Genomic DNA, 57671 nt, shown 5'->3' with positions numbered 1-57671 from the left:
AAGCCGTACCTGATAACAGTGAACGATAACCCCGGCGGGCACCCGCTTGACAGGAACTCGGTATTTGTATCCGGCAATCACGCATCACGCCACGGTGCAACTGCATTTGTTTATAATGGCTTAGATAGTGCTGATTATCCCCTGCCCGATCTTAAAAGCAAACGTAGCTACTTTCACTTTCTGGCAAAGGCCGCGTGGCGGGTTAAGAACGTGAAGGGAGCTATAGACGTTACCACTATAAGTAAAAACAAACTGGTTGTAATGGGCGGCACACGACTAAACGTGAAAATGGGGTTCAGATTTACACCAAACTTAAATGTGAGCTTTAAAGGTATGGTGAACGACGAGCAAAAAGCTGCCGTGATGAACAATTCCAAAGGCTTGATCTTCCCCGTACGCTGGAATGAACCTTTTGGTATTGCTATTACTGAAAGCCTGTATTTTGGATGCCCGGTTTTCGGCACACCTTATGGCTCCTTGCCCGAGTTGGTGCCTGCGGATGTTGGTTTCCTTTCGAACAGCAAACACGAATTGGCCAGCGCTATGAAAAGCGCTGACGGTTATAGCAGGCAACGGTGCTATGAATATGCTATGGATAACTTTAACATTACCAAAATGGTCAACGATTACATAAAGCTGTATGAAGCTGTTTTAAATGGTTCAATGCTCAATAAAAGCGGCCCTGTGCTACAGGAACAAAATCCGCCAAAGTTTCTGCCTTGGGTAGATTGATGTAAGCTAAGGTATTGCCATATCTTATATTTTTCCGAAATTCGGCCCATGCTGCAAATACAGGAAAACGTCTCGCTAAAAAATTTTAACACCTTTGGTATAGAGGCAAGCGCCCGCTACTTTGCAGAGATAAGCCACCCTGAAGAACTTACAGAGCTTTTTGCCGACCCGCAATGGCATACAGTTCCGCGCCTGGTGATGGGCGGTGGCAGCAATATGCTTTTAGTAAACAACTTTGATGGCATTGTTATCCGCCTGAACATTCGTGGTATTGAACACCGCATCAGTCATGATGATGTTTTTGTTGAAGCCGGCGCAGGTGAAGTATGGAACGATCTGGTAAACTACTGTGTTGATCATGGCTTTGCGGGAATGGAAAACCTCAGCCTTATTCCAGGTTCGGTAGGTGCATCCCCTATACAGAACATCGGAGCTTACGGAGTAGAGTTAAAAGATGTATTTGAGAGCTGCACCGCATTTGAAATAGCAACAGGCGAGTTTCGCAACTTCGCTAAAGAAGAATGCAAGTTTGGTTACCGCGAAAGTGTTTTTAAGGGTGAGGTAGCGGGTCAGTTTATTATCACCTCCGTTAAATTCAGGCTTTCGCTTATACCCCACCTTAACCTAAAGTATGGTGCTATCGAGCAGGAGCTGTCAGCTCGCGGCATCACCTCGCCAACGCTTAAAGATGTATCGCAAGTAGTATCGCACATCCGCGTATCCAAACTGCCGGATCCGTCTACCATTGGTAACGCGGGCAGCTTTTTTAAAAATCCGGTGATCAGCGCGGAAGCTTTCGGTCCGATTCAGCGAAAATTTCCGGATATCGTAAATTTTCCAGCAAGTGACGGACAGGTTAAACTTGCTGCCGGTTGGTTAATAGAACAATGCGGATGGAAGGGTAAAACAGTTGGGCATACCGGCACCTGGAAGAACCAGGCCCTGGTGTTGGTTAACCACGGCGGAGCCACAGGCGACGAAGTGTACCACCTTTCGTCGCAAATCATAGACAGTGTGTACACTAAATTTGGCGTTACGCTACAACGCGAAGTCAATATTATTAGTTAATAACTTTACCCTTAAAGATATTTAACTAAATACCTGTGTCATAATGCATTGAAATGCATTATTTTTAAAACAAATTCAATTTCTCTAAAAAAGTTAAATCAGCCTTTCCTAAAGCTGCATTAAATCTGTTTATCAGCCACTTACGTTAAAGCTACCAGCTTTTCTTTTCTTAAAACGCATTTTCCTATCAAACTGGCGTGTTCACCTAATTGCACATATATGGCATCGTGGTATCATGTTTGAATAACACTCAATACAAAACATCAACAGAATGACAAAGATTGAGTTTAACACCCTGGTATTACGTCAAGCAAGTTCATTAAGGTCTTATGCCTTACACTTCACACATGACGCCGACGACGCAAACGACCTTGTTCAGGATACAATGTTGAAAGCCATCACTTATTACAATAAGTTTAAAGAAGGCACAAACCTGAAAGGCTGGTTGTATACCATCATGAAGAACACCTTCATAAACAACTACCGCCGTTTTGTTAAAATGAGCACTTTTGTTACCAAGAGCGACGAGATATCTTCTCCAAACCTTGTTTTCAGTTCAACTAAAAATCAAGGTGAATCAAAGTTTGTGATGGATGATATCAAAAGAGCATTGGACCGCTTGCCATCAGACTACTATGTACCTTTTACGATGTATTTCGAAGGCCATAAATATCATGAGATAGCAGACCACTTAACTATCCCAATTGGTACGGTAAAAACCCGTATCCACGTTGCACGCAAGCTGCTTAAGAAAAATCTTAAAGCCTATGACAACGGTGTTGCAAAACCGGTTTACGCAGAAAACGAATAAGCAAATAAACTCAACATATATATATAGAAACCCGCCCTACGGTGGGTTTCTTTGTTTTACACCTGCCTGTTTTCTATCCGCTTATAGCTACATTCTACCCTGTTTGTAACAGCTTCATGCGCCATTGGCATATTGCTGATATAATTTTTAAATTACGCTCGTCAATCAACATCGCAGCGAAATGAAAAAACTCTTTACATTACTTTTATTAATAGCCGGCGTATACGGCAGCACTTTTGCGCAAAGTAGCTGGGTGCAGGAACATTACACTAAAAAGGACGTGTATATAACCATGCGAGATGGCGTGAAACTCTTTACCTCCATCTACACGCCAAAAGATGCTTCAGCAAAAACAAAGTACCCGATGATGATGCAGCGTACCTGCTACAGCATTGCGCCTTATGGCGAAGGTAAATACCCCGGCTCGCTAGGTCCCTCAAAATACATGATGAACGAGGGTTACATTTTTGTTTACCAGGATGTACGCGGCCGTTACAAAAGCGAAGGCACTTGGACCAACATGACCCCGGTTATAGATAACAAGAAAGGCAAAACCGATGTTGATGAAGGATCTGACACTTACGACACTATCGATTGGTTGGTAAAAAATGTTCAGTTTAACAACGGCAGGGTTGGCCAATGGGGCATTAGCTATCCTGGCTTTTACACCGCAGCCGGTATCTTGAGCAACCACCCTGCGCTAAAAGCATCATCGCCTCAGGCACCTATCTCCGATTTCTTTTTTGACGATTTCCACCACAACGGCGCGCTGTTAGAAAGCTATTTCTTTACGTACCCTGTATTTGGTGTACAAAAGAAAGATACTACCAGCAAAGCTTGGTATACCAGTCAGATGTTCAATGCCGGCACCCGCGATGGCTACCAGTTTTTGCTCGATATGGGGCCGCTGAGCAATGCAGACAAATACTATAAAGAAAACTTTTACTGGCAGGAGACTATCAATCACCCCAGCTATGATGAGTTTTGGCAGAAACGTGGCTTACTAAAACACTATAACAAAGTTAAGCCTGCAGTAATGCTGGTAGGCGGTTGGTTTGATGCAGAGGACCTTACCGGCCCACTGGCTATTTATAAGACCATTGAAAAGAAAGACCCCAATGCATATAACACCATTGTAATGGGTCCTTTCGGCCATGGCCGCTGGTCACGCGAAACCGGGCATACCATGCACAGCAACGTGTACTTTGGCGATAGCATAGCTACTTTCTACCAAACCAACATCGAACAAAAATTCTTCAACCACTTTCTGAAAGGCAATGGCGACAAAAACAGCGGCCTGCCTGAAGCATACATGTTCAACACCGGCAGTAAGGAATGGAAAACATTTGACAAATGGCCATCTCCTGCAGCTTCGCATGTTAAATTTTACCTGAACAACGACGGCAAACTGGCCAATAACGCCCCTGCGGCACAAGGATCGGTAAGCTATGTAAGTGATCCTTTAAAACCGGTACCATATACTGAGGACAATAGCACCACCATGGGCTTTACTCCGCACAATTATATGAGTGAAGACCAGCGCTTTGCAGGTCGTCGCCCGGATGTGTTGGTTTTCCAAACCGATGTATTAACAGAAGACATGACCCTTGGCGGCGAGTTAATGGCCAATCTCAAAATTGCCAGCACAGGTACTGACGCTGATTTTTTTGTAAAGTTGATAGATGTTTATCCGCCAAATGAGCCCAACAACCCGTACATGCCTAACAAAAGCATTATCCTGAGCAATTACCAGCAAATGGTACGTAGCGAGATAATGCCGGCACGTTTCCGTAAAAGTTTTGAAAAACCTGAAGCTTTGGTAGCTAACCAGAAAACGGATGTTAACTTCCGTCTGCAGGATGTGCTGCATACCTTTAAAAAGGGACACCGCATTATGATACAGGTACAAAGTACAGCCTTCCCTTTGTTTGCCCGCAACCCGCAGAAGTTTGTGGAAAACCCATATAAGGCCGCCGAAAGCGACTACATTAAAGCGACCGAAACTGTTTACAACGACAGCTTTATTGATGTGGAGGTATTAAAGTAAACCCGTCTAACCCTCCCCTAAAGGGGAGGGCCCAAAATATTAGACATGTCATTGCGAGGAGCGGCAGACGCGTGTGGTGAGGCGCGACAATCTCGTCGTGTATAATCTTCACCCACACGACAAGATTGCCGTGCTATGGCCACAATAAGATATTATCAACCAAGCCTATGAAATTATCTCACCTCGCCTTTTTGATCTTTATCAATTTAACCACTTATGCACAGATCAAAGTAAGCAGACTTGAAAAAACGACTATCCCCAGAACAATCACATTTAAAGGGCATGTAGTAGATGCGGCTAAATATGTGGATAAAGATGGTGAGCATATTGTACTTACGACTGAAACAGGTGTTACTTATTCAGCGGACAAAAATTTGGGGAGAGTTAAAAATGCCGCATTATTTGCCTATGATTATAATTTGAAAGGCGATCAACATAAATTGAGTTGGAACTTAAACGATGCTATAGAGGCTTGTGAATTTGACGCTACAGCACAGTACCTTCCCCATACGTTTCTCTTTACAGACATAGATCAAGATGGAGTTGCAGAGATATGGTTAATGTATAAAACAACTTGCACATCAGACGTAAGCCCAAGTGATATGAAGATCATTATGCACGAGGGTAAGAAGAAGTTTGCAATGCGTGGCAGGAATAAAGTAAAGCTATCTGCAAATGAATATGAGGGTGGAGAATATAAATTCGATCAGGCTTTCAAAACAGCACCGCCGGGATTTCGTAAATACGCTTTAGCACTTTGGAATAAAAACATCTTAGAGACCTGGAAATAAATGGCAATCAATTTCAAAAAAATCATTTTATCGTTAGCGACTTTCGTTGCTGCAACTTCGGCTCACGCCCAACTCGGCACCCATAAAGAAACCTTTACCCGTGCCGATACCCTTCGTGGCTCGCTTACCACGCCATTGCGCACCTGTTACGATATCAACTACTACCACCTGGATATTAAGTTTGATATCCCAAACAAGTTCATCAGTGGTAACGTGTTGTTTAAGTTTACAGCGGTAAGTGACTTTACTAAACTTCAGTTTGATCTTTGGAATAATCTTAAGCTGGAGAAAGTGGTGTATAATGGAAAAGAGTTGCCATTTACCCGGGAGTTCAACGCCGTTTTCATAACCTTTCCACAGACTGTAAGTAAGGGCAGTAAAGAACAGTTTACCGTATACTATTCAGGCAATCCGGTAGTTGCTAAACGAGCCCCGTGGGACGGCGGCATACAATGGGCAACTGATTCGCTTGGTAAACCACAAGTTGCAACAGCCTGCCAGGGTATGGGTGCTAGTGTATGGTGGCCTACCAAAGATGTGCAGGATGATGAAGTTGATAGCGCACTCATCAGTATAACAGCTCCCGCCGGGTTGAAGGATGTATCAAACGGTCGCCTGCGTAAGGTAACAAAGTTAAAAGACGGCTCTTCTCGGTTCGATTGGTTTGTTTCACAACCCATAAACAATTACAACATTGAGGCTAATATTGGTGACTATGTGCATTATTCCAGTGTTTACCAGGGAGAAAAAGGAAAGCTGACAATGGATTTTTGGCCGCTTAGCTACAACCTGAAGAAAGCTAAGAAACAATGGGGCCTGGATGCGCCAAGGATGCTAAAATCTTTTGAGTATTGGTTTGGGCCTTACCCTTTTTATGAGGACGGCTACAAGCTGATAGAAACACCTCACCTGGGTATGGAGCACCAAAGCGGCACCGCTTACGGTAACCATTACCGCAATGGTTACTTAGGGCGCGACCTATCCGGAACGGGCTGGGGCATGAAATGGGACTTTATAGTGGTACATGAAAGCGGGCACGAGTGGTTCGGAAATAACATCACCAGTAAGGATCTTGCGGATATGTGGATACACGAAAGCTTTACCAACTATAGCGAGTCATTGTTCATCGAGACCTTTTATGGCAAACCAGCAGGGCAGGAATACGTGCACGGCACCCGTATGAACATCCAGAACGATGCACCTATCCTTGGTGCCTACGGCGTTAATAAAGAAGGCAGCGGCGACATGTACTACAAGGGTGGCAACATGCTTAACATGATCCGCACTATCATAAACGACGATGAAAAGTGGCGCGGCATCCTTCGCGGCCTTAACAAGACTTTTTACCACCAAACTGTTACTTACGACCAGATAGTTAATTATATAAACCAGGAGAGCGGCATTAACCTGTCACCTGTATTTGAGCAGTATCTAAAGCATGCTAAGCTGCCGGTATTAGAGTTCATGACCGTACAAGGCAAGCTCACCGCGCGCTGGATAGCAGATGTTGATGCGTTTAACATGCCGGTACGGGTAAGGGTTAAAGGCGGCGAGTACAAGTTTATTAAGCCGCGCACGCGCTTCACTCCTGTTGATCTTGATGGCGCTACAAAAGATAATATAGAAGTAGACACTTTCAACTTCTATATTGGCACGTTGGTGGAATAACTGCTATATTTTGATAAACACGACCCGTAAGATCCCCATTTTACGGGTCGTACTTTTTTAGTGTGGTTTCTGCAGGTTTTGGACAAGCATATAGGTTTCTGATATTAGCTTGTTCAAAGATATTTAGCTGAGCGTGCAACTAATTGTATATAGCAGGCGTCTAATACATCAAACAACACTAAAATCATGAGATCAATAAAAAAATTAATACTGGCAGCCGCGTTGGTTGCTGTAAACGGCCTTGCAATGGCCAATACCGAAGATCGCCATCTGTCTGGCTTCAACGGAGTTAACGTAGGCGGATCATTTGATGTTTATATCACTCAGGGCTCTACCGAATCAGTTAAGGTAGACGCGCCTTCAGATATCATCGGCCGCATTGTGACGGAAGTTGAAGGTGGTACTCTAAAAATATATACCAAGCGTAACGAAAACGGCGACTGGAGCTGGCACAATAAGAAGGTGGTTGTTTATGTGTCGATAAAAGATATAAATAATATTACTCTGGCAGGCTCCGGAGATGTGTTCTTTAAAGAAGGCATCCGTGCTAACAACTTAAAACTTAGGTTAAGTGGCTCTGGTGACATTACCGGTAAACTTGACGTTAGTAACCTGGAGAGCAGCATAGCAGGCAGTGGTGACATTACCGTAACCGGCAGCGCTGACATATCATCGGTAAGCGTGGTTGGTAGCGGCGATTACACCGGTCAGAACCTGGTGACCAAAACTACATCAGTAAAAGTTGCTGGCAGCGGCGATGCACGGGTAAATGTATCTGAAAAGTTAGATGCCTCTGTAGTTGGAAGCGGCGATGTACACTATACCGGCTCGGTTAAAAACATTAATAGCTCAAAAGCTGGTAGCGGAAGTGTAAGCCGGATGTAGTTTAATCTTATAGCATAAAAAAGAGCGGCCTTCCAATTACTGGAAGACCGCTCTTTTTTATTTATATGGGTTATGCCAATTGCTTAACCAACTTATCTGCAAGTACTGATTTTGGTACAGCGCCAATTTGTTTGTCAACAATCTCGCCGTCTTTGAAGAATAACAAAGCAGGGATGTTACGGATACCGTATTTCATTGATATGCCTGGGTTATTATCTACGTTCACTTTACCTACAAGGGCTTTGCCTTCGTATTCTTTAGCAATGTCTTCTACTACCGGGCCTACCATACGACAAGGACCGCACCACTCTGCCCAAAAATCAACAAGTACTGGCTTGTCTGATTTAAGGACAAGTTCTTCGAAGTTTGCATCAGTTATTTCTAAAGCCATGATATTTTTTATTTAAATTTTTTCGTGTACAAATATATACTATTCAAATAGCTTGCCACAAGTGGCTGCATGACAATGTGACAATGAGATTATCCACACTTAACACATTGACTTAAAGATTGACTTAGCAGGTTAATTTTTGTGTTGAAAACGAAGAAAGATTAATCGTTCGCTCTAGTTGTAATAAAGACATCAATTAATTCAGCATCGCCGGCGTATTCGTCAAGCTCAGGATATCAGCCATAAGGTCATCACTTGGGCTTACCTTGAATTGCTTTGATGACAAGTTTACCGACATCGACTCTTCTCCATCCATTATCTTAAACTTAAGCTGACAATTCCTTGCGGGGTAGCGTTGATTATTATTATTGATTACTTCCAACAGGTTGTTCATCAAACCATCGCTTAGTGCCCGTACATCCAGGCAAACCGTTAATGATTTGGTAAACTTATCCCGCATCTCTGATAACAGGCTCATGGTAGCTACCCTTAAATCCCAATTATCTTTCTGGCGAAACTTTTCTTCAATGGTGCCTTTTACATGCAGGAAGTAGCCTTCCACCATCAGGTTGCGGAACTTCACGTAATCTTCGCCAAAAAAAGCAAACTCGTAAGATTCATTGTAATCTTCCAACACAAAGGTGCCAAATGGTTTGCCCATTTTGGTCATTTTATGTTGAACGCTGGATACTAAGCCGCCCACACATATCTCACCCCGCTTACGCAGGTTTGCCAATATATTCACAGCTTCTTCGCCTCCCTCTCCGGATTTGGCTTTTTGGATATTCTTTAGCTCACTAACAGTGGTATTGCAAAACTTGTCAAGTTCCAGCTTATAGTTATCCAAGGGGTGACCAGTTAAATAAATACCTATAACATCTTTTTCGTACTTCAGCTTTTCAATCAGCGGCCATTCTTCTGCGGTAGGCAGGGTTGGTTCGGGGATATAGGATGCAACCGATCCACCAAAAAGCGAAGATTGTGAGCTGCTTTGCGTATTCTGGTAATCGTTACTATACTTTATCAGGCGTTCTACACCTGTAAGCAATCCATTCTCCGTTTTAGCGAAGAACTGGGCACGGTTTAATCCAAAACCATCAAATGCGCCGCCCATCACCAGGTTCTCGTAAGCCTTACGGTTGACTGACCGGGTGTTAGATCGCTGAGCGAAATCATAAACTGTTTTATATGGGCCGTTAGCATTACGCTCTTCAATGATACTCTCCACCGCCTTCTCGCCTACGCCTTTCACGCCGGCCATTCCAAAGCGGATAACGCCTCTTTTGCTCGCGGTAAAAGACATTTCACTCTCATTGATATCCGGGCCCAAAACTTCAACCCCCATGCGGCGGCATTCTTCCATAAAGAAGGTTATCTTCTCCATGTTGTTTTGGTTATTCAATACCGCTGCCATATATTCTGCAGGGTAGTGCGCCTTTAAGTAAGCAGTTTGATAAGCAACAAAAGCGTAACAGGTAGAGTGCGACTTATTGAACGCGTACTGGGCAAATGCCTTCCAGTCGTTCCATATTTTGGTAAGCTTATCTTTAGGGTGCCCTTTAGCCATGGCGCCGTCCATAAACTGCGCCTCCATTTTATTAAGCACCTCAATCTGCTTTTTACCCATTGCCTTACGCAAAACGTCGGCATCACCTTTACTAAAGCCTGCCAGCTTTTGCGATAGAAGCATCACCTGTTCCTGGTATACGGTGATACCGTAGGTCTCGCCCAGGTACTCCTCCATATCGTCGAGGTCAAAAACAATAGGTTCCTGCCCGTGCTTACGTTTAATAAAGTTTGGTATGTACTCTATCGGCCCCGGGCGGTAAAGGGCATTCATGGCAATAAGGTCCTCAAACTTATCCGGCTTTAAGTCGCGCAGGTACATTTGCATACCGTCACTTTCAAACTGGAACGTACCGTTGGTATCGCCACGCTGGTAAAGCTCGTATGTTTTCTGGTCGTCAAGCGGGATGTAATCTATATCAATATCTCTCCCATGATTATGCTTGATCATCCGCAAGGCATCCTTAATAATGGTAAGGGTCTTTAACCCCAGGAAGTCCATCTTTATAACACCTGCATCTTCAATCACTCTGCCGTCATACTGGGTTACCAGCAGGTCGGAGTCCTTTGCCGTAGCAACCGGAACTATCTCGGTAAGGTCATACGGCGCTATAATTATACCCGCAGCATGTACACCGGTATTACGTACAGATCCCTCCAGCTTTTCAGCTTCACGAAGCACCACCCCTTTAAGGTCTTCAGATTTGTATATCTGCTGTAATTCGGGTACCTGCTCTATAGCAGTTTTAAGGTTGATACCAAGGGTTTCCGGCACAAGCTTCTTCAGCGCGTTTACATCAGAAAGCGGCATATCCAATACCCGGCCCACGTCCTGTATACTGGTACGGGCAGCCATAGAACCATAGGTAATAATTTGCGCTACCTGGTTCTTGCCGTATTTATCTACCACGTAGTCTATCACCTTCTGTCGGCCGGCGTCGTCAAAATCCGTATCAATATCGGGCATGCTCTTACGATCCGGGTTCAGGAAACGTTCGAACAGGAGGTTGTACTTTAATGGGTCTATATTGGTGATACCGGTACAGTAAGCAACCACAGATCCTGCCGCCGATCCACGGCCCGGGCCGATAAATACGCCCATATCGCGGCCCGCCTTTATGAAGTCGGCTACAATAAGGAAGTAGCCTGCGAAACCCATTGTACGGATAGTGAAGAGCTCAAAGTTGATGCGCTCCTCGGCTTCAGGGCTTATATCTTTATAGCGCTCCTTCGCCCCCATAAACGTGAGGTGCTTCAGGTACTCCCATTGGTTTAGGGTGTCGGCATCAGGAGTAAGGTCGCTGTGTATTTTAAACTCTTCGGGAATAACATAGTTGGGCAGCAGGATATCGCGCTTTAGTTTCAGCGTTTCTACCTTATCAACTATCTCGTTGGTATTATCAAGCGATTCCGGTATATCATGAAACAGCTTGCCCATCTCATCCTGAGTCTTAAAATAAAACTGGTCGTTAGGGAAGCCGAACCGATAGCCTTTACCGCCTTCTTCATCGGTGGCTATCGGGGTGCTTTGCATATCGCCGGTGTTTACGCAAAGCAAAATATCGTGCGCGTTAGAGTCCTGCTGATCCACGTAGTGGGAGTCGTTGGAGCAGATAACCTTTACGCCGTATTTTTTGGCAAACTTTAGCAATACATTATTGATGATCTCTTGCTCGGGAATTTCATGGCGCTGTACCTCTATATAGTAGTCCTCGCCAAAAATATCAAGCCACCATTTGAATTCAGCCTCGGCAGCTTCCTCGCCATCGCGCAGGATAGCCTGCGGTACCGATGCTCCTATGCAGCAGGTAGTGGCAATAAGGCCTTTGTGGTATTTTAGGATGAGCTCCTTATCGATACGCGGCCACTTGCTGTACAAGCCTTCCATGTAGCCTAACGAACAAAGCTTAACTAAGTTCTTGTAGCCTTCCGGGTTCTTGGCCAGTAAAAGCTGATGGTAACGTTTGTCCTTTTTCTCTTTGGTGAACTGTTTAACGTGCCTGTCGTTCACCACATAAAACTCGCAGCCTACAATAGGTTTCACGTTATGCTTACCCGCTTCGGCCACAAACTTGAACACGCCAAACATGTTACCATGGTCGGTGATGGCCAGCGCTTTCATACCATCCTTTGCTGCTTTTTTATACAGTTTGGATATATCGGCGGCGCCGTCGAGCAAGGAGAATTGGGTGTGTACGTGCAGGTGCGAAAATTCGGGCATGGGCTATCTCTTTCAACTAATCCGGTGAGATACAAAATTACCAAAAAAGGCAAAGCAGCGAAGCAACCCTGGGTAATATTATTATCAACAAAATACCTTCGCCAGCTTTTGCCTCATTACGCTCCGGGACGGCTGGCACGCTTTTTAGTTGTAAAGAATATATTACACTGCTGCCCACAGCTATGTTTATTAGCCGATACTGCTATAATAAAAAACAATCCTCTCCTTTTGGGTGTTGAAAAAACATCCGGATGCGGTAAAAACATTCATTTACATAACTATAGATAGTATTCATAACTTTTACGAATTTGGAACGATTTGGACGCATTGCCCTCAAAACCATCCTCTGGATAATTGCGAGTGTTATATTTTTGATATTGCTTGTAGTGATTTCGATACAGGTTCCCGCCGTACAAAACTTCGCTAAGAATAAAGCTGTAACTTTTCTGCAAAATAAGATCCACACCAAAGTGGAGATAGGCCACATCAGCCTGGGTTTACCTAAACTGCTTGTGCTGGAAGATGTTTACTTTGAAGATCAGCAGAAAGACACCCTTATCGCCGGCGACAAGCTAAAGGTAGATATTACGTTAATGAAGCTCCTTAAAAACAAGGTTGAAATTAACGAGATAAACCTGCAGGGCATTACTGCAAAAGTAAGCCGCAGGGCAGACAGCACCTTTAACTTCGATTATATTCTAAAAGCCTTTGCAGGCGAACAAAAGAAAGAACCTAAGCCTCAGGATACCACTTCTACCATGCAATTCTCGGTGGATAAGATAAACCTGGACAGGATAAACGTTGCTTACAAAGATTTAACTACCGGTAATGACGTTAAGTTCCTGCTTGGTCACTTTGATACGCGCATAAAGGACTTTGATCTGGACAAGATGAAGTTCACCATTCCTAAAATTAACCTGAGCGGGATTAATGCTAAGATCATTCAAACACCTGCCGGTTCATCTATCTCGCAAACAGCAGCCGTAGACACTGCCGTTAAGCCCTTGAACATGGACCTTACGCTCGACGAGATAAACGTTGATAAGGTAAAGGTGGATTACCGTAGCAATGAAATGGCAGCAAGTGTAGACCTTGGCAAGTTCCTGGTGAACATGGATAAGATAGACCTTAAAAACCAGTTTGTAGGTGTAAAGTCAATTACGCTGAATGATACTAAAGCGGACGTAAGGTTTGCAAAACCGAAAACGGTAGTTAAGGCAGCTGTTAATGCCGTTAAAAAGCTGGACACACTGGTATCGGTACGCCAGACAGCAAAGGGGTGGACGGCCGCCTTAGGAAAAATCACCTTAGCTAATGATGATATTAAATTTGATAATGATGCACAGGCACCTATTCGTCGCGGGCTGGACTTTGCTCACATGCATATTCAAAACCTTAACACCGATATTGAGAACCTGAAGTACAATCCTGACAGCCTTTCGGGCCGGGTGAATACTTTTACTTTCAATGATAAAAGCGGCTTAAAAATAAACACCTTCCATACCAACTTCTTTTATGGCGCGCACGGCGCTTACCTTAAAGACCTGCTGGTGGAAACTCCCGGCTCAACTATCCAAAAAGAACTGATAGTTGGCTATCCGTCTATCGAGTCGCTTACAAAAAACTTAGGCGCACTAAGCATAAACGCCAACCTTGACGGCAGCAAGTTAAGCTTACGCGATGTACTGTTATTGATGCCGACAATGGCTTCTATGGAGCCGTTTAAATCATCACCAAATACGGTATTAAAGATAAACGGCAGGGTTGCAGGCACAGTTGGAAACCTTCGTATACCAAACCTGGAACTAAGCGGCTTTGGCAATACTTATGTAAAAGCATCCGCAATTGCCCGTGGCCTTCCGGATGTGGAAAAGGCGTATATCGATCTTAATATCACAGATTTCCGCACAAGCCGCCGCGATATTGTACGCCTGGTACCAAAAGGCACTATTCCGCCAAACATAAGCATCCCCGAGAACATGGACCTTAAAGGCACCTTTAAAGGCACCATGAAGAACTTTAACACCCGCATGAACCTGCGCAGCAGTTACGGCGCGGTTGATCTAATTGCAGCCATGAAGAGCGGCAGGCGCAAAGGCAGCGAAACCTATACTGCTAACATCAAAGCCAACAACTTAAACGTAGGCGCCTTAACCAAACAGCCGCAAATGGTAGGTATGGTTACCATGAGCGCTAATATCAGCGGTGCAGGGCTCGATCCTAAAACAGCCAGCCTTAAGTTTAACGGCAATGTTGCCCGGGCTTATGTAAAAGGCTACAACTACCACAACCTGGTGGTTAAAGGTACAGCGCGTAATGGCAGTTATGTGGCCAACGCGTTTATGGGCGATCCTAACATTCACTTTAGCCTGGATGCCAAGGCAAACATGAACAAGAAATACCCGGCGGTAAATGCAACGCTGATGGTAGATAGCATAGATCTGCAAAAACTAGGCTTTACTAAAGATGTAATGCGTTTTCATGGGAAAATAGTAGCTGATGTACCTACTGCTGACCCTGATTACCTGAACGCTAATATCCTAGCAACTGAACTGGTGGTGAACAACGCCGGGCAGAGCATTAACCTGGATACAGTGAGCCTGATCTCAACCGCAAATGCAGACAGCAGCAGCCTGCGCCTTAAAACACCAATGTTTTACGCGCATCTTGGCGGCAAGTATACCCTTACCGGCATTGCCCCTGCCATTACAGATGTAATTAATAAATACTACAATACTGGTCTGGTAAGCAAAACACCGGCAGTAAAGACAAAATACTCTCCGCAGCAATTCACTTTTGATGCACGGTTGGTTAAAACCCCGCTGGTAGAAAAGTTTGTTCCGGACCTAAAACGGCTTGACCCTGTTTTGTTCAATGGCCGCTTTAATAGCACAACCGGCGAATTGGTGGTAAATGGATCGGTACCTACCGTAGTGTATGGTACCAATACCGTTAACAACATGAAACTGGCTGTAAACACCGGCAACAATGCCCTCAACTATAACCTTACCGTTGATGAAGTAAAGGTGGGCTCATCGCTTGACCTGCTGTACACCAGCATCTCCGGCGCTGCGCAGAACAATAAGCTGGGCATCAGTTTACAGGTACGCGATCAGGCTAAGAAGGAGCGCTACCGCGTAGCAGGTACCTTTAGTGTAATACCTGACGAATACCAGTTCAGCTTTGCTCAAGACGGCTTACTGCTGGACTACACAAACTGGGCGGTAAGTGCAGATAACTTCCTGCAATTTGGCAATAAGGGTATACTGGCCCACAACTTCAGCATTACTAATGCTAACCAGGTGCTTAGCGCAAACACAACATCAGGACAGTACAACTCTCCGATAACGGTAGACTTCCGCAACTTTAAAATAGAAACACTTACCAAACTGGCTAAGCAAGACTCACTGCTTGTGGGCGGTACAATCAACGGTAACGCCGTGGTTGGTAACTTCCAAAAGTCTCCAACATTTACCGCGGCCATGAACATCAGCGATTTTAGCTTCAAGCAGGATACCGTTGGCAATATTGCTATAAAGGTTAATAATCAAACTGCAAACGCCTACGCTGCGCAGGTAAGCATCACCGGCAAAGGCAACCAGGTAGACCTTAACGGCATGTACTACGCCACGCCAGAAAGCCGCTTTGATTTGAATCTGAACATCGTTAACCTGGGCATGAAGAGTATCGAAGGCTTTAGCTTTGGGGCACTCAAAAATTCCAGCGGTAACATCACCGGTCAGCTACGCATAACAGGTACTACAACGGCGCCTGCAGTGCGGGGTAATATCAACTTTAACAAAGTAGCCTTTAACGTAGCAATGCTTAACTCCTACTTTACCATGCCGCAGGAAAGCATCACCTTTAACGACGAAGGTATCCGTTTTAACGACTTTACTCTGGTAGATTCAACCGGCAACAAAGCTATTGTCACCGGCGCGGTTTACACCAAAACCTATACAGACTTTAAGTTTGGTATGGATATCCGTACCGATAACTTCCGTGTGATTAATTCTACTAAGGCAGATAACCAGCTATTCTACGGTAAGCTATTCCTGAACAGCAATATTAAAATACGAGGCGACATGGCCAAACCTGTAGTAGATGCAACGCTAACCGTCAACGACAAAACCGATCTGACCATCGTGTTGCCTACTGCCGATCCGGGCGTAGAAGACCGAAAAGGAGTGGTAGAATTTGTTGACAAGGACGCGCCGAAGCTCGACTCTATTTTGATCGCGCGACAGCTGGACTCGCTTAAACAATCTGAGATCACCGGGCTGGATGTAAATGCTACCGTTAACGTAGACAAGAACGCCAACTTTAACATTGTTATTGACGAGCGCAACGGCGACGTAGTAAACCTTAAAGGTGAGGCCCACCTCAGCGGTGGTATCGACCCAAGCGGCAAGACCAGCTTAACGGGTACTTACGTGGTTAACCAGGGATCGTACAACTTATCTTACGCAACAGTAAGCCGTAAGTTTAATTTTAAACAAGGCAGCACCATCACCTGGACCGGCGACCCAACTAGCGCCAATATCGACCTTACCGCTATTTACGTGGCCAACGTCCCTCCTATCGACCTTGTAGCCAACCAGCTGCCGGACGCAAGCGCGGGACAGTACAAGCAAAAGCTGCCGTTCAACGTGAACCTGAACCTGCGTAATGAGTTAATGAAGCCTAACATTAGCTTTGACATTGTATTGCCGGACAGTAACTACAACGTTTCTGCAGATGTTACCAATACCGTTGCTACCCGCCTGAACCAGATAAGGCAGGACCCTAACGAACTGAACAAGCAAGTACTGGGTGTGTTGATACTGGGCCACTTTATTGGTGATAATCCGCTGCAAAGCCAGGGTGGTAGTGCCGGTGTTGAGGGTGCTATACGCAGCAGTGTAAGCGGTTTACTTACCGATCAGTTGAACAACCTTGCAGGCAGCCTCATCTCCGGTGTCGACCTTAACTTTGGGCTAACCTCCGGGCAAGATTACTCCACCGGTACGGCGCAGAACCGAACGGACCTGAACGTAGGACTATCCAAGCGGTTCCTGAACGACAGGCTTACTGTTACTGTAGGTAACAACTTTAACCTGGAAGGAGCGCAACAGGGCCAGAAAACGTCGAATATTGCGGGTAACCTGTCAGTGAATTATAAACTAACAAAAGATGGCCGCTTCGCAATACGTGGTTATCGCAAGGATGAATACATCGTGATACAGGGACAGGTAATAGAAACCGGTCTCGGCTTTACGCTGACGGTAGATTACAACCGTTTCCGCGAGATATTCCGCAAACGCACGCCGGAAGAGCGTGAAATGCGCAGGCGCTACAAGCAAGAACAAAAACAGAAAGACGAACAGGAAAAGGAGTCTCAGCAAAAAGATAAAGACGACAGGACCAAGACCCAGACCACAACCATACAATGATCAAACGTATAAAATATCTGTTACTACTAACTGCATTTATATCAGCATGCAGTACTACTAAGTACATCCCCCCTACCGAGAAATTGTACACCGGCAGTTCGGTGAAAATAGCAGATAAGGATATCAAGAAAAGCGATGCAAAGGCATTAAGCAGTGAAATGCAGGCGCTTGTGCGCCCAAAACCAAACTCCAAAATTCTAGGTTTAAGGTATAAGCTCTGGTTCTATTACAAAACCAAAGCACGTAAAGGCTTCATCCAAAAGTTCTTCAGCAAATTTGGCGAGCCACCTGTATTTGTAAGCCAGGTAAACCTGGAAAAGAATAGCGAGATAATGCAGAATCGCCTGCAGAATGAAAGCTATTTCCAGGCGACAGTTAGCGGTGATACAATTGGTAAAGAAAGGACCGCAAGAGCTGAGTTCACGGTGAACGCAGGCCCGTCTTATACCATACGCAACATTGAATTCCCACTGGCAACAGACAACAGCCTGGACACCGCCGTACGCGGAACCATGAAAGAGACCCTGTTAAAAAAAGGCGATAAGTACAATCTGGATGTGATCAAGTCCGAACGTATCCGTATTGACGCCCGTCTAAAGGAAAAAGGCTTTTTCTACTTTGCACCAGAACAATTGATCATCAGGGTTGACAGCACTGTGGCAACACACCAGGTGGATCTTACCGTGCGTATCAAACCGGAAACGCCTGAACGTGCGAGAGAGATCTATACCATCCGCAACCTGTATGTTTATCCAAATTACTCGCTGCGCGATACATCATTAAAGCTGGACCAGGCAAAACCTTACCGCTGGTACAATGTAGTAGACCCACGCAAAACGGTTAAGCCGTATCTGTTTGCCAACACCGTATTGCTGCATCCAAATGATACATACAGCCGTACCACGCACAACAACTCGCTTAACAGGTTCATCAACCTCGGGCCTTTCCAATATGTCAAAAATCGCTTTGAGGATGTAACGCCTGATTCGCCGAAACTGGACGTATATTACTTCCTTACTCCATACAAAAAGAAATCGCTGCAGTTGGAGCTTTTGGGCCGCACAACATCAGCAAATTACACCGGCTCGCAGGTTAACCTTAACTGGCGCAACCGCAATGCCTTTAAAGGTGGCGAGCTGCTTACCGTTACGTTGTTTGCCAGTACCGACGTGCAGATTGGTGGTAATAACGGTGGATTTAACGTGTTCCAGTACGGTATACAGCCGTCCATATCATGGCCGCGGATAATCAGTCCATTTAACTTTAATTCTGATAACGCCTACATACCGCGTACAACCCTAACGCTTAACTACACCTCGGTTGTTCGTTCTAAACTATACTCGCTTAATTCATTTAGCGGTTCATTTGGCTATAGTTTTAAAACCAACGTACATAAACTTAACGAACTTAACCTGCTGGAGATCACTTACGTGAAACCACGCAATGTGCAGCAGCTGTACCTGGACAGTATTGCTAAAACGCCAAACCCGGCATTAAAGCACGTTATCGATCCGCAGTTTACCTGGGGACCGAGCTATGCGTACACATACGATAACACAACAGAAGATTACCGCACCAACAGTTTCTTTTATAGAGGTAAGCTAAGCTTGTCAAACAACATTTATGGTCTAGTTACAGGTGCCGATACACTCGGTGGAAAAGTTAAAAAGCTTTTTGGCACACCGTTCAATCAGTACATTAAACTGGAGAATGAGATCAGGTACTTCCACAAGCTTGGTCTGGGCAGCAAGTTTGCAGCAAGGTTCCTGGTAGGTCTTGGTCAGCCTTATGGCAATTCCACTATCCTGCCATACAGCCAGCAGTTCTTTATCGGCGGCCCTAACAGCTTAAGAGGCTTCAGGGCACGCTCTGTAGGACCAGGCAGCGTAGATGCAAGCGCATTAAACGGCGGGTTTATTGCCGACCAATCGGGCGATATAAAAATAGAGGCCAACCTGGAATACCGGGTTAAGCTTTTCAGCATAGTTTATGGCGCGCTGTTTACGGATGCCGGTAATGTCTGGAACGCCAAGCCTCACCAAAGCGGTGGCACTTTCGGACCAAACTTCCTGAAACAGATGGCGGTTGATGCCGGGTTTGGCTTAAGGTTCGATGCAACCATACTGGTACTTCGTGCCGACATGGGCTTTCCGCTGTTGACACCTTATCCACAGGCAAACGGCAGCCGGTCTATTCCGTTAAATTTTGATAAAGCGATATTGAACATCGCTATTGGCTATCCGTTCTAATATTAACAATGTAAACACACTTTTAAAAGGGGCGCTTATGGTGCCCCTTTTTGTATATTGAGCATATTTATGAGCGAAGCATACATTCCACTTCAAATTATAGACCTGCATGAGGACGGGTTTCATCCATTATTAAATATTACACTGTTCGATAAGAACTTTAAAGTGGTGTTAGACACCGGTGCTTCACGTACTGCCTTTGATCGCCAGTTACTTTTAGACGCCAACTCCTTAGCCGATATTGTTTCCAGCGAGCGCCTCTCCACGGGGCTCGGCACCAACAGTATGGAGTCCGCAACCGCTATAATTAAACAATTACAGATAGGGACATTTATAATCCCCGAGATTGAAGTAGCGGTACTTGACCTATCCACCATTAACGTAGCCTACCGCGAGCTGGGTCACCCAGAAGTACTGGGTGTTATCGGCAGCGACATTTTAATGAGATACAATGCTGTAATTGATTTTGGACAGCAGGTGTTGATATTAAAATTGACAGATGGCAGATCATTCTGATGTTCACAAATCTTCGACTAAGACCAAACTTCTATTTAGATTACCAATGTGTTTATATTATAAATCGATATTGAACACCAATTTAAATTGTAATTGAATTACATCAGACTATAACATCATTATACAGATAAATAGCTACTGAGAAAATCCTGATTTTATTATATTGCAGTAATTTAAATAGTTTCTAGATAATCATCAGCATAGGTAAACGTCAAATAACACTACTTTGTTATGCTTAAGAAAATTGGTGAACGAGTTGGCTTTGGTGGTGGCGCAATAATTGGCGGGATAGCTGATGGACTTTCAATTTGGAAAGACTTTCCTAAAGAAGTTACAGGAGGGCTAATTACCATAACTGCCTTGGTTGCGGGTCAATGGTTTTATAAATCTTTTATGGAAAAAGACAATCCAGAAAGCTCGCCTCTATTACTTGATACTAATACAATCGATAGGAGCCATCCTAAAGATCCGATTTTTGGACTATTTAAAACCATCAGCCAAAATATTACAATAGATATTCAACCTAATAGCCGAGACATTATTTACAAAAGATCTATTGTAATAGAAAGCCTAAACCAATATGCCAATACCTACTTCACAAGATTTGCGCCTTCTAATTGCTTTAAAAACATTGAATATAGAGGAGGACACCTTCTTTTTGAAGAAATTCGGAACGGTGGCTTAGACGTAATCCTTCAGCTTGACGATATTTTTGATATAGGTCAAAAACAAATAATCGAAATAGAGGCTGAAGCTACCGACGTTTTTTGGAGTGAAAAAGAAAGTTGGACTATGCACAAGTATTACGACGGAGAGGAATTAACAATCATTAATATACTGTTCCCAATTGGCAATCGTCCTAGCATCCCCAAAGCATGTATAGCGTTTGCACAACGCTATACTGAAGGTAGATCATTAAAATTGCCGATCAAAGAAAAAATAGTTAACGGCAGGCACTGTCTTAGCATTGAAACCATCAATAATGAGCTTGCTATTAATGAAGAGATTTATATATCGTGGCAATGGCAAATGGTGGAGTAATCTAAAACACCTTTAGTTATGCTAAGCCCAAGCATCATCAAATAAAAAAGCCCCGCCATAAAATGGCAGGGCTTACTATTCTAAGGATAATAATTATATATCTATCCTCGCGTATTTGGCATTCTTTTCTATAAACTCGCGGCGTGGAGCAACTTCATCACCCATCAGCATGCTAAAGGTGTGATCGCACTCGGCAGCATTATCAATGCTTACCTGGCGCAGGGTACGGTTAGCAGGGTTCATGGTAGTATCCCACAATTGCTCTGCGTTCATCTCACCCAAACCTTTATAACGCTGCACGTGTACGCTGTCTTCCTTACCGGCACCCTTAAGGCGCTGTATAGCTTTATCGCGTTGCTCATCATTCCAGCAGTATTCAAACTCCTTACCTTTTTTAACCTGGTAAAGTGGCGGCGATGCAATGTATATGTAGCCATACTCTATCAGCTCCTTCATGTACCGGAAGAAGAAGGTAAGGATCAGCGTGGTAATGTGCGATCCGTCCACGTCAGCATCCGTCATTACAATTATCTTGTGGTAACGCAGCTTGGTAAGGTTAAGCGCCTTGGCATCTTCAGGGGTGCCAATGCTCACACCCAAACCGGTGAACATGTTCTTTATTTCCTCGTTCTCGTAGATCTTGTGCTCCATGGCCTTTTCTACGTTAAGGATCTTACCGCGCAGCGGCAATATCGCCTGAAACTCGCGGTTACGGCCCTGCTTTGCAGTACCACCCGCCGAGTCACCTTCCACAAGGTATAGCTCGCATAACGCAGGATCGTTATTAGCACAGTCAGACAGTTTACCCGGCAGGCCTGACCCTGTCATTACGCTCTTGCGCTGCACCATTTCGCGGGCTTTGCGGGCAGCGGCACGGGCTGTAGCAGCCAATATAACCTTCTGCACAATCATCTTCGCCTCGCGGGGGTTCTCTTCCAGGTAGTTACCTAAAATTTCACCCACAGCAACGTTAACCGCGCCGCTCACCTCGCTGTTACCCAGCTTGGTTTTGGTTTGCCCTTCAAACTGTGGCTCCTGCACTTTAACAGAAATAACAGCGGTAAGGCCTTCGCGGAAGTCGTCACCGGTAATATCAATCTTAACGTTTTTAAGCAAGCCTTCTTTATCGGCATAAGCTTTAAGCGTACGGGTAAGCCCCATCCTGAAACCGGCAACGTGTGTACCGCCTTCTATGGTGTTAATGTTATTTACGTACGAGTGAACGTTCTCTGTATAAGTATCGTTGTACTGCAAGGCAAGTTCTACCGGGATACCGTTTTTAATACCTTCCAGGTAAATTGGCTCCGGTATTATAGCTACACGGGTACCATCCAGGTACTTAACAAACTCCTTAAGTCCGCCTTCAGAAAAGAACACTTCCGTATCAAAAGTGCCGTCGTCATTAGGATTGCGCTCGTCTGTAAGTGTTAGTTTGATGCCCTTGTTAAGAAAAGCAAGCTCGCGCAAACGCGTAGCAAGCGTTTCAAACTTATACTCTGTAGTAGTGGTGAATATCTCCGCGTCCGGCTGGAAGGTTTGGATAGTACCTGTTTTTTCAGATACGCCAATTTCCTTAACCGGGAACAAAGGTTTACCACGTTCGTATTCCTGGGTAAATATCTTTCCTTCGCGATGAACAACGGTTTTTACGTGTACAGACAACGCGTTAACGCAACTTACACCCACACCGTGCAAACCGCCGGATACCTTGTAAGTATCCTTATCAAATTTACCACCGGCGTGCAGTACCGTCATTACAATCTCCAGTGCCGACCGGCCTTCCTTGGTATTGATACCTGTAGGGATACCGCGGCCATTATCTGAAACTGTTATAGCATTGCCTTTATGAATAGTAACATCAATAGTGTCGCAATAACCAGCAAGCGCCTCATCTATCGAGTTATCTACCACCTCATAAACCAGGTGGTGAAGCCCTTTTACGCCTGTATCGCCAATGTACATGGACGGGCGCTTGCGCACCGCCTCTAAACCTTCTAAAACCTGTATATTATCGGCTGAATAATTTGATCTGTCCTGATTTTCTTCGCTCATAGTTCAATTAAAAAATACCTGTCCCTGCAGGTGGGATTTTTATATACAAAAATACGATTTTAACGCCACATATCCATCATAATGAGCGCCATTGTGGATAAATATGACCCTTGTGGAACATCTTAATTTAGGGTTAGGAAACTTGCCCCGAAAGCTTATCTTTGTCAAAATTTTTTAGAAAATATTACAAATGAAGATCAACGCGCCAATTGTTAAAACTGCTGTTTTGGCATTAGCTGTTGCAGCCGGAATTACCGCTTGCAACCAGAATAAACCTGCCGATAAACCAGCTGCTGCTGCCGGTACCACTACTACTGCATCTGCCACTCCCGAGATCGTGTTCGTAAACCAGGATTCGCTTGTTTCCCAGTACGAGTACATTAAGGATATGGACAAACGCCTGGACAGTAAAGGTAAAGCCGCGCAAAGCGATGTGGCTTCCCGCCAGCAGGCTATACAGCGCGAGATTGCCGATTATCAGCGCAGCGCAGCTACCATGAGCGCAGACCAGCGCGCAGCTACAGAACAGCGTTTACAGCGTAAAGGCCAGGAGTTTCAGCAATACCAGCAAAATGCCGGTGCGCAGGTACAAAATGACCAGGTAACTGAGCAAACCAAACTTTACGAAAAACTGGTTGACTTCACCAAAACCTACGCTAAAGAAAAAGGCTACAAAATGGTACTTACCTTTAAAAAAGGCGACCCTACAATGCTTTATGGCGATGCTAGCCTTGACGTTACTGCTGATGTAATTAAACGTTTGAACGAAGCTTACACCAAAGACAAGAAATAAATACCTGCCTGGTGATGTGCTGGGCGTGTACAAGAAATAAATAGAAAATGAAAACCCCGGCCCATGGTTGGGGTTTTTTAATGGAACAACATTTATGAAGCACGAAGATTTTATGCAGATGGCCATTGAGCTATCGGAGTATAACGTAAAGCAGGGACTAGGCGGCCCTTTCGGAGCGGTAATAGTTAAGGACGGGATGGTAGTGGCACGCAGCGCTAACAAGGTTGTGCCGACTAACGACCCAACCGCCCATGCAGAAGTTTCGGCAATACGCATGGCCTGTACCGAACTAGGCACCTTTAACCTGGAGGGCTGCGAAATATACACCAGTTGCGAGCCCTGCCCAATGTGCCTGGGTGCCATCTATTGGGCACGCATCAGCAAAGTATATTATGCTAACACAAAGGCAGACGCGGCTGCCATCGGCTTTGACGATCACTTTATTTACGACGAGTTGGAGCTACCGATGGAGAAACGCAAAATGTCATTTGAACAGCTTTTGCGAGATGAGGCTCAGCAGGCTTTTAAGCACTGGCAACAGTCAGAAAATAAGGCCGAGTACTAATTTGAAACACGTTTTTAAAAAGAACTAAAAACCCATTCAAAAAAATGTGGTTTTTGCAGATTCTTGCTCACCGATCAGGCTTTTTCGGTCCTGATCGGTGCAGTTTTTAAAGGATATCTTAGTTGATCAGAGATTTGATCAGTTCCTCCAGGTCACTCAGGAAAAGCATGTTTGGGCCATCGCTCAGGGCATGGTCGGGGTCGGGATGGGTCTCTATAAAATAGCCGCTTGCACCAAATGCACGTGCGGCATGAGCCATGGCCGGAACGAACTTACGGTCGCCCCCAGTTTTGCCGTTTGCACCTCCGGGACGCTGTACTGAATGGGTGCAATCCATACACACAGGGCAGCCAAACCCGCTCATATCCTGTATGTTGCGGAAATCTACCACCAGGTTATTGTACCCGAAAGAGTTGCCGCGTTCGGTAAGGATGATCTGCTCATTACCTGCTTCCTTCACCTTTTGAGCCGGGTAGAACATGTCCTGCCCTGATAGGAACTGCGCTTTCTTCACATTCAGCACCTTACCGGTCTCCGCCGCGGCTACCAAAAGGTCAGTCTGGCGGCACAGGAACGCCGGAATCTGCAGTATGTCAACTACTTCTGCCGCAATGGCAGCCTGGAAGGGTTCGTGAATATCGGTAGTAACATCCAGCCCGAACTTCTCTTTTACGTTGTTCAACATCTCCATGCCCTTGCCTATTCCCGGCCCGCGGTAAGAATGTATGCTGGTACGGTTAGCCTTGTCGAATGATGACTTAAACACCACTGTTACAGGGTATTTTGCTTTTATCTCGGCAACTTTCTCGGCTACGGTGTAAAGAAGTTCCTGGTTTTCCATTACACAGGGCCCAACAATAAAGAAAGGCTTAGTGGTAATATCGTTATATAATGCCATGCTCTTATATCTTTTTACGTGCAAGTTCCAGATCCTCAGGAGTATCTATCCCCTTCTCAAAACCTGCAACCTCAATCATTTTTATTCTGTAGCCATTCTCTATGGCCCTTAACTGTTCTAATTTTTCAGACCCCTCTAAAAACGATATGGGCAACTGTACAAAGGTCTTTAAAAATGCTGATTTATAACCATATACGCCCATGTGCTTTTTATAGCCTGCCGCATTTTCCAGTATCTTGTCTCTTGAGTATGGCACCGGGTAGCGGGAAAAGTAAACAGCGAAGCCATTTACATCCGTTATTACCTTCACCAGGTTGGGGTTGTGCAGCTCATCAATGGTTTCTACCGGGGCACATACACTGGCCATGACAGCATCACTATCCTGCATAGCTGCTATCAGCCGATCTATTATACCTGCATCAAAAAAAGGTTCATCACCCTGTACATTAATGATGACATCTGCTGATACATGTTCCGCCACTTCAGCTATACGGTCTGTTCCACTGGGATGATCTTCACGGGTCATTAATACATTGGAAGTAAACTGCTTACACAAATCGAAAACAACGTCGCTATCTGCAGCTACCCAAACTTCCTGATGTAACTTAGCCTTCAAGCATGACTCATAAACACGCTGGATCACCGGTTTTCCGCCAAGGTCCAGCATCACTTTGTTGGGTAGCCTGGTCGATTTTAATCGTGCGGGTATAACTATAATTGCTTTCATCCCGCTTGTAATTGATTAAATATCTGGTAAACACCACTTACATGACCTAATGCACTCTGTACCAACAGCGTGGTTATCTTCCGGTTCAGCATCAGTTCTTCAGCGTCATAGATCGGCATATCTTCACTTACCATTATTGGTGCGGAGCTCATAATAGTTGATAATGGCTGTTGCTGAAGGTCCGGGTATTTGATTAACCCTCTGCGGAGGTCTCCATCAGTTATAATACCTTTTACATCTTCTGCACCGCCTACTATCACCATGCCAAGTTTACCTTCCGACATACGGATCAGCAACTGCGTGAAACCGGCTTGTAAATCTATAAACGGCAGGTTATCAGTCCGCATCAGGTCTTTAACCTTCACCAGCAGCTTACGCCCCAAACGGCCGCCGGGGTGAAACCGTGCAAAATCATCAGGACTAAAACCTCGTTCCGTCATTAGTGCTACGGCCAGTGCATCGCCCATAACCAATGTTGCCGTGGTTGATGATGTGGGTGCCAGCTCAAGCGGACAAGCCTCTTGTTTTATGGCTACGTTTAAGTGAAAGGTAGCGTTTTTGGCAAGTGTAGAGTTAGCATTACCGGTGATAGCAACTGATTGATTTTTGTGCCACTTTAAAAATGGCATCAGCTTTAAAAGCTCCTCTGTTTCACCAGAATAGGATATAATCAGCACCACATCGTGTTCACCTATCATCCCCAGATCACCATGAAAAGCTTCGGCAGGATGCATAAAAAAGCTTTGAGTACCCGTACTGGTAAGCGTAGCGGATATTTTTCGCGCTATGTGGCCCGATTTACCCATACCGCAAACCACCACTTTACCCTTGCAATCCATGATAGCGTCGACAGCTTGTTGGAACTGCTCGTCTATCAGTGTAGCAACATACTGAAGCGATTCTATCTCAATATCAAAAACTTTCCGGGCTATACTCTTCATAAATTGGAAGCCGCTGTTTTATAGCGTGCAAAAGTACGTAAAAGGTTGATTAATGCCTTGCTACAATCGGGCGTCTACCAAAGTACGGTCAAGGAAAGCCTTGGTATCGTAAATAACGCTGTTGTTGCTTTTGGTAATATCTTGCAGGTGAATTGTCGCAAATTCTTTATGAGCTACTGCCAGTATTATGGCGTCATAGCGGCTGTCAATAGTTTTTATCAGATCCAGGCCGTACTCATTCTTAACCTTATCATTATCGGCCCACGGATCATAAACATCTACGTTAACGCCGAATTCTGTAAGCGAAGTACATATATCAACCACCTTACTATTACGGACATCAGAACAGTTTTCTTTAAAGGTGATACCCAACACCAACGCTTTAGTTTTGCTAATGTCGTGCCCTTTAGCGATAAGTAACTTTACTACTTTACCAGCTACAAACTCGCCCATAACGTCATTTACACGCCGGCCACTTAAAATCACCTGGGGTTGATATCCGAGTGATTCTGCCTTGTGCGCCAAGTAATATGGGTCTACCCCTATGCAATGGCCGCCTACTAAGCCCGGTTTATATTTGAGGAAGTTCCATTTGGTACCGGCAGCTTCCAAAACATCATTAGTGTCAATACCCATGCGGTCGAAAATAAGTGCCAGCTCATTTACAAACGAGATGTTCACGTCTCTTTGAGCGTTCTCTATAGCTTTGGATGCTTCGGCTACGCGGATGCTGGGTGCTTTGTAAGTGCCGGCTTCTATTATAGATGAATAAAGATTATCCACACGCTGAGCTACTCCAGGTGTCGATCCGCTCGTTACTTTTCTGATTTTTGTGACTGTATTAACCTTATCGCCCGGGTTAATACGCTCAGGAGAATACCCTGCAAAAAAGCCTTGATTTAGCTTAAGACCTGATACTTCCTCGAGTACAGGTACACAGTCCTCTTCGGTACATCCAGGATAAACAGTCGACTCATAAATAACCAGGTCGCCTTGTTTTAAAACTTTCCCAAGCATTTCCGAAGCTGCCAATAGCGATCCAAGATCAGGAGCCTTAAACTGGTCTATCGGGGTAGGTACGGTAACTATGTAGGTGTTACGTGACTTAAGGTCGTCTATGTTGCTGGAAATTTGAAGGGTACCGTTCGCAATAGCAGCACGCAACTCATCGGCATCAGCTTCCTGGGTACGATCGTTAGCAATCTTAAGCTCGTCTACGCGTTGCTGATTAATATCGAACCCTAAAACGTTATATTTTTTAGCGAAAGCTATTGCAAGCGGAAGGCCTACATAGCCCAAACCGATAATAGCTATATTAAATGGAGTGTTTGGATAGGTGTTGTTCATGAACGAGGTAAACACATGCTACACTATTACGCGCAGCTGTACACTGCAAAAATAGCTATAATAGTTGGTTAAGGTGCTGACACAACATTGTCACTTCACTCATCTGTACCGCTATCTTCATTTGCATCAAAAAAAGTGTCTTTTAATTCATCAGTTTCACGTCGATCGCGTTTGGTTGGTCTGCCCGTGCCCCGGTCGCGTTTTAAAACAGGCGAGTGGAACATAGATTTAAATGCAGGCGTGTGTTCTACAGGTGTTTGATCCTCGTAAAAACCAACCGCTGTTTTTGCATCCACGCGATTTTCCAGCAAACCTGTTACCTTGATAACCCTGCGGTCAGGCCCTTTAGACACCTGATAAACTTCGTTTAAGCGCACCTCGTGAGATGGCTTTATGTTTTGGCTATTTAGCTTCACCCTACCCGCTTTACAGGCATCTGAAGCCATAGTACGTGTTTTAAAAACGCGTATTGCCCACAAGTATTTATCTATTCTTAATTTTTCTTTTTCAGCCATGGCAGCATAGTGCGTATTAGTAAACGTAAATTAATTTATTAAAACCCTTATTAACTAATTTCGCTTATTAATATTGCACTTGATTTCTGAAAAACATGGAGCCTGAAGAAAACGAACAATATAACGAGGACAAAGATTATGTGGAGCTCTACTCCAAAAATGCGATAAGAGGCTTTTCTCTTTTCTTCTCACCAATATTCGGCGGGGTGCTGCTGTCTCTTAACTTATGGCGGGCAGGTTTTAAACAGGCGGTAATTGGTATTATGGCCTTCTGCGTGGGGTGGATGTTGGTGTCTTCCTTAATTCTAACTCAGATTGGCGGTAAAAGCAATTCGATCTCGGTAGTTCTCAACCTTGTAGGCGGATTTATCCTAAGCGACTATTTCTTCCGGAAGTATTTTCCTGAAGAAGACTACTATCCCCGCAGTATATGGAAGCCTTTGATCGTGTCGCTGCTCATTGTAATACCAATCGTGTGGTTCACTTTGAAATATGCCGGCCCGGAGGCGCTGGGCTTACAATAGGCATCGTGGGCAGGTTGAGCTAGCGGCTTAAAATCTCCCTAAAAATCACTTAATTTGACAAATTTTATTTAGCACTGATGATAAACCTGAAAAAACTTATCGAAGACGCCTGGGATGACAGGAACCTTTTGAATTTTAACGAATATACAAATGCCATTGAAACTGTTATTGACCGCCTGGATAAAGGTGAGATAAGGGTTTCAGAACAAATTGGCACCCGCTGGCACACCAACGACTGGATAAAGAAAGCGGTTATACTATACTTCCCTACCCGCCAAATGCAGGAAGAAAAGGTTGGTCCGTTTGTGTTTTACGATAAAATGAAGCTTAAAACCAACTACAAAGAGCTGGGTGTACGCGTAGTACCGCACGGTATTGCACGTTATGGCGCGTATCTGGCAAAAGGTGTTATCATGATGCCATCTTATGTAAATATTGGCGCTTATGTAGATGAGGGCACTATGGTTGATACCTGGGCTACAGTTGGCTCATGCGCGCAAATTGGCAAGCATGTTCACCTGAGTGGCGGCGTAGGAATTGGAGGTGTTTTAGAGCCCGTACAGGCCTCTCCCGTTATTATAGAAGACAATTGCTTCCTTGGATCGCGGGCGATTGTTGTAGAGGGCGTTCACGTGGAATCTGAAGCGGTGTTGGGTGCCAATGTTGTACTTACCGCATCAACAAAAATTATTGATGTTACCGGTTCTACTCCGGTAGAGTATAAAGGCCGTGTACCTGCGCGTTCTGTAGTTATTCCGGGTTCATACGCTAAGAAGTTTGCAGCTGGTGAATACCAGGTTCCTTGTGCACTTATCATTGGAAAACGTAAAGAATCTACTGATAAGAAGACATCTCTTAACGATGCGTTAAGAGAGAACAATGTGGCTGTTTAGTATATTGTTATGCCGGGTTATAAGCGCCGCGTCCGGCGTGTTGTGACCCGGCATTATAGTAACTTAAAACCAGATGAAGATAGGATATGATGCCAAACGTGCTTTTCTCAACAACACTGGCCTCGGCAACTACAGCCGCTGGCTTATAAAAACCACGGCAGAACATTATCCCGACGATTCCTACCTCCTTTACACACCAAAGCTTAGACACAACAAGTGGCGGGACTTTTTCCATGCTTTCGCAAAAATCAAAGTAATCACACCTGCGAGTAAGTTTCTTACAGCTTTATGGCGCAGTAAAGGGGTCGTAGCCGATCTCAAAAAAGACAGCGTAGACATTTACCACGGCTTAAGTTATGAGCTGCCATCCAGTATTCAGACCACCGGAATAAAAACAGTAGTGAGCATACACGACCTTATATTCCTGCGCTTTCCTCAATATTATAATGCTATTGACCGTTGGATATACACGGCTAAAACAAAAAAGGCTTGTAACACTGCAGACCGCATAATAGCGATAAGTGAACGTACCAAACAAGACCTGGTGCAACTGCTTGGCGCGGATCCGGATAAAATAGATGTTGTATACCAGGGTTGCTCGCCAGAGTTTGGCATGTCCGTACCTGCTGACCGGCTTGAGGCCGTAAGAGCCAAATACAGCCTGCCAGATCAATTTTTATTCACAGTAGGCACTATAGAAGAGCGCAAGAACTTAATGCTTCTCGTTAAAGCTTTAACGCATCTTAAAAGCAGTGTACCATTAGTGGTTGTTGGTAAAGCCACCAAATACCTGGATGAAGTAAAAGCTTACCTCACCGAGAACAATTTATCAGATAGAGTAACTTTTCGTCACAACGTACCTTTTGAAGACCTTACTGCTATTTATAAGTTGGCCAGCTTGTTTATATATCCATCGCGGTACGAAGGTTTTGGCATACCTATCCTGGAGGCGTTAACATCCGGCTTACCTGTAATTGCATCAACAGGTTCTTGCCTGGAAGAAGCGGGCGGTCCCGTGAGCCGTTACGTGCACCCGGATGATGATAAAGAACTTGCCACACAAATTGAGCTGGTATTAACAAAGGCAGAACTACGTGATCACATGATAAAAGCAGGGCATATTTATGCCGAACGGTTTAAAGACGCTACCTTAGCTGCACAGTTAATGGACATTTACAAGCAGCTTATCTGATATGCTTAAAGACGAAGTAAACAAGGCTTTAAAAGTGATACAAGATGGTGGTATCATCCTCTATCCTACAGACACTATTTGGGGTATAGGCTGCGATGCAACCAACAGTGAAGCTGTAAAAAAAATATATGCTCTAAAACAGCGTGCTGAAAGCAAAAGCATGATCATCTTGGTGGATGTAGACAACAAATTGCAAAACTACATTACCGAAGTACCTGAAATTGCCTATCAATTGATAGAGTTTGCAGAGAACCCGCTGACGTTAGTAATGCCCGGTGCTAAAAACGTTGCACCGGAGCTGATAGCAGAAGATGGCAGCATAGGTGTAAGGGTTACTAGTAACCAGTTTTGCCAGCAATTAATACAACGCCTGCGTAAACCTATTGTATCTACATCGGCCAATATCAGCGGGCAGCCATCTCCCGAATACTTTGATAAAGTCGATCAGGCCATAATTGATGGTGTTGATTATGTGGTGGATATAGATCAGCATAGCCACGAAAAACGCAAGCCGTCTACCATAATGCGTTTGGCGCCAAACGGCAGTTTCGAATTTATTCGCCGTTAAATTTTATATATTCCTAAATTTGTCATTTCAGTAAAGCCGCAATGTGGCTTTTTTCGCATGAAACAACACCTGCAGCACCCGGTATTCTCTGTTATATCTAAACTGGCAACAGAGCAGGATGTGCGTGCTTATGCAATCGGCGGCTATGTTCGTGATATTTTTTTAAACCGTCCCTCCAAAGACATAGATATAGTTGTCCTGGGTAATGGTATAGATTTCGCCGAGGCTGTAGCTGCTAAGTTAGGCGTCAAAGTATCCGTGTTCAAAAACTTCGGTACTGCTATGTTGCGTTACCAGGATGTAGAAGTAGAGTTTGTAGGTGCCCGGAAGGAAAGTTACCGCTCTGAATCGCGTAAGCCAATAGTTGAAAACGGCACGTTGGAGGATGACCAAAAACGCCGTGATTTCACTATAAATGCCTTGGCTATTGCGTTGAACAGTGAAAATTATGGCGAGCTACTGGATCCTTTTGGCGGTACTGAAGACATGCAGAACGAATTGATCCGTACGCCTCTAAACCCTGTAGAAACTTTCTCCGATGATCCGCTCAGAATGATGCGTGCGGTTAGGTTTGCTTCTCAGCTTAGCTTTAGAATTGATAACGAAGCTATTACAGCAATTAAAGCTAATCTTAATCGCATTAAGATTGTATCTCAGGAGCGCATTACAGATGAGCTAAATAAGATCATACTGTCACCTAAGCCATCAGTAGGGTTTAATTACCTTTTCGACACTGGCTTGCTGCACATCATCTTCCCGCAGATGGTAGCCTTATATGGCGTAGAGATCATTAACGGTAAAGGACATAAGGACAACTTTTATCATACTTTACAAGTACTAGACAACATCTGTGAGACTACCGATGACCTCTGGCTGCGCTGGGCTGCTATTTTACATGATATTGCCAAGCCTACCACTAAAAGGTTTGAACCAGCTCACGGCTGGACCTTCCACGGGCATGAGGATAAAGGTGCACGTATGGTACCCAAGATTTTTGCACAGCTTAAACTTCCATTAAATGAAAAGATGAAGTTTGTTCAAAAGCTTGTGCAGCTACATTTGAGGCCGATAGTATTGTCGCAGTCCATTGTTACTGATTCGGCAGTAAGACGGCTACTGTTTGAGGCAGGTAACGACATTGAAGCACTCATGCTGTTGTGTAAAGCAGACGTGACCACCAAAAATGAGTACAAGGTTAAAAAGTATCGTAACAATTTTGAGCTTGTTCAACAAAAACTTAAAGATGTTGAAGAACGCGATAATATAAGAAACTGGCAGCCTCCGGTTACCGGAACCGATATTATGCTGATTTTTGGCATTAAAGAAGGGCGTGAAGTAGGTATTATCAAGAACAAGATACGGGAAGCTATACTTGAAGGCGAAATTCCTAACGACAGGGAGGCTGCAATTGCTTACACAATAGCAAAAGGCCTGGAAATTGGCTTGAAAGTTGCTGCAAGCACAAATTAAAATTCAAAACATTATTATTTTTGACAAAATCTACTAAAAATGGCATTATATAGGTTTAGGGTTACTTTTGAGGACTATGATGACGTAAGCCGCGACATCGATGTGAAATCGAATCAAACGTTCGAGGATCTCCATCGCGCTATTCATCAGAGTACCGGCTACAATCCTGAATTTCCATCTTCTTTTTATATCAGTAACGACCAGTGGATGAAGGGTGAAGAGATCACCTATCTGCCTAACCAAAAACGGATAGATAGAAAAATACCGCTAATGGACAAAATAAGGCTGAGCAGTTACATTGACGATCCGCACCAGAAATTTTATTATACATTCAACTTTGACAGGCCATTTGACTTTCATGTAGAGTTAATGAAGATAATTTTGGATGAAACACCTGGTGCAACTTATCCACTCGTAGTACGCTCAGTTGGAGAAGCGCCGAAACAATTTGGTAATGTATTTAATCCAACTGTTGTATCGTCAGCTGATGAGGATTTTGATTTCTTAAACGAGATGCAGTACAACCCAGAGGATACGGAAGACTTTTCTGAGGTAACAGATACAGACGAGATTAGCGGTGTACCGGCTGCACGGGTAGTTGATGATGAGGAAACAGAAGAAGAAGAAGAATTTGGCTTTGGCGATGACGAGGGCTTCGAGGATGACGAAAAGCGCGGTCGCGAGGATGATTATTAATTTGGCTTAATATAATTGAATGATGAATTTTGTACGCTGAGCTCTAGCATATAGATTCATCATTTTGCATTGGTGTTCATTTTGAAAATACCTATGGACACTTCTAATAAAAAGACGCTTATAGTAGTAGCGGGGCCGACCGCTTCCGGCAAAACAGCAGCGGCGATAGAGATTGCCAGGCACTTTGATACTGTTGTAGTATCTGCTGACTCCAGGCAGTTTTTTAGAGAAATGTCCATTGGGACGGCTAAACCAACACCATTAGAGCTAGCCGCGGCCCCTCATTACTTTGTAAATTCCCACTCCATTACAGAAAGCTTTTCTGTTGGCGACTTTGAACGCGACTGCCTTGTGCTTTTGAACGAACTTTTTAAAAAACACGATGTAGTTATTCTTGCCGGTGGTTCGGGATTATACATAAAAGCTGTTTGTGAAGGTTTTGATGATTTACCTACCGCAAGTACGGATCTGCGGGAAAAGCTCAACAACAGTTTAGAAGAGAATGGCATTAAGGCTTTACAAGCAAGATTGAAGGAAGTCGATCCTGCATATTATGAAGAAGTAGACCTTGACAACCCAAGGCGGCTTATACGAGCACTGGAAGTATACGAGACCTCCGGACAACCATTCTCATCATTCCATAAAGCTAATCTAAACAAAAGACCATTCAACATCATAAAGCTCGGATTGGACATGCCGCGGGACGTACTGTATAATCGGATCAATTTGAGGGTTGATCAAATGTTTAAGGATGGATTGTTGGCAGAAGCACAAGCACTTCTACCCTATCGCAACCTTAATGCCTTAAATACTGTAGGCTATACAGAGTTGTTTGAGTACTTTGATGGTAAGATTTCTTTAGACGATGCAGTATCCCTTATAAAACAAAATACCAGGCGATTTGCCAAAAGGCAAATGACCTGGTTTCGTAAGGATAAAGAAATCTTGTGGGTAAATGTTGCCATAACTAAGCTCCTCGAAGCTATAGCGGGCAAGATGGCCTTTTGATATTGTTACTGATCCAGCAAGCTTTGCAGATAAGCACCGTAACCACTTTTTATGTATTTCTGAACCAAAACCTTAAGCTGATCGTCATCTATAAAGCCCATTAAATAAGCAACTTCCTCTATACACCCAATTTTCTTTGCCTGACGCTTTTCTATCACTCGTACAAATTCGGTAGCGTCACTAAGAGAATCAAATGTTCCGGTGTCCAGCCATGCGGTACCACGATCCATTACCCCCACCTTCAGGTTGCCTTGCTCCAGGTAAACCCGGTTAACGTCTGTTATCTCGTACTCACCACGTGGAGATGGTTGTATATTTTTTGCTATCTCTACAACAGTATTATCATAAAAATACAACCCAGGTACAGCAAATTTAGATTTTGGCTTTAAAGGCTTCTCTTCGATAGATACCGCTTTAAAATCCTCATTAAATTCAACCACACCATAGCGTTCCGGATCAGCTACCGGGTAAGCAAATATTGCAGCACCCTCAACATCGTTAAAGCTTTGTATCAGCCTGCTAAAACCAGACCCATAAAATATATTATCGCCTAACACCAGGGCAACTTTATCACTGCCGATGAAATCTGCGCCTATTACAAAGGCTTGAGCAAGGCCGTTCGGCTTTTCCTGAATCGCATACTCAAAGCGGCAGCCAAGTTCCTCACCTGTCCCCAAAAGACGTTTAAAGCCAGGGTTATCCTCTGCAGTGGTGATGATCAGAATTTCGCTAATCCCCGCCAGCATCAGGACCGACAGCGGATAATAAATCATTGGCTTATCATATATTGGCATCAGTTGCTTACTGATTGCCTTTGTTATTGGATATAGCCTTGTGCCAGATCCTCCTGCTAGTATTATACCTTTCATTGTCGTCGGTTTAGTTCTGTTGATTGATCTTGCTTAAACAAGTTTTCAGGCTCTCTCTCCAATATGGTATTTGTAAGCTAAATGTAGTTTTGATCTTCGTCTTATCCATTACTGAGTAGGCTGGCCTCACTGCAGGTGTAGGATATTCGCTTGTAGGTATAGGGATTACCCTGGTGCTAATGCCTGAAAGGTCGAATATTGCTTTCGTAAAATCGTACCAGGATGCTATACCCTCATTACTGTAATGGTAAATACCGTATGCTGTGCTACCTGACATAATTATACTGATAATGCATTCGGCCAAATCAATAGCGTAGGTTGGTGTACCTGACTGATCTGCAATAACCTTTAGTTCATCGCGCGTTGACGCGAGCTTCAGCATGGTTTTTACAAAATTGTTAGCGAACTCTGAATACAACCAGGCGGTGCGTATAATAAAGTATTTGTCTGTAGCCTCAATAACCGCCCTCTCACCATCAAGCTTGGTTTGTCCGTACACACTTATTGGTGATGCTTCATCCTCCTCTTTCAACGGACTAGCTTTATCTCCTTTAAAAACAAAATCAGTAGATACCTGGATAAGCGTGGTGCTATATTTACTACACAATTTGGCTATATTCTCGGCTCCTTCAACATTAACCTTTGTAGCAAGTTCAACATCTGTTTCAGCTTTGTCCACAGCGGTATAAGCCGCGCAATTAATTGCATAAACAGGCCTGTGAGATTGAAAGAGCCTTTCCAATCCTTCTACGTCAAGTATATTCCCTTCCGTCTCATCAGGAAAAACAAAAATGTCAAGGTTCTTTTCGGCTGATATTCTTTTGAAACACTGGCCAAGTTGACCGGACGCTCCAAATACTATAGTGTTGCTCATGCAGGTGATATAAATACTAAATGCGTGTTGGCAAGTATAAGTTTATGTTGCTTATCGTTCAACATGCTTTTTCTGGAAGTCCTCGTATGCTAGCTTAATTCCATCTTCTAATTCCGTAGAATAACTCCAACCTCTATCGGCCAGTTTGCTAACATCCATTAATTTACGTGGAGTACCATCGGGCTTTGAAGTATCAAAATCAATGCTTCCCTCAAAACCTACTACCTTTTTAACCAAAGTTGCCAGGTCCTTTATAGATATCTCCTTACCGCTGCCAATGTTTACAAGACCGGGTTCGTCATAGTTATGCATAAGGTAATAACAGGCATCAGCCAAGTCGTCAGCAAACAAAAACTCTCTTAGCGGCGAACCTGTACCCCAAATAGTAACGTTCGGCAGCCCCTGCTCTTTAGCTTCATGGAAGCGTCGTATCATTGCCGGCAAAACATGTGAATTCTGCGGATGATAATTATCGTTATAGCCGTAAAGGTTAGTTGGCATTACCGATATGAAATTACAGCCATACTGGTCGCGGTAAGCATCGCAGGTTTTTATTCCCGCTATTTTAGCTATCGCGTAAGGTTCATTTGTTGGTTCCAGCGGTCCGGTAAGCAAATAGTCCTCTTTTAATGGCTGAGGTGCAAGCTTTGGATAGATACAGCTGGATCCCAAAAACATAAGTTTTGTAACGTCATTGAGATAAGCGTTGTGTATTACGTTATTTTGTATTTGTAAGTTCTCATACAAGAAATCTGCACGGTAGGTATTGTTAGCAACAATACCACCTACTTTAGCTGCGGCCAAAAAAACGTAATCAGGCTTTTCATGTGAGAAAAAATCGGTGACCTGCTGCTGATCACGAAGGTCTAATTCCGCCGATGTACGTACGATTAAATTTGAAAATCCCTCTTGTTCAAGCTTACGGAGAATGGCAGAACCCACCATTCCGCGATGTCCGGCGATGTAAATTTTAGCGTCTTTTTTCATGTAGGGGTAAATGTTGTGATATTTAATAGAATTGTTAAAAAGTCATTATGATCTGATTTATTGATGATCAATAAACTAAGCCTGTCCTACCGGCCCGCCAAAATTCATCGGAAAACCCGCTGGTGGCAGATCGTTGCCAACTTTAATACGTCCGTTAGCCGCTTCAAATTTTTCTATATTTTCTTCAAGCGCAGCCAGCAACCGTTTTGCATGTTCTGGCGTTAAAATCACCCTTGACTTTACTTTCGCCTTCGGCACACCAGGCATCACTCTTATGAAGTCTAACACAAACTCAGATGTGGAGTGTGTGATAATGGCAAGATTAGCGTAAACACCTTCGGCAACTTCTTCCGAAAGTTCAATGTTCAACTGATTTTCAATCTGTTCTTCCATAGTGTAAAAATAGTAAAGCCTCCCGTTTTCACAGAAGGCTTTACAAAATTATTAAAAAAGATGAGCTTACGCTTCTACTTCTTCAGATTTAGACGCCATAAGACGGTCAAACTCTTCCTGAGATCCTACGCGAATGTTTTCGTATTCGCGTAAACCGGTACCTGAAGGAATTAAGTGACCAACAATAACGTTCTCTTTCAAGCCAAGCATATTGTCTTTCTTACCTGCTATAGCTGCTTCGTTAAGGACCTTAGTAGTTTCCTGGAACGATGCTGCAGAGATGAACGACTTGGTACCTAATGATGCTCTGGTTATACCTTGCAGCATTGGGCTTGATGTTGCAGGGATTGCGTCCCTAACTTCTACCAGTTTCATGTCGCGGCGTTTCAAGACAGAGTTCTCATCACGTAGTTTACGTAATGATATGATCTGACCGGCTTTCAGGCTAGTAGAGTCGCCCGGTTCAACAACAACTTTCTTGTCGTATATCTCGTCGTTCTCCATCATGAAGTCCCAGCTATCAACAGCTTCCCTTTCAAGGAAACGGGTGTCGCCGGCATCTTCAATTGCTACCTTCTGCATCATCTGGTGAACAATTACCTCAAAATGCTTATCATTTATCTTCACACCCTGTAAACGGTAAACTTCTTGTATACCATTCACAAGGTATTCTTGAACGGCTGCAGGGCCTTTAATTGCAAGGATGTCTGCCGGAGAGATAGAACCATCAGACAATGGCATACCTGCTTTAACAAAGTCGTTGTCCTGTACAAGGATGTGTTTAGACAATGGCACAAGATATTTTTTCACCTGTCCGTCTTTACTTTCAATGGTGATTTCGCGGTTACCACGTTTTACACCACCTAAAGTTACCACACCATCAATCTCAGTTACAACAGCCGGATTAGAAGGGTTACGTGCTTCGAATAACTCGGTTACACGTGGAAGACCACCTGTAATATCTCGCGTTTTACCAGTTGAACGAGGTATTTTAGCAATAACCTGACCGGTTTGTAGCTTCTCACCTTCTTCAACAGAGATGTGGGCACCTACCGGGATATTGTATCCTTTAATGATGTTACCTTTATTGTCAGCTATCTGGATAACAGGGTTTTTGGTTTTATCCCTTGTATCAATGATAACTTTTTCACGGTGACCTGTCTGCTCGTCGCTTTCTTCGCGGAAGGTAATACCTTCTAATACCGCTTCGAAAGTCGCTTTACCCGCAAACTCTGATATAATAACCGCGTTGTACGGATCCCATGAACAGATACGATCGCCTTTGGTGATAGTGCTGCCATCTTTTACATACAGGTATGAACCGTATGGAATGTTATTGGTAACAATGACCTTGTTGGTGCCTGGTTCAATAATACGGAATTCGCCTGAACGACCCAATACCACTTCAACCTGTCCATCTTCCTGAGTTTCGAACGGTACAGTACGTACGTTTTCGAATTCGATAACGCCATCATATTTCGCGCTGATCTGTGATTCAGCAGCGATATTTGATGCGGTACCACCCACGTGGAATGTACGAAGTGTTAACTGTGTACCCGGCTCACCAATAGACTGTGCAGCAATTACACCTACTGCCTCACCCATCTGCACGCGTTTACCGCTTGCAAGGTTACGGCCGTAGCACAATGTACATACACCGCGTTTGCTTTCGCAGGTAAGCACAGAACGTATTTCAACGCCTTCTAAAGGTGAATTTTCTATCTTCTTAGCTATTTCTTCAGTAATGTCCTCACCGGCAGATACCAACAGTTCGTTAGTGATAGGGTCATGAACATCATGAAGGGTTGTACGGCCCAAAATACGATCGTATAATGGCTCTACTATATCCTCATTATCTTTCAAGGCAGTTGTGTAGATACCGCGCAGGGTACCGCAATCTGTCTCTCCAACGATCATATCCTGTGCAACGTCATGTAAACGACGGGTTAAGTAACCAGCATCCGCTGTCTTCAACGCCGTATCCGCAAGACCTTTACGGGCACCGTGGGTAGAGATGAAGTACTCGAGTACTGATAGTCCTTCCTTAAAGTTAGATAAGATCGGGTTTTCGATGATCTCGCCACCTGAACCTGATTTCTGAGGTTTCGCCATCAAACCACGCATACCTGCAAGCTGACGAATCTGCTCTTTTGAACCACGTGCACCGGAGTCAAGCATCATGTAAACAGAGTTAAAGCCCTGGTTATCGTTGCTCAGGATGTCCATTACATTCGCGGTCAAACGATTGTTGATACGAGTCCAGATATCGATGATTTGATTGTAACGTTCGTTGTTGGTGATGAAACCCATGTTATAGTTGTTCATCACTTCCTCAACCTCTTTAGACGCCTGCTCAATCAGTTTAACTTTTTGCTCAGGGATATTAATGTCTTTAAGGTTGAACGATAAACCACCACGGAATGCCATCTGGAAACCTAATTCTTTGATATCATCAAGGAACTGGGCAGCGCGAGCCATACCTGTTGTTTTCACTACTTCACCAATGATGTCACGAAGTGATTTCTTGGTAAGCAGTTCATTTATGTAACCAACTTCTTCAGGTACGTGCTGGTTAAACAGTACGCGTCCTACAGTTGTGTCAATTATTTTTGTTACGATGCTGCCATCGCGTTCTTTAACTCTGCCTTTTACTTTTATAAAAGCGTGCAGGTCAATTTTCTTCTCGTTGTAAGCAATAATTACCTCTTCCGCCGAGTAGAAAGTTAATCCCTGGCCTTTAACAACGCGTGTTTCATCTGTTTTACGGCCTTTGGTTATGTAATACAAACCAAGCACCATGTCCTGAGATGGTACAGTAATAGGCGTACCGTTAGCAGGGTTCAAGATGTTGTGCGACGCAAGCATTAATACCTGGGCTTCCAAAATTGCTGCATTACCAAGCGGTACGTGAACAGCCATCTGGTCACCGTCAAAGTCGGCGTTGAATGCGGTACAAGTTAATGGGTGCAACTGGATAGCTTTACCTTCAACCAATTTAGGTTGGAAAGCCTGGATACCCAAACGGTGCAACGTAGGCGCGCGGTTTAGTAATACAGGATGGCCTTTAAGTACGTTCTCCAATATATCCCAAACCAACGGGTCCTTGCGGTCGACTATTTTCTTTGCAGATTTTACAGTTTTAACAACACCACGCTCTATCATCTTGCGAATGATAAATGGTTTGAATAGTTCGGCAGCCATATCTTTCGGCAAGCCGCACTCGTGCAATTTCAAGTTAGGACCTACAACAATTACAGAACGTGCAGAGTAGTCAACACGTTTACCGAGTAAGTTTTGACGGAAACGGCCTTGCTTACCTTTCAGGATGTCTGAAAGTGATTTCAATGCGCGGTTACCTTCAGTTTTCACTGCGTTCACCTTACGTGAGTTATCGAACAACGAATCAACAGCTTCCTGCAGCATACGTTTTTCGTTACGTAAGATTACCTCTGGCGCTTTTATCTCGATTAAACGTTTTAGACGGTTGTTACGGATAATTACACGACGGTAAAGGTCATTCAAATCGGAAGTTGCAAAACGGCCGCCTTCCAGTGGTACTAACGGACGCAATTCTGGCGGGATAACCGGAACGATCTTCACGATCATCCACTCAGGGTTATTTTCAATCCTGGTTCTTGCATCACGGAAAGCCTCAACAACTTGTAAGCGCTTTAAAGCTTCGTTCTTACGTTGCTGTGAAGTTTCATTAGCCGCCTGGTGACGCAGGTTGTATGATAACTGGTCAAGGTCAAGGCGTTTAAGAAGATCTTCTAAAGCCTCAGCACCCATCTTAGCTACAAACTTCTGCGGGTCTTTATCGTCTAAGTATTGGTTTTCCTTTGGTAAGGTATCCAATATATCAAGGTATTCTTCTTCAGTCAGAAAATCCATTTTAGAAATTCCGTCTGCCTCTTTAATACCTGGTTGTATAACTACATATCTCTCGTAGTAAATAATCAGGTCCAGCCTTTTTGTAGGTAAGCCCAGCAGATAACCTATTTTATTGGGTAACGAGCGGAAATACCATATGTGAGCAACAGGTACCACCAAATTGATGTGGCCCATACGCTCACGGCGTACCTTCTTTTCGGTTACTTCAACACCGCAACGGTCGCAAACAATACCTTTGTAACGGATGCGTTTGTATTTACCGCAATGGCACTCGTAATCCTTCACCGGACCAAAAATACGTTCGCAAAACAAACCATCACGCTCCGGTTTGTAGGTACGATAGTTAATAGTCTCGGGTTTTAAAACCTCACCGCTCGAACGCTCGAGGATAGACTCCGGAGAGGCTAAGCTGATGGTAATGGTGGTGAAGTTACTCTTGATCTTATTATCCTTTTTGTAAGACATAGTCTCCTTAATTTTAATTGTTGAATTAGCGATTTAGCGAATTAGTGATTAAACAATCACCCCCTTACTATACTTGAATTAGTGAGTAAGTAAATCGCGATTAATCACTAATTCACTCACTCACTAAATCACTAATTATTCTAACGTGATATCCAAACCTAAGCCGCGCAATTCATGAACCAATACGTTGAATGATTCAGGAACAGATGGCGTTGGAAGGTTCTCACCTTTAACAATAGCCTCGTAGGTTTTAGCACGGCCGATAACATCATCCGACTTAACGGTAAGTATCTCCTGTAGAATATTTGCTGCACCAAATGCTTCCAGTGCCCAAACCTCCATCTCACCAAAACGCTGACCACCAAACTGTGCTTTACCACCCAATGGTTGCTGTGTAATAAGAGAGTACGGTCCGATAGAACGGGCGTGCATCTTATCATCAACCATGTGGCCCAGTTTAAGCATGTAGATGATACCTACAGTTGTCTGCTGATCGAAACGATCACCAGTCAAGCCATTGTACAGATAGGTGCGGCCTGATTCTGGTAAGCCTGCTTTCTTGATCCACTCTTCTACTTCTCCGTGGCTTGCACCATCAAAAATAGGAGTAGCAAACTTAACGCCCAACTCTTTACCAGCCCATCCTAATACTGTTTCATATATCTGGCCAAGGTTCATACGTGAAGGTACACCTAGTGGGTTCAACACAATATCAACAGGCGTTCCGTCTTCAAGGAATGGCATGTCCTCATCGCGAACGATGCGGGCAACAATACCTTTGTTACCGTGGCGGCCTGCCATCTTATCACCTACCTTAAGCTTACGCTTTTTGGCGATGTAAACTTTAGCCATTTGCACGATACCTGATGGAAGCTCATCACCTACACTTATCGCGAATTTGTCGCGACGGTAAGCGCCTAGTTCCTCATTAACCTTGATATTGTAGTTATGAAGCAAAGTTTTAATCTGCTCATTCTTATCATCATCAGTAGTCCACTTAGCAGGGTTGATATTTTCGTAGTTAAGTTCAGTAAGTATTTTCTGAGTGAACTTAACACCTTTAGCTACGTAAAGCTCTTTGTAAATGTTGTAAACACCCTGCGATGTTTTACCATTCACAATCTCGAACAACTTGTCTATAAGCGTTTCTTTAAGCTCCTTAACGGCTTTGTTGTGCTTAGCATCAAGTTTCTCAAGCTGTGCTTTCTCTTCAGCCTTAGTGGTCTTTTTAGCACGGCTAAACAGTTTGGTATCAATAACCACACCTGCAATTGACGGAGGTGTTTTTAATGATGCATCTTTAACGTCACCCGCTTTATCACCAAATATTGCACGTAATAGCTTTTCTTCTGGTGAAGGGTCAGATTCGCCTTTAGGAGTGATCTTACCAATCAAGATATCACCTTCTTTAACCTCTGCCCCTACGCGGATGATACCATCTTCGTCAAGGTCCTTAGTTGCTTCTTCAGAAACGTTAGGGATATCTGGTGTCAATTCCTCTTCACCACGTTTTGTATCACGTACTTCAAGCTCAAATTCTTCAACGTGAAGCGAAGTGAAGATATCCTGCGATACCACACGCTCAGATATAACAATCGCATCCTCGAAGTTGTAACCCTGCCAAGGCATGAATGCCACTTTAAGGTTACGGCCTAAGGCAAGCTCACCATTTTGTGTAGCGTAGCCTTCGCAAAGCACCTCACCTTTTGTGACCCTTTGCCCTTTTTTAACAATCGGCTTAAGGTTAATGGTAGTGCTCTGGTTGGTTTTCTTGAACTTGGTTAATATATAGCTTCTTGTATCACCTTCGAATGAAACCAAACGGTCCATTTCGTTACGGTCATACTTGATCTTAATTTCATTAGCGTCAACATACTCTACTACACCATCGCCTTCAGCGTTGATAAGCGTACGAGAGTCCTTAGCCACACGGCCTTCCAAACCTGTACCTACAATTGGCGCCTCAGGGCGTAAAAGCGGAACAGCCTGGCGCTGCATGTTAGAACCCATCAATGCACGGTTAGCGTCATCATGCTCAAGGAACGGAATCAAAGAAGCTGCGATCGACGTGATCTGGTTTGGAGCAATGTCCATCAAATCAAGCCTTTCCGGCTCGATGATCGGGAAGTCACCTTCGTAACGTGCTTTTACACGTGGAGTAGCAAATTCACCTTTATCATCATAAACGGCGTTCGCTTGTCCAATGGTTTTGCCATCTTCATCTTCTGCAGATAAATAGATAACTGGCTCATTAACCTGTACTTTACCTTCAACCACACGTTTGTACGGTGTTTCGATAAAGCCTAAGTTATTGATCTTAGCGTGTACGCAAAGAGACGAGATCAGACCAATGTTCGGGCCTTCTGGTGTCTCAATGGTACATAATCTGCCGTAGTGCGTATAGTGTACGTCACGTACCTCGAAACCTGCACGCTCACGTGAAAGACCGCCTGGCCCAAGGGCTGACAGACGACGCTTGTGCGTGATCTCTGCCAGTGGATTGGTTTGGTCCATGAACTGTGATAGCTGGTTGGTACCAAAGAACGAATTGATAACTGAAGACAGTGTACGCGCGTTGATCAGGTCGGTTGGTGTGAACACCTCGTTGTCACGAATGTTCATACGCTCACGAATGGTACGAGCCATACGCGCTAAACCTACACCGAACTGTGCATAAAGCTGCTCACCTACAGTACGAACACGACGGTTAGACAAGTGATCAATATCATCCACCTCAGCTTTTGAGTTGATAAGTTTGATCAGGTATTTAACAATCGCGATGATGTCCTGCTTGGTAAGCACCTTGGTCTCATCAGATGTGTTAAGCTTTAGCTTACGGTTGATGCGGTAACGACCCACATCTCCCAAATCATATCTTTTATCAGAGAAGAATAAACGGTCGATTATACCACGTGCTGTTTCTTCATCAGGCGGTTCGGCGTTACGCAGCTGGCGGTAAATGTGCTCAACGGCTTCCTTCTCCGAGTTGGAGGTATCTTTTTGTAAAGTATTGTATATAATAGTATAGTCACCGCTGGTTGCAGCATCTTCCTTGTTAAGGATGATGGTTTTAACACCAGAATCAATGATCATATCAATGTGATCGTCTTCCAGAATGGTTTCACGCTCAAGAATGATCTCATTACGAGGGATAGAAACCACCTCACCGGTGTCTTCATCAACGAAGTCTTCTATCCAAGTTTTAAGCACCCTTGCGGCAAGCTTGCGGCCGATGAATTTCTTCAAGCCAGATTTGCTTACCTTAACCTCATCGGCAAGTTCAAACAACTCTAATATGTCTTTATCAGAGTCGTAACCTATGGCACGAAGAAGCGTTGTAACCGGGAATTTTTTCTTACGGTCAATGTAAGCGTACATCACGTTGTTAACGTCTGTAGCAAACTCTATCCATGAACCTTTAAAAGGTATAACACGGGCAGAGTACAATTTAGTACCGTTTGTGTGGCGGCTTTGGCCAAAGAACACACCTGGCGAACGGTGTAACTGAGAAACAATTACACGCTCCGCACCGTTGATAACAAATGTACCTTTAGGTGTCATGTAAGGGATAGTACCCAGGTACACGTCCTGTACAATTGTTTCAAAATCTTCATGCTCAGCATCGTTACAGCTAAGGCGAAGTTTTGCTTTCAATGGCACGCTGTAAGTTAACCCGCGCTCGATACACTCGCGTATATCATAACGTGGCGGGTCAATAAAGTAATCCAGGAACTCCAGCACGAAGATGTTCCTTGAATCAGAAATCGGAAAGTTCTCTGCGAATACTTTAAACAAACCTTCTTTGTAGCGGTTGTCTGAAGTGGTTTCTAATTGAAAAAATTCCTGGAAAGATTGCAACTGTACATCCAGAAAATCGGGGTAGTCAAGTACCTTCCGGCTGGTTGCAAAGTTTACTCTTTGATCAATAGTGTTTGCCAAGGTATTATAATTTAAATTTATTAACCTGTGTTAGATATGAGATTTTAAATGTGAGATTTGAGACCAGGCCGCAAGCCATTTACTTCAACAAAATCGTGAGATCTCATATCTCATATCTCACGTCTCAAACCCGACTTGTATAAACAGCAATAGACCCCGACCAAAAACGGCCGGAGTCTGATGCTATTGTGTGGGTGTTAAATTATTTAACCTCAACTACTGCTCCAGCTTCCTCTAATTGTTTTTTCAGAGATTCAGCTTCTTCTTTAGTTACACCGGTTTTCACTTCTTTCGGAGCGCCGTCAACTAAGTCTTTAGCTTCTTTCAAGCCTAGGCCAGTTAAGTCTTTTACTAATTTAACAACTGCTAATTTAGCGCCACCTGCTTCTTTCAGGATAACGTCAAATGCAGTTTGTGCTGCTTCAGCAGCCGGTGCGTCATCGCCACCAGCAGGAGCAGCAGCAACTGCAACAGCAGCAGCAGCAGGCTCAATGCCATACTCATCTTTTAATATCTGAGCTAGTTCGTTTACTTCTTTTACTGTTAAGTTTACCAACTGTTCAGCAAACGCTTTTAAATCCGCCATTTTATTTTTGTTTTTACTGTAATACTTTTTGTTTGAATCGAACTTTTAATGAGGCGTTCGTTAACCTCTTTCTTGTAATGTTTTCACAACACCTGCCAGTATGTTTCCGCCTGATTGTAATGCAGAAACAACGTTTTTTGCCGGTGATTGCAGTAAGCCTATAACCTCTCCTATCAGTTGTTCCTTTGATTTCAAGTTGATCAAAGTATCTAACTGATTGTCGCCAACGAAAACAGCCTGATCGATGTAAGCTGCTTTAAGTACAGGTTTGTCACCTTTTTTCCTAAGCTTTTTGATCAGCTTGGCAGGAGCCGTTGCTGATTTAGAGAAAAGGATAGATGATGAACCTTTTAAAACATCATATATTGGGCTAAAATCGCCACCAGCAGCTTCCATAGCTTTTTTAATCAAGCTGTTTTTTGCTACCTGCATGGTGATTTCGTTTTCGAAGCACTGACGACGGATATCATTAACTTTTGCAACCGTAAGATCAGCGGTATCAGTAATGTAGAAATTACCGTACTCTTTCATCTGCTCAGTTAGGGCAACAACAAGGTCGTATTTTTCTTCTTTTGTCATGATTAGATCCCCGCTACTGATTTAGTTTCCACTGTTATACCCGGCGACATTGTCGACGAAAGGTGTATACTCTTAAAATAAGTTCCTTTAGCTGCTGACGGTTTCAATTTAGAAAGAGTTTGCAATACTTCTAATGCATTCTCATAAATCTTGTCTGCAGAGAAAGAAGCCTTTCCTATCGAGGTATGGATGATACCGGTTTTGTCAACCTTGAAATCGATCTTACCACCTTTTACCTCAGTTACAGCTTTACCAACTTCGGTTGTTACTGTACCTGATTTAGGGTTAGGCATCAAGTTACGCGGACCGAGAATACGACCCAAACGACCTACTTTAGCCATAACACTTGGCATTGTTATGATAATATCAACATCAGTCCATCCGCCTTCGATCTTGGCGATAAATTCGTCCAAACCTACGTAATCTGCACCTGCATCTTTTGCTTCTTGTTCCTTATCAGGAGTACAAAGCACTAATACACGTACAGTTTTACCGGTTCCGTGAGGTAAGGTAGCTATACCACGCACCATTTGATTGGCTTTACGTGGGTCAACACCTAAACGTACATCAATATCAACTGAGGAATCAAACTTGGTATTGGTAATTTCCTTTACCAAAGCTGATGCATCCTGTAATGTGTAAGCCTTGTTCGCCTCAATTTTGGAAAGTGCCGCTTTTTGATTTTTTGTTAATCTTGCCACTGTCTTAAACTGATTTGTATAAATTAATTTTTATTTCGTTTAGCAAATTACCTTGCTTGCGAAATTGTTAGTTCCAGGGAGCCGTACCTGATACGGTGATTCCCATACTGCGGGCAGTACCTGCCACCATTTTCATGGCTGATTCTACTGTAAATGCATTCAAATCGGTCATTTTATCTTTAGCAATGGTCTCAACCTGATCCCAATTTACATTACCAACTTTTTTACGGTTAGGCTCTGCAGAACCACCCTTAAGGCCAGTAGCTTCTAAAAGCTGAATTGCCACAGGAGGGGTCTTAATGATAAAATCAAACGACTTATCGACATAAACAGTAATAACTACCGGAAGCACTTTACCAGCTTTATCCTGGGTACGTGCGTTGAACTGCTTGCAAAACTCCATTATGTTCACGCCTTTTGCACCCAATGCTGGGCCAATTGGCGGAGATGGGTTTGCAGCGCCGCCCTTCACCTGTAGCTTTACCATCGCACCGACTTCTTTTGCCATTTTACTTTGTTTTAATTATAACTCAATGTTAGTAAGTGGAAGCTAAGTAACATTTAAGATTTTGTGAGTGTCGCCGGTGATTGGTTACCCGTTTATATCAGCACTCGTTAATATTCTGTTTAACTGATTGTAGTTATTGCTAACGTGCAATCTTTAACTTATTCTTTTTCAACCTGCATGTAATTCAACTCAAGCGGCGTACGGCGCCCGAATATCTTTACCATTACCTTCAGTTTCTTCTTCTCTTCGTTTACTTCTTCGATAACACCACTAAAGCCGTTGAAAGGGCCATCCATAACTTTCACGTTTTCCCCTACATAGTAAGGCACGCTCATGGTCTCTGTTTGTGCACTCATCTCGTCAACCTTACCTAAAATACGGTTAACTTCTGTTTGGCGGAGCGGAATTGCATTACCGGCTTTATCGCCAAGAAAACCAATTACACTATTAATGTTCTTAATGATGTGCTCCAGTTCGCCATCAAGCTGAGCTTCCATTAATACATATCCAGGGAAATAGTTGCGCTCTTTTGCGATCTTTTTCCCATCGCGCATTTGGTAATATTTTTCGGTAGGGATCAATACCTGCGGAACAAGGTGGGTAATGCCTAAACGGTTTACTTCGGCATCAATATATTGCTTTACCTTTTTTTCTTTACCGCTGATAGCCCTAACTACGTACCACTTTAATTGATCGCTCATTTATCTATATAATTAGGCTAAAGAAGTATAAAATTGATTGAGCAGGTAACCAATTATCTGGTCCATGCCAAAAATTATCATAGCAATGATAATTGCAGCAACCAGTACCAAAATAGCGCTGTTCTGCAATTCTCTCCAGGTTGGCCAGGTTACTTTCTCGGTCAACTCTATGTATGATTCCTTTATATACTCAGCTACACCAGCCATATTAATTCATTACTTAAGCACGGGAACAAGGATTCGAACCCTGATCAAAGGTTTTGGAGACCTCTATTCTACCGTTGAACTATTCCCGTGTATAACCTTTGCAGGCTTAATACTTTACTTATTATATTAACAAAGTACTCAGGATAAACCCGAGTACTTTGTTATATAAATTAACCTTTCCATTTTCCCGCAAGCGGGTAAGGAGGATTATTTTAAGATTTCAGTTACCTGACCGGCACCTACTGTACGACCACCCTCACGGATAGCGAAACGTAAACCTTTTTCCATTGCGATAGCGTTGATCAGCTTTACAGTGATGGTAACGTTATCACCAGGCATAACCATTTCTACACCTTCAGCAAGTGTGATCTCACCAGTTACGTCAGTTGTACGGAAGTAGAATTGCGGACGGTATTTGTTGAAGAATGGAGTGTGACGGCCACCTTCAGCTTTTGACAATACGTAAACTTCTGCTTTGAAATCAGTGTGTGGATTAACTGAACCTGGTTTGCAAATAACCATACCACGACGGATATCAGTTTTTTCAATACCACGTAACAATAAACCTACGTTGTCACCAGCTTCACCACGATCAAGGATCTTGCGGAACATCTCAACACCAGTTACGGTTGATTTCAAGTTCTCAGCACCCATACCCAAGATGTCAACAGGCTCACCAGAGTTGATAACACCACGCTCGATACGACCAGTTGCAACAGTACCACGACCAGTGATCGAGAATACGTCCTCAACAGGCATCAAGAAAGGAAGGTCTGTCAAACGTGGAGGAATTGGAATGTAGCTATCTACAGCATCCATTAACTCCATAATTTTAGCTACCCATTTCGGATCGCCGTTCAAGCCACCAAGAGCAGAACCTTGAATAACAGGGATATCATCACCAGGGAAATCGTAGAATGATAATAATTCACGGATTTCCATTTCAACTAATTCTAATAACTCAGGATCATCAACCATGTCCACTTTGTTCATGAACACAACCAATGAAGGTACACCTACCTGACGAGCCAAAAGGATGTGCTCGCGAGTTTGTGGCATAGGACCATCAGTAGCAGCAACCACAATGATTGCACCGTCCATCTGAGCAGCACCAGTAACCATGTTCTTCACATAGTCAGCGTGACCTGGGCAGTCAACGTGAGCATAGTGACGGTTAGCAGTTGAATATTCAACGTGAGCGGTATTGATTGTAATACCACGTTCTTTTTCTTCAGGAGCTGAGTCAATTGAATCAAATGAACGAGCTTCTGATAAACCAGCGTCAGCCAATACTTTAGTGATAGCTGCGGTAAGAGTAGTTTTACCGTGGTCAACGTGACCGATAGTACCGATGTTTAAGTGCGGCTTACTGCGGTCAAATTTTTCTTTTGCCATGATTTATTTTGTTTGTAGGTTAATTTATAATTTATATAATATGTTACTATTATGAGCCAACAATGGGATTTGAACCCATGACCTCTTCCTTACCAAGGAAGTGCTCTACCCCTGAGCTACGTCGGCTGATTGCATTCTCAATCGCTTGTTATGTTATCTCAGGTATAATACCTCGACTAACTACCCCACGCAACCGATGAACTAACAGAGCGGAAGACGAGGTTCGAACTCGCGACCTATAGCTTGGAAGGCTATCGCTCTACCAACTGAGCTACTTCCGCTTTCAATTCTTAAAAATAAATTAGTGATTTAATGATATCATGATTACTCATAAACTCATTAAATCACTAATTAAAGTGGGGAGAGAAGGATTCGAACCTTCGTAGCCGAAGCAACGGATTTACAGTCCGTCCCATTTGACCGCTCTGGTATCTCCCCATTTGTTGATTTCGGACCTGCAGTGCTAAGTGGAAGCTAGACACCACATTTCCGAAATAAACAGAGCCTCCTATCGGGATCGAACCAATGACCTACTGATTACAAGTCAGTTGCTCTACCAGCTGAGCTAAGGAGGCTTAAATTTTTAAGCTTTTAATCAAATTAAAGAACTTTCTCCCTTTAAAGTTTGTTGTTTGATGACCTCCTTGAAAGGGACTGCAAATCTACAAAAATTAATATCTGTACAAAACTTTTTTGCAAAAAAAATCGGCAGGCTAAAAACCTGCCGATTTGAGAGTAAAAATCCCACTTCTTATACTTAAAAATCGTCTTCTGCTGTTAGTAACGCAGCTTTCTTGGCAGCATCAGCAGCAATGGCGTTTTTGGTTTTATGCTTATCTATTTGTTTGCGTAAGCTTTCCACCACCAAGTCGGTAGCTTCTTCGAAGCTCTTGCACTTTTCTTTTGCAAATATTAAGTTGCCGGGAAGTTGTAATTTTATTTCAGCAATCTTATTTGCCTCATCTTCTACATTTTCCAATTTAAGATATGCTTCGGCGCTTATAATGTGGTCGTAAAATGTTTCCAGTTTATCCACCTTTTTCTGGATGAATTCAATCAGCTTTTTGTCTGCTGTGAAATGGATAGCTTGCACTGTAACTTTCATTTTTCCTCCTTGTTTAACCCTTTGGATGGGCTTGTTTGTAAATAGACTTTAAACGTTCAACTGAATTATGGGTATAAATTTGGGTGGCGCTTAAGTTAGCGTGACCCAGAAGTTCTTTAATGGCGTTAAGGCTGGCGCCATTATTTAATAAAGTAGTAGCAAACGTGTGCCGTAGCACATGAGGACTTCTTTTTGTTTGGGTTGATATGTATGATAAATATTTCTGCACCGTCAAATAAATGAGCTTGGGATATACCGCTGCTCCTTTATTTGTAACGATCAACGTTAAAGAATTGTTATCAAAATTTTCACTTTTCAGTGCATCTATATATTTGTGGAGCAGCAAAACCAATTGGCTGTTCATTGGTATGATACGCTCTTTATTGCGTTTTCCCAGTACTTTGAGCGTACTATCATGAAAATTGATACTTCCCGGAGTGAGGCCTGTAAGTTCTGCCAGGCGCATACCTGTTCCAAAGAGTAACTCAATTATAAGCTTATCTCTAAGGCCGGCAAAATCATTTGTAAATACTTCTGCAATGCCTGTGTCTCTATCTAAAAGTTCGGTTAGCTTATCCGCTTCAACAACTGTTGGCAAGTGCTTTGGCGTTTTAGGAGCTATGATGCGCGATGTAGGATTTGTGCTGATCTCACTTTCCTGTAGCAAAAACTTAAAGTATTTGCGGAGCGTAGCAAGCTTTCGGTTTACAGAGCGTGCGCTAAGCGTTTCATCAGAGACCATCCAGTTGCGGATGTCGTGGTGTGTTATTTCTGAAGGATGTAGATAAACCGGGGAACTGTCAGGTGGATTTAGAAAGGCGAAGAATTGTTCCAGATCTGACTGGTAGGCTGATACAGTATGCGGTGAATACCTTTTCTCGAATTGTATGTACTGTATAAACTTGCCTAAAAACATAAAAACTATTTGTACATCCAGAGCATTGAATGTACAAATAGTTTTTTTATAGTGACAAGAAAATCTGGAAAATTCTTTTGAATGAACAAAAAGAATTAAACAGTTTCCTGGTTCATACCTTGTTTGTAGATGGCATGCTTAACTACGTGCCTGCGAGTTACAGATTTCTTTTCGAAAGCTTGGCGGCTGCGAAGTTCGCGCAATACACCTGTTTTCTCAAATTTCTTTTTGAAGCGTTTCAATGCTTTATCTAATGATTCGCCGTCTTTTACGTTGATAATGATCATAATCCCAAATACCTCCTTTCAGGGACGTCAAAGGTAGGAAATGTTTTTTACATCTGTAATACAATATTTTAATAATTATTCGAGGAGCAAAACTGCAGCTTTTAGGGTGTAGAAAGTGGTGGCAAGCTGCGCTTGTCCGGAGGAAGTGCAATAAACTTTTTGTAGCTGTCGTTTATGTACGCTGCTACAGATTCACTATTGTTACTTCTCAGGAAAGCATAACTGGGCCGGTATAATGTTATAAAATTCTCCAGGTCCTGGCCTTTAAGCGGCACGATGCTGCCCACATATGCTTTATTAAATACTTCATCAACGTGGCGTTCTTCAGCTTCTTTCCTGAAAAATCTTTTAAGCCGGCGGGCATCTTTCCCCGATTTACTAAACCATGTAGACGGAGAAAAAGCGTAAACCCTCGCCTTCTCATACACATCAGGATACTCCTTCTGCGGATCAAAGGGCAACCTTGTAGAACGTATGTTTACCTGCCCTAAAGCTATGGCTTTCGTTGTAAGCGATATACGCTTAGCTCGCATGTCCACCACGTAAAGCGTATCTGAATCATAGCCCGGCGATGTAAAAACAAGCGTATGACCGGTAGCTGTTCGAATGCTAAAATCACCGTTTTTATCTGTAAGGGTTATCTGCTTGTTATTAACGTCTCTGATGAAAACGTTGTCCAGCTTGGTGTTCGAGCCAGACTCAACTACAGTACCCTTAAGCGGTTCCTGGGCACGCGCATAACCGAAAGAAATAACAAGAAGGATAACGGAATAAACTAGCTTTTTCATGGCAGCGGACATATAACTAAGTTGTGCAATTTACACGCCAGTTATGCTGTTGCACCTTTACTTTCCTCACTTTTTTGCAATAAAAAACCCGGCTTAAAGCCGGGTTTTTGTATTATTTCTTCCAGGTGTTATTATCCGGGTTAAAATCTGGTAGTGACTTATCAGGGTCGTAAGTTACCGACTCTATTTCTTCGGTAGAATTGTATTTCACAACAAAGCTGTTGTTACGCTCCCAAATTTCTACCGGAAGTTTGATCCGGTCGGTTTTGCCGCTTTTGGTTTTTACTTCCAGTATAACCGGCATCACCATCTTATCCATATTGGTTATGGTGATCAAAGCTCCTTTAGATGGGTCGCCGCTAACGTATTTCACGTCGTTTACGGCAACGTCCAGTCTCCAGTTGTTCAGTATCCAGCCTCTCCAGAACCACTGCAGGCTCTCGCCGGAAGCATTTTCCATCGTGCGGAAGAAATCGTCAGGTGTAGGGTGTTTAAATGCCCACCTATTGATATACGTACGGAATGCAAAGTCAAAACGTTCATGCCCCAGCACCTGGTCGCGCAGTAAGCCTAGCGCAGTGCCCGGTTTAAAATATAGCAGCATACCGTTGTTTGCTTCTTTCAGGTTTTCAGGGTTGCTCAATACAGGCTCAAGCGTTTGGCGAGTAAGTATCTCACCCATGCGCTGCATGTCCTGCGGTTTTTTAGGAGCATACTCGCCTTTGTTGAAATCGGCAGTGCTAAGCGTGTTAATAAAGGTGTTAAAACCTTCGTCCATCCAACCGTAAAGGCGCTCGTTAGAACCAACGATCATCGGGAACCAGGTGTGCCCAAACTCGTGATCGTTAACGCTCCATAGCTGCGACCTTTTTGCACGGTAACCGCAAAACACAATGCCGGGGTATTCCATACCGCCTACGTTACCTGCTACAGCGGTAGCGGCAGGGTATGGGTATTCAAACCATTGTTTTGAGTTATATTCAATAGATCTTTTAACGTACTCTGTAGAACGGCCCCATGCATCGTTGCCGTTGCTTTCTACCGGATAGGCTGAGATGGCTACCGACTTTTTACCACTTGGCAGGTTCATTTTAGCGGCATCAACAATAAATGCTGCTGATGAGCCCCATGATGCGTCACGAGCATTTTTGATTTTAAAATGCCAGGTAAGCTCTTTTTTACCAGCCGGGCGCGATGCAGCATTTGTAACTTCGTCTGCAGAACGGATCACAACAGTATTCTCGCTCTTCTCTGCTTCTGCCCAACGCTTAAGCTGCTCCGGCGTGTACACATCCTGTGGGTTAAGTAACTCACCGGAAGCAACCACAATGTGATTAGCCGGCGCGGTAATGCTCAGGTCAAAGTCGCCATACTCCAGGTAAAACTCGCTTGGGCCGGTGTACGGCAGCGGGTTCCACCCCATTACATCATCATATACGTACATGCGGGGATACCACTGCGCTATGGTGTATACTTTACCGTTTTTGGTATTGAGGATACCGTTACGATCACTGCCATACTCAGGCGTGATGAAAGAGTATTGGATATCAAGCTTTACCTGGCCGCCGTTGGCTTTAACCGCTTCGGGCAGGAAGATCTGCATACGGGTATCGTTGATGATGTATTTCAGCGTGTCGGCGCCCTTAGTGCCGGCAATCCTAACCGATTTAATTTTGTACCCAGCATCAAACTGTTGGCCGTGGCCACCGTTACGGCTGCCGCTTACCGGCGTAATGGCTGTACCGCGCGAATCCTGCCTGAAAAGGTTCTGATCCAGCTGCATCCATAAAAAGCCCAGGTTTTGCGGGCTGTTGTTGGTGTAGGTAAGTACTTCTGAACCGGTGATCTGATTGGTCTGATCATTAAGTGTTGCCGCCAACTGGTAGTCGGCGCGGTTTTGCCAATAACGCGGACCCGGCTCGCCGCTTGCCGCCCGGTAATCGTTGCCGTTCTTGGTGTAGAACAACGGTGCGAACGCATCGTGGTAATTATAGGTTGATACAGGGGCCGGGGTTTGCTGCGCCTGTGCTGCAGTGCCCACTGCCATTACTGCCAACGCTAAGCCGGCAAACAGGGTTGATCTCATTTTAGGAATAATTTTTTAAATAAAACGCAAGTATAATAATTAAGGCCGAGTGTTAAAGGGGTGTAATGAGTAAGTTACCGGAAGTATCTACAACCAGAGCCCTACGGGTCGCGCCTGGCCTGGTTGTATACCAAATGTTTCGTTTCGCAAAAGCGAAACACCCGAAACAGCTATTTTTCGTAATTAATTAAAAAACAGCAAGTTACAAAAAACAAGCGAAACAGCCCGAAACAGTAGTGGCAATTTAAATAGTGTAGATAAGTGTTTGTTTTAAAGTAACTTATTAGAATTTAGACAAGCTAGGGTAAGCTACCCGAAACACTCCTGGCCGAAACACTTTTGACCTCATTTACCATGGTGTCAGTCTAAGCCTGTCATAAACCTGTACGCCTTGCTAATGGTTCGACAGGCTCACCATGACAAGTTTGTTTAGCCTTATTGCTAAGAGTTCGCCGCCGTCATGTCAGTCTGAGCTTGTCGAAGAACTGTACGACTTGCTAATGGTTCGACAGGCTCACGATGACAAATTTATTATTTGCATTGTCCGCCATGTCAATCTGAGCTTGTCGAAGATCTGTACGCCTCGCTAATGGTTCGACAGGCTCACCATGATAACTTGCCTGTTTTGTAATCAATCTCAACCACTTGTCAGTCTGAGCTTGTCGAAGACTTGTAAGAGCGGCTAATGGTTCGACAGGCTCGCGATGACAACTTGCCTGTTTTGTAATCAATCTCAACCACTTGTCAGTCTGAGCTTGTCGAAGACTTGTAAGAGCGGCTAATGGTT

General features: G+C 43.8%; 47 protein-coding genes and 5 tRNA genes (1 of these 52 only partly in view). 20 read left to right on the top strand and 32 right to left on the bottom strand.

The window, feature by feature from the left end:
- The 7 genes from AC59GT_RS03340 to AC59GT_RS03310 all read left to right on the top strand — a co-directional run.
- Positions 1–732, top strand: partial view of a glycosyltransferase gene (locus AC59GT_RS03340; RefSeq protein WP_497236313.1) — the 3' portion only. It extends 249 nt beyond the left edge of the window; the window shows 732 of its 981 coding nt (coding positions 250–981); its start codon lies off the left edge, out of view; it ends in the stop codon at positions 730–732.
- Between the two features lie 48 nt (positions 733–780).
- A complete protein-coding gene (gene murB, locus AC59GT_RS03335; RefSeq protein WP_497236312.1) occupies positions 781–1800 on the top strand; it encodes a UDP-N-acetylmuramate dehydrogenase in 1020 nt (339 codons plus the stop codon).
- Between the two features lie 271 nt (positions 1801–2071).
- On the top strand, positions 2072–2611 hold the full coding sequence (locus tag AC59GT_RS03330) for an RNA polymerase sigma factor (protein ID WP_117384311.1): 540 nt from the start codon (positions 2072–2074) through the stop codon (positions 2609–2611).
- A gap of 181 nt (positions 2612–2792) precedes the next feature.
- Positions 2793–4658 (top strand): CocE/NonD family hydrolase, encoded by a 1866-nt coding sequence (locus tag AC59GT_RS03325; RefSeq protein WP_497236311.1) that lies wholly within the window; start codon positions 2793–2795, stop codon positions 4656–4658.
- Positions 4659–4825: 167 nt separating this feature from the next.
- Complete coding sequence (locus AC59GT_RS03320) at positions 4826–5449, top strand: M949_RS01915 family surface polysaccharide biosynthesis protein (protein ID WP_497236310.1); 624 nt, start codon at positions 4826–4828, stop codon at positions 5447–5449.
- Positions 5450–7117, top strand: coding sequence for a M1 family metallopeptidase (locus AC59GT_RS03315; protein WP_497236309.1), 1668 nt, complete (start codon positions 5450–5452; stop codon positions 7115–7117).
- A gap of 186 nt (positions 7118–7303) precedes the next feature.
- The gene (locus AC59GT_RS03310; protein ID WP_497236308.1) at positions 7304–8002 is read left to right on the top strand and encodes a head GIN domain-containing protein; all 699 of its coding nucleotides are present in this window, start codon (positions 7304–7306) and stop codon (positions 8000–8002) included.
- 70 nt (positions 8003–8072) lie between these two features.
- On the opposite strand, the gene trxA is transcribed toward AC59GT_RS03310, so the two are convergent.
- A complete protein-coding gene (gene trxA / locus AC59GT_RS03305; protein WP_117384317.1) occupies positions 8073–8393 on the bottom strand; it encodes a thioredoxin in 321 nt (106 codons plus the stop codon).
- Between the two features lie 196 nt (positions 8394–8589).
- Positions 8590–12180, bottom strand: coding sequence for a DNA polymerase III subunit alpha (dnaE, locus tag AC59GT_RS03300; RefSeq protein WP_497236307.1), 3591 nt, complete (start codon positions 12178–12180; stop codon positions 8590–8592).
- Positions 12181–12488: 308 nt separating this feature from the next.
- Between dnaE and AC59GT_RS03295 the strand changes: the two genes are divergently transcribed.
- From AC59GT_RS03295 to AC59GT_RS03280, 4 genes are all read left to right on the top strand, one after another.
- Positions 12489–17612, top strand: a complete 5124-nt coding sequence (locus AC59GT_RS03295; RefSeq protein WP_497236306.1) for a translocation/assembly module TamB domain-containing protein — start codon at positions 12489–12491, stop codon at positions 17610–17612.
- Positions 17609–19861 (top strand): translocation and assembly module lipoprotein TamL, encoded by a 2253-nt coding sequence (gene tamL, locus AC59GT_RS03290; protein WP_497236305.1) that lies wholly within the window; start codon positions 17609–17611, stop codon positions 19859–19861. Before AC59GT_RS03295 ends, tamL begins: the two co-directional genes overlap by 4 nt.
- A gap of 69 nt (positions 19862–19930) precedes the next feature.
- Positions 19931–20377: an aspartyl protease family protein gene (locus AC59GT_RS03285; protein ID WP_497236304.1), complete on the top strand. Its 447-nt coding sequence runs from the start codon at positions 19931–19933 to the stop codon at positions 20375–20377.
- Positions 20378–20608: 231 nt separating this feature from the next.
- Positions 20609–21418 (top strand): hypothetical protein, encoded by an 810-nt coding sequence (locus AC59GT_RS03280; protein ID WP_497236303.1) that lies wholly within the window; start codon positions 20609–20611, stop codon positions 21416–21418.
- A 93-nt stretch (positions 21419–21511) separates the two neighbouring features.
- On the opposite strand, the gene gyrB is transcribed toward AC59GT_RS03280, so the two are convergent.
- Positions 21512–23470 carry a DNA topoisomerase (ATP-hydrolyzing) subunit B gene (gene gyrB / locus AC59GT_RS03275; protein WP_497236302.1) on the bottom strand — a complete coding sequence of 653 codons (1959 nt, stop codon included), beginning with the start codon at positions 23468–23470 and terminating at the stop codon, positions 21512–21514.
- A gap of 190 nt (positions 23471–23660) precedes the next feature.
- On the opposite strand from gyrB, the gene AC59GT_RS03270 reads away from it, so the two are divergent.
- Together AC59GT_RS03270 and AC59GT_RS03265 are read left to right on the top strand one after the other, a co-directional pair.
- Positions 23661–24263, top strand: coding sequence for an OmpH/Skp family outer membrane protein (locus AC59GT_RS03270; protein WP_497236301.1), 603 nt, complete (start codon positions 23661–23663; stop codon positions 24261–24263).
- Between the two features lie 94 nt (positions 24264–24357).
- Positions 24358–24828 carry a nucleoside deaminase gene (locus tag AC59GT_RS03265; protein ID WP_497236300.1) on the top strand — a complete coding sequence of 157 codons (471 nt, stop codon included), beginning with the start codon at positions 24358–24360 and terminating at the stop codon, positions 24826–24828.
- A 118-nt stretch (positions 24829–24946) separates the two neighbouring features.
- Here AC59GT_RS03265 and kdsA read toward each other — a convergent pair whose 3' ends face one another.
- From kdsA to AC59GT_RS03240, 5 genes are all read right to left on the bottom strand, one after another.
- The gene (kdsA, locus tag AC59GT_RS03260; protein WP_497236299.1) at positions 24947–25726 is read right to left on the bottom strand and encodes a 3-deoxy-8-phosphooctulonate synthase; all 780 of its coding nucleotides are present in this window, start codon (positions 25724–25726) and stop codon (positions 24947–24949) included.
- Positions 25727–25730: 4 nt separating this feature from the next.
- Entirely contained in the window at positions 25731–26453 is a 723-nt protein-coding gene (gene kdsB / locus AC59GT_RS03255; RefSeq protein WP_497236298.1) for a 3-deoxy-manno-octulosonate cytidylyltransferase, read from the bottom strand.
- A complete protein-coding gene (locus AC59GT_RS03250; protein WP_497236297.1) occupies positions 26450–27394 on the bottom strand; it encodes a KpsF/GutQ family sugar-phosphate isomerase in 945 nt (314 codons plus the stop codon). The genes kdsB and AC59GT_RS03250 overlap by 4 nt, the downstream gene beginning before the upstream one ends.
- Before the next feature lie 60 nt (positions 27395–27454).
- Positions 27455–28741 carry a nucleotide sugar dehydrogenase gene (locus AC59GT_RS03245; protein WP_497236296.1) on the bottom strand — a complete coding sequence of 429 codons (1287 nt, stop codon included), beginning with the start codon at positions 28739–28741 and terminating at the stop codon, positions 27455–27457.
- A gap of 95 nt (positions 28742–28836) precedes the next feature.
- Positions 28837–29256, bottom strand: a complete 420-nt coding sequence (locus tag AC59GT_RS03240; protein ID WP_497236295.1) for an RNA-binding S4 domain-containing protein — start codon at positions 29254–29256, stop codon at positions 28837–28839.
- Between the two features lie 95 nt (positions 29257–29351).
- On the opposite strand from AC59GT_RS03240, the gene AC59GT_RS03235 reads away from it, so the two are divergent.
- From AC59GT_RS03235 to miaA, 7 genes are all read left to right on the top strand, one after another.
- Positions 29352–29780 (top strand): hypothetical protein, encoded by a 429-nt coding sequence (locus AC59GT_RS03235; RefSeq protein WP_497236294.1) that lies wholly within the window; start codon positions 29352–29354, stop codon positions 29778–29780.
- A 77-nt stretch (positions 29781–29857) separates the two neighbouring features.
- Entirely contained in the window at positions 29858–30673 is an 816-nt protein-coding gene (locus AC59GT_RS03230; protein ID WP_117384334.1) for a 2,3,4,5-tetrahydropyridine-2,6-dicarboxylate N-succinyltransferase, read from the top strand.
- 73 nt (positions 30674–30746) lie between these two features.
- Positions 30747–31865 (top strand): glycosyltransferase family 4 protein, encoded by a 1119-nt coding sequence (locus tag AC59GT_RS03225; RefSeq protein ID WP_497236293.1) that lies wholly within the window; start codon positions 30747–30749, stop codon positions 31863–31865.
- Between the two features lies 1 nt (position 31866).
- Complete coding sequence (locus AC59GT_RS03220) at positions 31867–32433, top strand: L-threonylcarbamoyladenylate synthase (RefSeq protein ID WP_497236292.1); 567 nt, start codon at positions 31867–31869, stop codon at positions 32431–32433.
- Between the two features lie 57 nt (positions 32434–32490).
- Positions 32491–33903, top strand: coding sequence for a CCA tRNA nucleotidyltransferase (locus AC59GT_RS03215; protein WP_497236291.1), 1413 nt, complete (start codon positions 32491–32493; stop codon positions 33901–33903).
- Positions 33904–33942: 39 nt separating this feature from the next.
- A complete protein-coding gene (locus tag AC59GT_RS03210) occupies positions 33943–34599 on the top strand; it encodes an IS1096 element passenger TnpR family protein (protein WP_497236290.1) in 657 nt (218 codons plus the stop codon).
- Positions 34600–34692: 93 nt separating this feature from the next.
- Complete coding sequence (gene miaA / locus AC59GT_RS03205) at positions 34693–35607, top strand: tRNA (adenosine(37)-N6)-dimethylallyltransferase MiaA (RefSeq protein ID WP_497236289.1); 915 nt, start codon at positions 34693–34695, stop codon at positions 35605–35607.
- A 5-nt stretch (positions 35608–35612) separates the two neighbouring features.
- On the opposite strand, the gene rfbA is transcribed toward miaA, so the two are convergent.
- The 24 genes from rfbA to AC59GT_RS03085 all read right to left on the bottom strand — a co-directional run.
- Positions 35613–36476 (bottom strand): glucose-1-phosphate thymidylyltransferase RfbA, encoded by an 864-nt coding sequence (gene rfbA, locus AC59GT_RS03200; protein ID WP_497236288.1) that lies wholly within the window; start codon positions 36474–36476, stop codon positions 35613–35615.
- 10 nt (positions 36477–36486) lie between these two features.
- Complete coding sequence (rfbD, locus tag AC59GT_RS03195; protein ID WP_497236287.1) at positions 36487–37350, bottom strand: dTDP-4-dehydrorhamnose reductase; 864 nt, start codon at positions 37348–37350, stop codon at positions 36487–36489.
- Between the two features lie 51 nt (positions 37351–37401).
- Complete coding sequence (gene fcl / locus AC59GT_RS03190) at positions 37402–38337, bottom strand: GDP-L-fucose synthase (RefSeq protein WP_497236286.1); 936 nt, start codon at positions 38335–38337, stop codon at positions 37402–37404.
- Between the two features lie 75 nt (positions 38338–38412).
- Positions 38413–38730 carry a DUF3467 domain-containing protein gene (locus AC59GT_RS03185; protein ID WP_117384343.1) on the bottom strand — a complete coding sequence of 106 codons (318 nt, stop codon included), beginning with the start codon at positions 38728–38730 and terminating at the stop codon, positions 38413–38415.
- A 66-nt stretch (positions 38731–38796) separates the two neighbouring features.
- Positions 38797–43086: a DNA-directed RNA polymerase subunit beta' gene (rpoC, locus tag AC59GT_RS03180; RefSeq protein ID WP_497236285.1), complete on the bottom strand. Its 4290-nt coding sequence runs from the start codon at positions 43084–43086 to the stop codon at positions 38797–38799.
- A 135-nt stretch (positions 43087–43221) separates the two neighbouring features.
- Positions 43222–47025 (bottom strand): DNA-directed RNA polymerase subunit beta, encoded by a 3804-nt coding sequence (rpoB, locus tag AC59GT_RS03175; RefSeq protein ID WP_497236284.1) that lies wholly within the window; start codon positions 47023–47025, stop codon positions 43222–43224.
- Positions 47026–47227: 202 nt separating this feature from the next.
- Entirely contained in the window at positions 47228–47611 is a 384-nt protein-coding gene (gene rplL, locus AC59GT_RS03170; RefSeq protein WP_144908957.1) for a 50S ribosomal protein L7/L12, read from the bottom strand.
- 60 nt (positions 47612–47671) lie between these two features.
- Positions 47672–48190, bottom strand: a complete 519-nt coding sequence (gene rplJ / locus AC59GT_RS03165) for a 50S ribosomal protein L10 (protein WP_117384347.1) — start codon at positions 48188–48190, stop codon at positions 47672–47674.
- A 2-nt stretch (positions 48191–48192) separates the two neighbouring features.
- Positions 48193–48891 carry a 50S ribosomal protein L1 gene (gene rplA, locus AC59GT_RS03160; RefSeq protein WP_117384348.1) on the bottom strand — a complete coding sequence of 233 codons (699 nt, stop codon included), beginning with the start codon at positions 48889–48891 and terminating at the stop codon, positions 48193–48195.
- 67 nt (positions 48892–48958) lie between these two features.
- The gene (rplK, locus tag AC59GT_RS03155) at positions 48959–49399 is read right to left on the bottom strand and encodes a 50S ribosomal protein L11 (protein ID WP_117384349.1); all 441 of its coding nucleotides are present in this window, start codon (positions 49397–49399) and stop codon (positions 48959–48961) included.
- Between the two features lie 158 nt (positions 49400–49557).
- Positions 49558–50100 (bottom strand): transcription termination/antitermination protein NusG, encoded by a 543-nt coding sequence (nusG, locus tag AC59GT_RS03150; protein ID WP_117384350.1) that lies wholly within the window; start codon positions 50098–50100, stop codon positions 49558–49560.
- 12 nt (positions 50101–50112) lie between these two features.
- On the bottom strand, positions 50113–50307 hold the full coding sequence (gene secE, locus AC59GT_RS03145) for a preprotein translocase subunit SecE (RefSeq protein ID WP_117384351.1): 195 nt from the start codon (positions 50305–50307) through the stop codon (positions 50113–50115).
- Between the two features lie 18 nt (positions 50308–50325).
- Positions 50326–50396, bottom strand: a tRNA-Trp gene (locus tag AC59GT_RS03140).
- A gap of 118 nt (positions 50397–50514) precedes the next feature.
- Positions 50515–51702, bottom strand: a complete 1188-nt coding sequence (tuf, locus tag AC59GT_RS03135; protein ID WP_117384352.1) for an elongation factor Tu — start codon at positions 51700–51702, stop codon at positions 50515–50517.
- A gap of 54 nt (positions 51703–51756) precedes the next feature.
- Positions 51757–51828 (bottom strand) — tRNA-Thr (locus tag AC59GT_RS03130).
- A gap of 82 nt (positions 51829–51910) precedes the next feature.
- Positions 51911–51983: transfer RNA gene (locus AC59GT_RS03125), tRNA-Gly, on the bottom strand.
- Between the two features lie 76 nt (positions 51984–52059).
- Positions 52060–52140: transfer RNA gene (locus AC59GT_RS03120), tRNA-Tyr, on the bottom strand.
- Between the two features lie 64 nt (positions 52141–52204).
- A tRNA-Thr gene (locus AC59GT_RS03115) sits at positions 52205–52277 on the bottom strand.
- A gap of 182 nt (positions 52278–52459) precedes the next feature.
- Positions 52460–52807 carry a ribosome hibernation-promoting factor, HPF/YfiA family gene (hpf, locus tag AC59GT_RS03110; RefSeq protein WP_497236283.1) on the bottom strand — a complete coding sequence of 116 codons (348 nt, stop codon included), beginning with the start codon at positions 52805–52807 and terminating at the stop codon, positions 52460–52462.
- Between the two features lie 13 nt (positions 52808–52820).
- The gene (locus tag AC59GT_RS03105; RefSeq protein WP_497236282.1) at positions 52821–53723 is read right to left on the bottom strand and encodes a tyrosine-type recombinase/integrase; all 903 of its coding nucleotides are present in this window, start codon (positions 53721–53723) and stop codon (positions 52821–52823) included.
- A gap of 95 nt (positions 53724–53818) precedes the next feature.
- A complete protein-coding gene (rpsU, locus tag AC59GT_RS03100; RefSeq protein ID WP_117384355.1) occupies positions 53819–54010 on the bottom strand; it encodes a 30S ribosomal protein S21 in 192 nt (63 codons plus the stop codon).
- Positions 54011–54111: 101 nt separating this feature from the next.
- Positions 54112–54798, bottom strand: coding sequence for a carboxypeptidase-like regulatory domain-containing protein (locus AC59GT_RS03095; protein ID WP_497236281.1), 687 nt, complete (start codon positions 54796–54798; stop codon positions 54112–54114).
- A 112-nt stretch (positions 54799–54910) separates the two neighbouring features.
- Positions 54911–56884 carry a M1 family metallopeptidase gene (locus AC59GT_RS03090; protein WP_497236280.1) on the bottom strand — a complete coding sequence of 658 codons (1974 nt, stop codon included), beginning with the start codon at positions 56882–56884 and terminating at the stop codon, positions 54911–54913.
- Between the two features lie 497 nt (positions 56885–57381).
- The coding region (locus AC59GT_RS03085) for a hypothetical protein (protein WP_497236279.1) at positions 57382–57671 on the bottom strand (290 nt) is incomplete at its 5' end.

Source organism: Mucilaginibacter sp. 320_HR (genome assembly GCF_059691875.1).
Note: the sequence above shows the minus strand (reverse complement) of the source record. Positions and strands in the feature narration are given on the sequence as shown.

Coding starts and splice junctions, on each gene's coding strand:
- murB (WP_497236312.1), top strand. CDS start 781: ATGCTGCAAATACAGGAAAACGTCTCGCTAAAAAATTTTAACACCTTT.
- AC59GT_RS03330 (WP_117384311.1), top strand. CDS start 2,072: ATGACAAAGATTGAGTTTAACACCCTGGTATTACGTCAAGCAAGTTCA.
- AC59GT_RS03325 (WP_497236311.1), top strand. CDS start 2,793: ATGAAAAAACTCTTTACATTACTTTTATTAATAGCCGGCGTATACGGC.
- AC59GT_RS03320 (WP_497236310.1), top strand. CDS start 4,826: ATGAAATTATCTCACCTCGCCTTTTTGATCTTTATCAATTTAACCACT.
- AC59GT_RS03315 (WP_497236309.1), top strand. CDS start 5,450: ATGGCAATCAATTTCAAAAAAATCATTTTATCGTTAGCGACTTTCGTT.
- AC59GT_RS03310 (WP_497236308.1), top strand. CDS start 7,304: ATGAGATCAATAAAAAAATTAATACTGGCAGCCGCGTTGGTTGCTGTA.
- trxA (WP_117384317.1), bottom strand. CDS start 8,393: ATGGCTTTAGAAATAACTGATGCAAACTTCGAAGAACTTGTCCTTAAA.
- dnaE (WP_497236307.1), bottom strand. CDS start 12,180: ATGCCCGAATTTTCGCACCTGCACGTACACACCCAATTCTCCTTGCTC.
- tamL (WP_497236305.1), top strand. CDS start 17,609: ATGATCAAACGTATAAAATATCTGTTACTACTAACTGCATTTATATCA.
- AC59GT_RS03285 (WP_497236304.1), top strand. CDS start 19,931: ATGAGCGAAGCATACATTCCACTTCAAATTATAGACCTGCATGAGGAC.
- AC59GT_RS03280 (WP_497236303.1), top strand. CDS start 20,609: ATGCTTAAGAAAATTGGTGAACGAGTTGGCTTTGGTGGTGGCGCAATA.
- gyrB (WP_497236302.1), bottom strand. CDS start 23,470: ATGAGCGAAGAAAATCAGGACAGATCAAATTATTCAGCCGATAATATA.
- AC59GT_RS03270 (WP_497236301.1), top strand. CDS start 23,661: ATGAAGATCAACGCGCCAATTGTTAAAACTGCTGTTTTGGCATTAGCT.
- AC59GT_RS03265 (WP_497236300.1), top strand. CDS start 24,358: ATGAAGCACGAAGATTTTATGCAGATGGCCATTGAGCTATCGGAGTAT.
- kdsA (WP_497236299.1), bottom strand. CDS start 25,726: ATGGCATTATATAACGATATTACCACTAAGCCTTTCTTTATTGTTGGG.
- kdsB (WP_497236298.1), bottom strand. CDS start 26,453: ATGAAAGCAATTATAGTTATACCCGCACGATTAAAATCGACCAGGCTA.
- AC59GT_RS03250 (WP_497236297.1), bottom strand. CDS start 27,394: ATGAAGAGTATAGCCCGGAAAGTTTTTGATATTGAGATAGAATCGCTT.
- AC59GT_RS03245 (WP_497236296.1), bottom strand. CDS start 28,741: ATGAACAACACCTATCCAAACACTCCATTTAATATAGCTATTATCGGT.
- AC59GT_RS03240 (WP_497236295.1), bottom strand. CDS start 29,256: ATGGCTGAAAAAGAAAAATTAAGAATAGATAAATACTTGTGGGCAATA.
- AC59GT_RS03235 (WP_497236294.1), top strand. CDS start 29,352: ATGGAGCCTGAAGAAAACGAACAATATAACGAGGACAAAGATTATGTG.
- AC59GT_RS03230 (WP_117384334.1), top strand. CDS start 29,858: ATGATAAACCTGAAAAAACTTATCGAAGACGCCTGGGATGACAGGAAC.
- AC59GT_RS03225 (WP_497236293.1), top strand. CDS start 30,747: ATGAAGATAGGATATGATGCCAAACGTGCTTTTCTCAACAACACTGGC.
- AC59GT_RS03220 (WP_497236292.1), top strand. CDS start 31,867: ATGCTTAAAGACGAAGTAAACAAGGCTTTAAAAGTGATACAAGATGGT.
- AC59GT_RS03215 (WP_497236291.1), top strand. CDS start 32,491: ATGAAACAACACCTGCAGCACCCGGTATTCTCTGTTATATCTAAACTG.
- AC59GT_RS03210 (WP_497236290.1), top strand. CDS start 33,943: ATGGCATTATATAGGTTTAGGGTTACTTTTGAGGACTATGATGACGTA.
- miaA (WP_497236289.1), top strand. CDS start 34,693: ATGGACACTTCTAATAAAAAGACGCTTATAGTAGTAGCGGGGCCGACC.
- rfbA (WP_497236288.1), bottom strand. CDS start 36,476: ATGAAAGGTATAATACTAGCAGGAGGATCTGGCACAAGGCTATATCCA.
- rfbD (WP_497236287.1), bottom strand. CDS start 37,350: ATGAGCAACACTATAGTATTTGGAGCGTCCGGTCAACTTGGCCAGTGT.
- fcl (WP_497236286.1), bottom strand. CDS start 38,337: ATGAAAAAAGACGCTAAAATTTACATCGCCGGACATCGCGGAATGGTG.
- AC59GT_RS03185 (WP_117384343.1), bottom strand. CDS start 38,730: ATGGAAGAACAGATTGAAAATCAGTTGAACATTGAACTTTCGGAAGAA.
- rpoC (WP_497236285.1), bottom strand. CDS start 43,086: ATGTCTTACAAAAAGGATAATAAGATCAAGAGTAACTTCACCACCATT.
- rplL (WP_144908957.1), bottom strand. CDS start 47,611: ATGGCGGATTTAAAAGCGTTTGCTGAACAGTTGGTAAACTTAACAGTA.
- rplJ (WP_117384347.1), bottom strand. CDS start 48,190: ATGACAAAAGAAGAAAAATACGACCTTGTTGTTGCCCTAACTGAGCAG.
- rplK (WP_117384349.1), bottom strand. CDS start 49,399: ATGGCAAAAGAAGTCGGTGCGATGGTAAAGCTACAGGTGAAGGGCGGC.
- nusG (WP_117384350.1), bottom strand. CDS start 50,100: ATGAGCGATCAATTAAAGTGGTACGTAGTTAGGGCTATCAGCGGTAAA.
- secE (WP_117384351.1), bottom strand. CDS start 50,307: ATGGCTGGTGTAGCTGAGTATATAAAGGAATCATACATAGAGTTGACC.
- tuf (WP_117384352.1), bottom strand. CDS start 51,702: ATGGCAAAAGAAAAATTTGACCGCAGTAAGCCGCACTTAAACATCGGT.
- hpf (WP_497236283.1), bottom strand. CDS start 52,807: ATGAAAGTTACAGTGCAAGCTATCCATTTCACAGCAGACAAAAAGCTG.
- AC59GT_RS03105 (WP_497236282.1), bottom strand. CDS start 53,723: ATGTTTTTAGGCAAGTTTATACAGTACATACAATTCGAGAAAAGGTAT.
- rpsU (WP_117384355.1), bottom strand. CDS start 54,010: ATGATCATTATCAACGTAAAAGACGGCGAATCATTAGATAAAGCATTG.
- AC59GT_RS03095 (WP_497236281.1), bottom strand. CDS start 54,798: ATGAAAAAGCTAGTTTATTCCGTTATCCTTCTTGTTATTTCTTTCGGT.
- AC59GT_RS03090 (WP_497236280.1), bottom strand. CDS start 56,884: ATGAGATCAACCCTGTTTGCCGGCTTAGCGTTGGCAGTAATGGCAGTG.